Below are 41,392 nucleotides of genomic sequence, written 5' to 3' on the forward strand. Positions count from 1 at the left end.
GGGCGACGCTTATCTGAATTACTGCCACCCGCCCGACCGAGGACGGACACCCCCCACCCCGGCCCCGACCTCCCCCCCCCCCACCGAAGGCGCCACGCGAACCCCACCCAAGAGGCGGACGCGCCGCAGGCACAGGCCGGGCCCCCACCGTGTGGCGGACGACTCACCCCACCCGGCCCGCACCCCCCGGAACCGATCCCACCGACACTCGCGTCTTGGGGATCGTGCAGCGTCAAGGCTCCAGCGGCGACAACGCCGTGATCCGCGTCCGCGCGACAGGAGGCATCCTCCTGGTCGCCCACCTTGCGTTCGTCGCCTGGCTCACGCTGCGCCCCCTGGACGTCCCCTGGGTGATGCCCGCCAATCTCCAGCCGTTCGCCGGCCTCCGCGCCGACCTCGCCCTCGGCTGGCGCGAGGCCACCCGCTGCATCGTCGAGGGCCTCGCCCTGCTCGCCCCCCTCGGGGTCCTGCTGCCGATGGCCCACGGCAGGACGACGTCCTCCCCGCTCGGCTCCCTGGCCCGCACGACGACCGCGGTCGCCCTCATCTCCCTCGGCATCGAACTGCTCCAGACCGGCGTCCCCGGCCAGATCGTCGACGTCGACTCCCTCCTGCTCAACACGCTGGGCGCGGCCATCGCCCACACCGCCGTCGTCCCCGCGGCCCGGGCCCGCCTCCGCCGCGGCTCCCCCGAAGGCCGGCGCGCCCCGGTACCCCAGGAGGAGCCGTCTCAGGGTCGTACCCCGACGATCCCCAGGGTCGGGATGGCCCCGTAGCACGACGCTTCATCCCGTTTGTCCTCGTAGCGTTGGGATCAGTGGAAGAGACACCACTCGGAGGGCCCGACCAGGCGCCGCCGACCGACGCTCACGAAGGAGCCGCACCATGACCGCGCTCGCCCGCCCCACCCACGGCCGCATGATCGGCGGAGTGTGCGCCGCGCTGGCGCGCCGCTTCGGCACGTCCGCCACGACGATGCGCGTGATCTTCCTGGTCTCCTGTCTGCTGCCGGGCCCGCAGTTCCTGCTCTACATAGCGCTCTGGCTGCTGCTGCCGTCGGAGAAGACGGAGGCCACACGCACGGCGTGGTGACACGACGAACCCCCTGACCGACCACCGGTCAGGGGGTTCCCATGTGCACGGATCGGATCAAGCAGCCGCCACGACGTCCCCGCGCACCCGAGCCGCCCGCGACCCCACGACAGTGATCGCCACGACACCCAGCACCGCCACCAGCCCGACCCCGACGGTCCCGCCCCACCCCCCGGCATGGAAGGCGACGGCCCCGAAGGTGCTCCCCGCGCTGGAGCCGATGTAGTAGGCCGACTGATACAGCGCGGCCGCCTGCGCCCGCCCGTGCGAAGCCGTCTTGCTGACCGCCGACGACGCCACGGCGTGCCCCGCGAAGAACCCGGCGGTGATCAGCACGAGCCCCGGCAGCACCAGCGGCAGCGCCCCCGCCAGGGACAGCAGCAGCCCCGACGCCGTCGTGGCACCGGCCGCGTACAGGGCGCCCCGCCGCCCGAGCCGGTCCACCAGCCGCCCCGCCGTGGACGCGGACACCGTGCCGACGAGGTACACGAGGAAGATCGAGCCGACGACGCCCTGCGGCAACGAGAACGGCGCCTGAGTGAGCCGGTACCCGATCACGGTGTAGACACCGCCGAACACCGTCATGAACAGCGCGCCGATCGCGTACAGCCGCCGCAGCAGCGGATCGGACAGATGGTCCCGCACGGTCCGCGCCAGCACCCGCGGCCGCAGCGACCCGGGCGTGAAGTGCCGCGGCGCCGGCAGCAGCAGCCGGAAGGCGACCGCGCAGGCCACCGCGACCGCTCCGATGACGCCGACCGCCATCCGCCAGCCCCACTCCTGGGCCACCCAGCCGGTGATGACACGGCCGCTCATGCCGCCCACGCTGTTGCCGGCGACGAACAGCCCGATCGCCGTGACGAGCGCCCGGGGCCGCACCTCCTCGGCGAGGTACGCGGTCGCCGAGGCCGGCAGGCCCGCCAGCGCGGCGCCCTGGACCGCCCGCAGGACGACGAGCGAGGTCAGGTTCGGTGCGAACGGCACCGCGAGGCCGACGGTGACCGCGACGGCCAGGGAGGCCGTCATGACGGTACGGCGGCCGTACCGCTCGGAGAGGGCGCTCATAGGGAGCACGAACAGGGCCAGTCCGCCGGTCGCGGCCGCCACGGTCCAGCTGGCCGCGCTCGCGGGCACGCCGAACTCACCGGAGATCAGCGGCAGGAGGGCCTGCGTGGAGTAGAGGAGGGCGAAGGTCGCGACGCCCGCGAGGAAGAGAGCCAGGCTCATCCGGCGGTAGCCGGGCCCACCCGGGGCCATGCGGGAGTCGTCGACGGGGGCTGCGGGTGCGGCGGCCACGGAAGTGGACGCCCCGGTACTGGCGGGAGACATGCTTCGACGCTACGAACCCCGCCACTGATCCGTCCAATGCATGGATTCGCCATAATCGTTCCCATGGCGCATCAGTACAGTTCACGACGTCGGCTGTCACCGTCCAGTGACACAGAAGACATGGCCGACATGGCGCGGCTGCTCGCCCCCCGCCTCGCGTACTTCGCCGGTGTGGCCCGCACCGAGCACGTCACCCGGGCCGCGCACGAGATGGGCGTGCCGCAGTCCACGCTGTCGCGGGCCATGGTCCGCCTGGAGCAGGACCTGGGCGTGGATCTGTTCGCCCGCCACGGCCGTACGGTCTCGCTGACCCCCGCGGGCCGCACCTTTCTCGCCTCGGTCGAGCGCGCCCTCGCCGAGGTGGAGCGCGCCGCCGAGGAGGTCCGCGCCGACGCCGACCCGGCGAGCGGCAAGGTCGCCTTCGGCTTTCTGCACACCATGGGCGCGGAGACGGTGCCCGGCCTGCTGCAGGCGTTCCGTGCCGATCATCCCCGGGTCCGCTTCAGCCTGGTGCAGAACTACGGGGAGGCGATGCTGGAGGGCCTGCGGGCCGGTGAACTGGACCTGTGCCTGACCTCGCCGGTCCCGGACGCCCCGGACCTGGTGGCCCGCCGCCTGGACGAGCAGAAGCTGCGGCTGGTCGTCCCCGCGGAGCACCGTCTCGCCGCCCGCCGGCGCATCCGGCTGGCGGAGGCGGCGGAGGAGAACTTCGTGACGCTGGAGCCGGGCTACGGGCTGCGCCGGATCACCGACGACCTGTGCCGGGAGGCCGGGTTCCGGCCGCGGATCGCCTTCGAGGGCGAGGAGGCGGAGACCCTGCGGGGCCTGGTGGCGGCCGGTCTGGGCGTGGCGCTGCTGCCGCCGCCGGCCGTGCCCCGGCCGGGGGTGAGCGAGCTGACGGTGACGGCTCCCCGGGCTGCCCGGGAGATCGGCGTGGCCTGGCTGGCGGACCGCCCGGACACGCCTCCGGTGGCGGCGTTCAAGAAGTTCCTGCTGTCCCGCAGGGGGATGTTGCTGCCGTGAGGAATCGAAGCGGACCGGACACCACGCCTACCGCCGCAGCGACTTCCCGAACCCGGAGGCGAGCGGCATGCGCAGCCCGAGCGGCGGCGGTGCGGCGAACGCGTCGGCGACCGGCCGCGAGAACACCGTCCCGAACAGGGACCCCATGACGAAGTCCTGCGCGAGAGCCAGCACTTCGTCCCGGTGCTGGTGCAACCGGTGCCGGTCGGAGTGCACTTCGAACCGGCACACCTCCCGGTTCGCCTTCTTGGCCCGCGCCGCCAGCCGGAAGGACAGCTCGGGGTCGGTGCGCTCGTCGTTCGTGCCGTGCACGATCATCACGCGCCGCCCGGCGAGCTGCTTCACCGGTTCGGGCGAGTCCGCGGTGTCCTCCTCGGGCAGCCAAGGGGCGATGGCCAGCACGGAGTTGACGGCCTCGTGGCCGCCCGCGCGCAGCGCCGCCCGTCCGCCCATGTCGAGGCCGGCGAGGCACACGGGCACGTCGCCGTACAGCCGTACGGCCTCGTCGGCGGCCCACAGGGCGTCGCTCAGGAGGGCGGCCTCGTCGCCGTTCCAGCCGCGGTAGCGGTAGTGGACGACGTGGACGGCGAGCCCTTCCCCGCGCCCCGCCCGGTGGAGCCGTCGGCCGAGGGCGCGGATGAGCGACGTGGCCAGCAGCGGCGCGGGTCTGCGATATGAGGTGGCGTCACCTGGCGGGAGCAGCAGGACCACGCCGCTCACCGCCGTCGGCTCCGGCCCCATCGCCCTGCCCAGCCGGACCCTGCGCACCGGCGTCGCTTGCTGTGCCATGACAGAACAGTGGCAGAAGTGGGGGCGTCCGCGAGCCGTCCGTGCGGTCACCGTTACGTATCGACGGATGTGTAAAGCGGCGATCCGGACATCTGCGCGGGGACACGCTCTCTACGCGCGTAGGCGTTAGAGTGCGGAAATGACGAGCCAGACTGCCCCGAAGGCGCACACCCCGAGCTCGGACCAGATCCGCCGGGCCCCGAAGGTTCTGCTGCACGACCACCTCGACGGCGGGCTCCGCCCCGGCACGATCGTCGAGCTCGCCCGCGAGTCCGGCTACTCCGGGCTTCCCGAGACCGACCCCGGCAAGCTCGGCCTCTGGTTCCAGGAGGCCGCCGACTCCGGCTCGCTGGAACGCTATCTGGAGACGTTCTCCCACACCGTGGCGGTCATGCAGACCCGTGACGCCCTGGTGCGCGTCGCCCGCGAGTGCGCGGAGGACCTCGCGGAGGACGGGGTCGTCTACGCCGAGGTGCGCTACGCCCCGGAGCAGCACCTCGAGGGCGGGCTCACCCTGGAGGAGGTCGTCGAGGCCGTCAACGAGGGCTTCCGGGAGGGCGAGCGGATCGCCCGGGACAACGGCCACCGCATCCGGGTGGGCGCGCTGCTCACCGCGATGCGGCACGCGGCCCGCTCGCTGGAGATCGCCGAACTCGCCAACTCCTACCGCGACCTGGGCGTCGTCGGCTTCGACATCGCGGGCGCCGAGGCGGGCCACCCGCCGACCCGGCACCTCGACGCCTTCGAGTACCTGAAGCGCGAGAACAACCACTTCACGATCCACGCCGGTGAGGCGTTCGGGCTGCCGTCCATCTGGCAGGCCCTGCAGTGGTGCGGCGCCGACCGGCTCGGGCACGGGGTGCGCATCATCGACGACATCCGGGTGCGGGACGACGGCTCGGTGGAGCTCGGCCGGCTCGCGTCGTACGTGCGGGACAAGCGCATCCCGCTGGAGCTGTGCCCGAGCTCCAATCTGCAGACGGGGGCGGCCGACTCGTACGAGGCGCACCCCATCGGGCTGCTGCGCCGGCTGCACTTCCGCGCCACGGTGAACACGGACAACCGCCTGATGTCCCACACCAGCATGAGCCAGGAATTCGAGCATCTTGTCGAGGCGTTCGGTTACACGCTCGACGACATGCAGTGGTTCTCCGTCAATGCGATGAAATCATCGTTCATTCCTTTCGATGAACGGCTGGCCATGATCAATGACGTGATCAAGCCCGGATATGCCGAACTCAAGTCCGAGTGGCTTTTCCGACAGACGAGCTGTACCAGCGGTTCTCCTGGCGAGGAGGACTGACCGAGGGCCCTGCGGGCACAGAGACTCCGGATGCCGTTCACCATCCGTCCGCAATTCGATGTTTGCGGCCGGACGGCGGGGGTGTTTACGGTCGAAGAACCGCTCACATCCCCGTTCTCGAATTCCGAGGTTTTCCATGAAGCAGTCTGCCGCCAAGTCCCTCGGTGTCGCCGCGCTCGGTGCCGCCTTCGCCGCCACGGGCGCGGGTGCCGCGAACGCCGCGCCCGCCGTCCCCGACGTTGGCGCGGCGCTGGACACCGTGACCCGGACGCTCCCGGCCGAGAGCCTGACGCAGGCCGCCCCGAACGCCGCCGAGGGCCTGGCCGGCGGGCAGGAGGCGGTGGCCGCCGGGCTGGCCGCCGCGCAGCCGACCGCCGAGCGGACCCTCGCGGGCGCCCCGGCGCTGGCCGCCGCCCCGACGGGCGCCGCCTCCGGGCTGCTCGGCGGGCTGCCGGTGCAGAGCCTGCCGGCGCAGGGTCTCCCGACGCAGGGTCTGCCGGTGAACGGCGTCCCGCTGGGCTGAGCCCGGAGCACGGCCGCACACCATCGGGGCGCACTCGCGACATGAGGGTGCGCCCCGCTGCCGTGCCCCGTCCACCTGCGGGTTCTCCGACTCCGGGGGCCATTGTCAGTGGGCTGCGGTAGCTTCCGAAGTGGTGGGACGCGACGAGGCGTCCCGCGGGACGGCCACAGGGGTGGGTGGACGATGAGCGACGGTACGGCGACCACGACGACGGACCTCGACGTCAGGCTGGAGAAGCACCGCGTCGAGCTGACCGGGTACTGCTACCGCATGCTCGGTTCGTCCTTCGAGGCCGAGGACGCGGTGCAGGACACGATGGTGCGCGCCTGGCGCAGCTACGACAAGTTCGAGGGCCGCTCCAGCCTCCGCTCGTGGCTGTACCGCATCGCGACGAACGTCTGCCTGGACATGCTGACCGCGGGCAACAAGAGGGCCAGGCCGATGGACCTCACCGAGTCGACGCCGCTCGCGCAGGCGGCCCTCGCCCCGCGCCCGGACCACACCTGGCTGGAGCCGGTGCCGGACAGCCGCGTGCTGCCCACCACGGACGACCCGGCGGAGGCGGCCGTCGCCAAGGAGTCGGTGCGGCTCGCCTTCATGGCCGCGCTCCAGCAGCTGCCCCCGAAGCAGCGGGCGGTGCTGATCCTGCGCGAGGTGCTGGCGTGGAAGGCGAGCGAGGTCGCCGAGCTGCTCGGCACCTCGGTCGCGTCGGTCAACAGCGCGCTCCAGCGGGCCCGGGCCACCCTCGCCGAGCAGAAGCAGCCGGGCGCCGAAGCGGCGGTCGCCGATCCGCTGGACGAGGAGCAGCAGCGGCTCCTGGACCGCTATGTCGCCGCCTTCGAGGGGTACGACATGACGGCGCTGACCGCGCTGCTGCACGAGGACGCCATCATGACGATGCCGCCGTTCGACCTGTGGCTGACCGGCGCCGGGGACATCACCGGTTTCATGACGACGCTGGGCGCCCCGTGCGCGGGCTCCCGGCTGGTCCCCGTCCAGGTCAACGGGCTGCCGGGGTTCGCCCAGTACAAGCCGGACCCGGAGGCGGGCGGGTTCACGCCGTGGGCGGTCCAGGTCCTGGAGATCTCAGGGGGGCGGATCACCGGGTTCCACTGCTTCCTCGACACGAAGCGCTGGTTCCCGCTCTTCGGGCTGCCCCTCCACCTCGAAGCGGAGGCCGACGAGGTCCAGAAGGGCCTCTAGGGCGGGGTCCGGGTCGCGCAGCCGTATCCGGCCGCCGGTGCGCCGGGCGGTGAGCTGGAGCCGGGCCAGCAGATCGACGGTGCCCAGGCCGGGCGGGCCGAGCCCGCCGACGTCGCACACGACCACCCTCGACCGGCCGTCCTCCAGCCGCGCCCGGACGACCGCGCACAGCCCTGTCACCTCACCCCGGGTGACGGGGCCGGCCAGCACGAGTACCGCGGGTGTCATCGCGTCCACGACCGGTAGACCGGACCCGGCCCGCCAACTCATCGCGGGCGCGGGCCGGCGTGTGCGCCGACCGGGATCACATTGACCCGGCACCCTCCCGCACCGGAGGGTTGGGTGTATGCCCCAAGCACCGGCTCCTCCTCGAAGACCGCGCGTCCCGCTTTCCGCGAAGGGGGCTCCGTGCAGGGGGTGTTGACAGGGTTCGCGGTGATCGCGGTGGTCATCGCCGTCGGCTATGTGATCGGCCGGCGCGGATACCTCGGGGAGCACGGCCGGGAGGTGCTGACGAAGCTGGCCTTCCATGTGGCGTCACCGGCACTCCTCTTCACCACGCTCGCGGGGACCGACCTCTCGGTGATCTTCTCCAGCCGTCTCCTGGTCACCGCGCTGAGCACGGCCGCCGCGGCCGGGGTCTTCGTGGCAGTCGGCGCCGTACGCCGCTGGGGCGTGGGCCGCACCACGATCGGCGCCCTGTGCTCCAGCTACGTCAACTCGGGGAACCTGGGCATCCCGATCGCCGTGTACGTCCTCGGCGACGCGTCGCTGGTCGCCCCGGTGCTGCTGTTCCAGCTGGTCGGGGTCACGCCGGTCGCGCTGACGATCCTCGACCTGTCCGGCGGCGGCGCGAAGGGCAGCCCGCTGTGGCACCGTCTGCTGACGCCGCTGCGCAACCCGATCGCGCTCGGCTCCCTGGCGGGTGTGGCGGTGTCGGCGGCGGGGGTGCGGGTGCCGGCGCCGGTGCTGGACCCGCTGACCCTGATCGGCGGCATGTCGGTGCCCGCGGTCCTGCTGGCCTTCGGCATCTCCCTGTGCGGCAGCACGATGCCGGGCCGGGGCCCGGACCGGCTCCCCGTGTTCCTCTCGGTGGCGCTGAAGGCCCTCGGCCAGCCCGCCGCGGCCTGGGCGCTGGCGGCGGGCGTCTTCGGCCTGCGGGGCGCTCCCCTGCTCGACGTGGTGGTGACGTCGGCCCTGCCCGCCGCGCAGAACCTCTACACCTACGCGTCGACCTACGGCGTGGCCGAACGCCTGGCCCGCGACGCGATCCTGCTGTCGACGGTGCTCTCGGTGCCGGTGCTGGTGGCGGTGGCGGCGCTGCTGGGCTGATGGTCAGTCGACGGGGAACTCACCGGTGTCGATCGTCAGGCCGAACGGATCCGGCAGCTTGATGGGGTCACCGAACTTCACGGCGCTCAGAACCCGGTAGACATCGCCCTTGGGCTCGCCGAAGAGCGTGGCGGTGGGGCCGCCGGGGGCCCAGCGGTCGACCAGCAGGTACAGCGGGATCCCGGCGGTGGCGTAGGCGGCGGGCTTGCTGACGCGGTCGTGCTGGGCGTTGGACTTGGAGGTCACCTCGACGACGAGTTCGGCCAGGGCCGCCGGGATGTGGGACTCCGCCTCCGCGCACTCCTCCACGGGCGCCACGAGCAGGTCCGGGATGAGCATGCCCAGACGGGACGGTACGGCGATCGCCAGTGTCTGGAAGATCTCCCAGTCCTCGGGGATCGCGGAGTAGAGGCGGCGTTGAATACGGGCCGCGATCACGTTGTGGCGGGACGCGGGAGCAGGTGACACGGTGATGATCCCCTCGACGATCTCCACCTTGCTGCCCTCGGGCCATTCCATCTCCTCCCAGAACCGGACGAGGTCGTCCCAGTTCCGGTCGGGGTCCTGGCTCACGGTGAGTGCGCTCATGGCGGTCTCCTATCGGTGCGTCACCGATCCCAGCATGCCGAACGGGACCGGTGGGGGTCCACCGGTCCCGTTCACCCGTAGGGGGAAACCGCAGGTCAGGCGATACGTTCCCGCACCACCGGCGAGGCGGTGAAGGCCGTGCCCGCCGGCGCGACGTCGTAGGCGTCCGTCAGCGACTGGAGCGCGTACGCGAAGCGCTCCGGGGTGTCGGTGTGCAGGGTCAGCAGGGGATGCCCCGCGGTCACCGTGTCGCCCGGCTTGGCGTGCATCTCGACGCCGGCGCCCGCCTGCACCGGGTCCTCCTTGCGGGCGCGTCCGGCGCCCAGCCGCCAGGCGGCGACGCCGACGTCGTAGGCGTCGAGGCGGGTGAGGACGCCGGAGGACGGGGCCGTGACGACGTGCTGCTCGCGCGCGACGGGCAGCTCGGCGTCCGGGTCGCCGCCCTGCGCCGCGATCATGCGCCGCCAGACGTCCATCGCGGAGCCGTCGGCCAGGGCCTTCGCCGGGTCGGCGTCCTTGATTCCGGCCGCCTCCAGCATCTCGCGGGCCAGCGCGACGGTCAGCTCGACCACGTCGGCGGGGCCGCCACCGGCCAGGACCTCGACGGACTCGCGGACCTCCAGCGCGTTGCCGGCCGTGAGGCCGAGCGGGGTGGCCATGTCGGTGAGCAGCGCGACCGTCTTCACTCCGTGGTCGGTGCCGAGGCCGACCATCGTCGACGCCAGCTCGCGGGCGTCCTCGATGGTCTTCATGAAGGCGCCGGAGCCGACCTTCACGTCCAGGACGAGCGAGCCGGTGCCCTCGGCGATCTTCTTCGACATGATCGAGGAGGCGATCAGCGGGATGGCCTCGACGGTGCCGGTGACGTCCCGCAGGGCGTACAGCTTCTTGTCGGCGGGCGCCAGGCCGTCGCCCGCCGCGCAGATCACCGCGCCGGTGGTGTCGAGGACGTGCAGCATCTCCTCGTTCGACAGCAGCGCGCGCCAGCCGGGGATGGACTCCAGCTTGTCCAGGGTGCCGCCCGTGTGACCGAGGCCGCGGCCGGACAGCTGCGGGACGGCGGCGCCACAGGCGGCGACCAGGGGCGCGAGCGGCAGGGTGATCTTGTCGCCGACGCCGCCGGTGGAGTGCTTGTCCGCGGTCGGGCGGCTCAGCGACGAGAAGTCCATGCGCTCGCCGGAGGCGATCATCGCGGCGGTCCAGCGGGCGATCTCGCGGCGGTTCATGCCGTTGAGCAGGATCGCCATGGCGAGTGCGGACATCTGCTCGTCGGCGACCTCCCCGCGGGTGTACGCGTCGATGACCCAGTCGATCTGTTCGTCGCTGAGCTCGCCGCGGTCCCGCTTGGTGCGGATGACGGAGATGGCATCCGTCGACAAAACAGCCATGGCTTTCCTTCCGAAGGTTCCAGGAAGACACACGGCCCCTCTGAACGGTCGCGTGAGCGACGCAGAGGGGCCGCACGGGGGTTACTTGCTGAGGTGGTCCGGTCCGAACGCCTGGGGCAGCATCTCCGACAGCGGCAGGATGCCGGCCGGGGTGTCGAGCAGCAGGTCGGGGCCGCCGAACTCGTAGAGCAGCTGGCGGCAGCGGCCGCAGGGCACCAGGGTGCGGCCCTCGCCGTCGGAGCACGCGAAGTGCGTGAGCCGGCCGCCCCCGCTGTTCTGCAGCTGCGAGACGAGTCCGCACTCCGCGCACAGGCCGAGCCCGTACGAGGCGTTCTCGACGTTGCAGCCGGTGACCGTGCGGCCGTCGTCGACGAGCGCCGCGGCGCCGACCGGGTAGCCGGAGTAGGGGGCGTAGGCGCGGGACATGGCGTCCCGCGCGGCGGCCCGCAGCTTGTCCCAGTCGACGTCGGGGGCGGCGGCCGGGCTCACTTGCCCTGTCCCTTCCGGTACGGCAGGCCGTCCGCCTTCGGCATCCGCAGGCGCTGCGCGGACAGCGTGAGGACGACGAGGGTGACGACGTACGGCGTGGCGGAGACGACCTGGTTGGGCACCTCGTTGGTGGTGGCGTACCAGGCGAACACCAGCGCGCCGACCACGGCGGTGATCATCGACGGGGCGTACTTCTTGCGGACCACCAGGTAGACGGCGCCGATGATCAGCAGCAGGGCGCCGAGCAGCAGCAGCGCGTGGACGTTGGTGGAGCCGCCGCGCAGGTTGAGGCTGTCGGTGTAGCCGAACAGGCCGGCGCCGAGGGCGAGGCCGCCCGGCATCCAGTTGCCGAAGATCATGGCGGCGAGGCCGATGTAACCGCGGCCGCTGACCTGCCCCTCCAGGTAGAAGGGGTTGGCGACGATGGAGAGGAAGACGCCACCGAGGCCGGCCAGGCCACCGGAGATGATCACGGCGATGTACTTGTACTTGTAGACGTTGACGCCGAGGGATTCGGCGGCGACCGGGTTCTCACCGCAGGAGCGCAGCCGCAGACCGAAGGCGGTCCGCCACAGGATCCACCAGGTGCCGGGGACCAGCGCGACGGCGATCAGGGTCAGCCAGGAGACGTTGGTGACCAGGCCGCCGAGCAGGCCGGCGATGTCCGAGACGAAGAACCAGCCGTTGTCGTTCAGGTCCCGCAGGCCGTCGGACAGGCCGGGCACGGTGAAGTGGCCGAGGGTCTCGACCGCCGGGGACTGCTTGGCGGAGCCGCCCGCGTGGCCCTCGAAGGCGAGGGGCGCCAGGTAGCGGGTGATGCCGAGGGCGAGGATGTTGAGCGCCACACCGGAGACGATGTGGTTGACCCGGAAGGTGATGGTGGCGATGGCGTGCAGGATGCCGCCGATGCAGCCTCCGGCGATGCCGACGACGACACCCGTCCAGGGCCCCCACTGGAAGCCGGCCCAGGCGCCGAACCAGGTGCCGAGGATCATCATGCCCTCGAGACCGATGTTGACGACGCCGGCCCGCTCGGCCCACAGGCCGCCGAGACCGGCGAGGCCGATCGGCACGGCGAGCTGCAGGGCGGTGGACATCTGGCTGACGTTGGTGATGCCGTCGGCGCCGGTGATGATGCGGACGATCGAGGTCAGTGCCAGGGCTCCGGCGATGACCAGCAGCAGCACCTGCCAGGACATACGGCGGCCGGTCGGCGCCGCGGGCTGCAGCGAGGGCTGGTTGACATCGACCGCTGAGGTCGGGGCAGTCATCGGCCAGCCACCTCCTTCGTGGTGTTGTTGTCGGCGCCGAGGACACGGCCGGCTGCCAGTTCGGCACCGACCCGGCGCTGCTGGCGGCGCAGGCCCCACTCACGGACGGCCTCGTAGGAGACGACGACCGAGAGGACGATCAGGCCCTGCATGATGACCGCGATCTCCTTGTCGTAGCCGTGGAAGTCCAGCTCGGGGGACGCCTTGTCGAGCCAGGCCCACAGCAAGGCGGCGAACGCGATGCCGACGGGGCTGTTGCGGCCGAGCAGCGCGATGCCGATGCCGAGGAAGCCGATGCCGGTGGGGAAGTTCAGGCTGTACGTGTGGGTGTCGCCGAGCAGGATCGGCAGGCCGGCGAGGCCCGCGATGCCGCCGGAGAGCAGCATGGCGGTGAGCACCATGCGCTTGGGGTCGACGCCGCTGGCCGCGGCGGCGGTCTCCGAGGCGCCGGAGGCGCGCAGGTCGAAGCCGAAGCGGGTGCGGTTGAGGACGACCCAGTAGCCGATGCCGAGCAGCACGGCGAGGAAGACCAGACCGTAGATCTCGCCGGCGTCGCCGACGGGGATGCCGGAGACCCAGCCGGACTCGTGCATCTCGCCGGTGGTGTTGTTGTTGCCGACCTTGACGCCGAAGACGTCCGGCAGCCACAGGTAGGCGATCACGGAGGTCGCGATGGCGTTGAGCATGATCGTCGCGACGACCTCGCTGACGCCCCGCGTGACCTTCAGGACACCGGCGATACCGGACCAGAAGGCGCCGGTGAGGACGGCCGTGAGGAGGAGCAGCGGCACCTGGAGGCCGGCCGGCAGGCTGGCGTGGGCGCCGACGACGGCGGCCATCATGGCGGCGAGCTGGTACTGGCCGTCGACCCCGATGTTGAACAGGTTCATCCGGAAGCCGATGGCGACCGCCAGGGCCGCGATGTAGTACAGCGACGCCTGGTTGATGATCAGCACCTGGATGTCCGAGAAGCCCAGCTGCTCGAACATCAGGGCGTACGGCTCGACCGGGCTCTTGCCCGAGGCGATCAGGACGATCGCGCTGAGCACGAAGGCCACGGCGAGCGCGATGACCGGTCCGGCCACCGCGAGGAGCACGCGCTCCTTGTCGAACTTCTTCATCAGCGTGCCTCGTCTTCGCCGGACTCGGGAGACTTGCTCAGGTTCGGAGTCCCGGGGGTGGTGTCGTCGTCCTCGAGGTGCCCGGTGGCGGCACCCGTCATCGCCGAGCCCAGCTGCTCCGGGGTGATGGTGGCCGGGTCGGCGTCCGCGACCAGCTTGCCGTTGTAGATCACGCGGAGGGTGTCGGACAGGCCGATCAGCTCGTCCAGGTCGGCGGAGATCAGCAGCACGGCCAGGCCCTCGCGGCGGGCCTCGCGGATGTGGTCCCAGATCGCGGCCTGCGCGCCGACGTCGACACCGCGGGTGGGGTGCGCGGCGATCAGGAAGCGCGGCTTGTGGCTCATCTCGCGGCCGACGATCAGCTTCTGCTGGTTGCCGCCGGACAGCGAGGCGGCGGTGACGTCGATGCCGGGGGTGCGGACGTCGTACGCCTCGACGATGCGGCGCGTGTCCTGCTGGGCGGCCTTCGGGTGCAGCCAGACGCCCTTGGCGAGGGGCTCCTCGGTGACGTGGCCGAGGATGCGGTTCTCCCAGAGGGGGGCCTCCAGGAGCAGACCGTGGCGGTGCCGGTCCTCGGGGATGTAGCCGATGCCCTGCTCGCGGCGCTTGCGGGTGGCCCAGCCGGTGATCTCCTCGTCGGCGAGGGTGATCGTGCCGGAGTCGGCGTGCTTGAGGCCGATGAGGGCGTCGACCAGTTCGGTCTGGCCGTTGCCCTCGACGCCGGCGATGCCCAGGACCTCGCCCTCGTGGATGGTGAAGGAGATGTCGTCCAGGAGGGCCTTGCCGCCGGCCGCCTCCAGGCGGAGCTTGTCGACGGTGATGACCGGGCGGTCGGTGACCGTGGACTCGGCGGTCTCCGGGGTGGGCAGCTCGCTGCCGACCATCATCTCGGCGAGCTGCTTCGGCGTGGTCTCGGCGGGGACGGCCGTGCCGACGGTGGTGCCGCGGCGGATGACGGTGATCTCGTCGGCGACGGAGAGCACCTCGCCCAGCTTGTGGGAGATGAAGATGACCGACAGGCCCTCGGACTTCAGCTCGCGCAGGTTCTCGAAGAGGGCGTCGACCTCCTGCGGCACGAGGACCGCGGTCGGCTCGTCGAGGATCAGGGTGCGGGCGCCGCGGTAGAGGACCTTGAGGATCTCCACGCGCTGGCGGGCGGCGACGCCGAGCTCCTCGACGAGGCGGTCGGGCTCCACGCCGAGGCCGTAGCGCTCGGAGATCTCCTTGATCTTGCGGCGGGCCTTGGCGCCGATGCCGTACAGCTTCTCGCTGCCCAGCACCACGTTCTCGAGGACGGTGAGGTTGTCCGCGAGCATGAAGTGCTGGTGCACCATGCCGATGCCGCGCACGATGGCGTCGGCCGGGGACGAGAAGGCGACCTGCTCGCCGTCGATCGCGATGGTGCCCTCGTCCGGCTTCTGCATGCCGTAGAGGATCTTCATCAGGGTCGACTTGCCGGCGCCGTTCTCGCCGACGAGGGCGTGCACGGTGCCCTTGCGGACGGTGAGGTGGATGTCGTGGTTGGCCACGACGCCCGGGAAACGCTTGGTGATCCCGGCGAGCTCGACGGCGGTCACCTGACCGTTGACCGCCGCGCCGGCCGGAGGGCTGCTGGACGCTTTGATGGCGCACACTCCTGGGGACGGGGGTCGTCTACGCGCGTAGCGCCCCTATGGCCTGAAAAGGGGCCGGCGTACCGCGACAACGGGGTACGGGGAGCGAGCCTCCCCGTACCCCGTCGAGCGGACGAAACCCCTGGGGTTACCGCTGCTCAGGGTCTGACTTCACTCAGCTGGTCTTGACCTTGATCTCGCCGCTGACGATCTTCTCCTTGGCCGTCTTGAGGGCTTCCTGAAGCTCGGCGTCGTCCGCGAACTTCGGGTTGGAGTTCGACAGGCTCACCTCACCCGACTTCAGATCGCCTCGAACGATACCGGTCTCGGGCTTGCCGTCCTCGACCGACTTCGCCAGGTTGTACACCGCCTTGGCGACGTCCTTCATCGCCGAGGTCAGGATCGAGTCCTTGTACTTGGCGAGCGCTTCCTGGTTGTACTGGTCGGAGTCGACGCCGATGGCCCACACCTTGTTGGCGGCGGCGGCCTCGATGACACCCTGACCGGACAGACCGGCGGCGGCGTAGACGACGTCCGCCTTCTTCTCGATCTGGCCCTCGGCGGCCGACTTGCCCTTGTCGGGGCTGGAGAAGCCACCCTCCTCCGCGGTCTGCGTGAGGTACTGGGTGAGGACCTTCGCCTTGGGGTTGGTGTCCTTGACGCCCTGCTCGAAGCCGGCCTGGAACTTGTGGATCAGCGGGATGTCCACGCCACCCACGAAGCCGACCGTGTTCGTCTTGGTGGCCTTGGCGGCGGCGACACCGGCCAGGTACGACGCCTCCTCCTCGGAGAAGACGAGGTCGGCGACGTTCTTCGCCTCGACGGTGGAGTCGTCGACGATGCCGAAGGTGGTGTTCGGGAACTTCTCGGCGGCGCCCTTGACGGCGGCGGCGTAGGCGTAGCCGACACCGATCACCGGGTTGTAGCCCTGCTTGGCCAGCGACGCGAGGCGCTGCTCCTTGTCGGCGTCCGTCTCACCGTCGGTGGGCTCGAGGTCGGCGGTCTTGTAGCCGAACTCCTTCTCCGCCTGCTCCAGGCCCGCGAACGCGGCGTCGTTGAAGGACTGGTCGCCCTTGCCGCCGACGTCGTAGGCGATGGCGAGACCCTTGTCCCCGCCCTTCGAACCCTCCGAGGAGGCGTCGGTGGAGGTGCCGCCGCAGGCGGAGAGAGCGAGGGCCAGAGAGGCGGTCGCTGCGCCTGCGACCGTGATCCGGGAAATCCGGCGCATGTCGTGAGACTCCTGTCGTACTAGCGCCGGGGGGGTACAGCCGTGGGACAGCTTGCAGCAACGGCGCTGGCTTTCGCCGCAGAGTAACGCGCGTAGACCTGCCAGGAAACCCCTTCTGTCCACCTTGTTATAGGCCCGTGCCCAACCGCACGCGCGGGGCGGGCCCAGGGCTGTGCGCGGCGGCCGGAGAGTGGCCGTGGGTGACCGGCGCGTCACCCGGGGGCGGGTGCCGGGCCGGGAACGGCGAGCGGGCGGGCACCCGTCGGATGCCCGCCCGCCGAACCGTCGTACGACGCACGCCGTACGGCCGCCGCTACTCCGTCTTGACCTTGATGGAGCCGTCGATGATGCCTTCCTTGGCCTTGTCCACGGCCTCGGTCAGGCCGGGGATCTTCGCGAACTCCGGGTTGGAGTCGGAGAGGCCCACGCCGTCGACCTTGAGGTCGAAGGTCTGCGTGCCGGTCAGCGGCTTGCCGTCGTGGACGGACTTGGCCAGCGTGAACACGGCGCCGCCGACGTCCTTCAGGGCCGAGGTCAGGATCGAGTTCTTGTAGTTGGCGAGAGCCGCCTGCTTGTACTGGTCGGAGTCGACGCCGATCGCCCAGACCTTGGCCTTGGACGCGGCCTCGATCACGCCCTGGCCGGAGAGGCCGGCGGCGGCGTACTCGACGTCCGAGCCCTTCTCGATCTGGCCCTCGGCGGCGGCCTTGCCCTTGTCGGGGCTGGAGAAGCCACCCTCCTCGGCGGTCTGCGTCAGGTACTGCGACAGGACCTTGACCTTGGGGTTGGTGTCCTGGACGCCCTGCTTGTAACCGGCCTCGAACTTGTGGATCAGCGGGACGTCGACACCGCCGACGAAGCCGACCGTGTTCGTCTTGGTGGCCTTGGCCGCGGCGACGCCGGCCAGGTAGGAGGCCTCCTGCTCGGCGAAGACGAGGGAGGCGACGTTCTTGCCCTCGACCACGGAGTCGACGATGCCGAAGGTGGTCTTCGGGTACTTCTTGGCCACGGCCTCCATCGCGGGACCGTAGGCGAAGCCGACGCCGATCACCGGGTTGTAGCCCTGCTTGGCCAGCGACGACAGCCGCTGCTCCTTGTCGGCGTCCGTCTCGCCCTCGGTGGGCTCGATGTCGGCGGTCTTGTAACCGAACTCCTTCGCCGCCTTCTGCAGGCCGGCGTAGGCGGCGTCGTTGAAGGACTGGTCGCCCTTGCCGCCGATGTCGTAGGCGATGGCGAGACCCTTGGAGTCGCTGCTGCCGTCGCCGCCGCTCCCGCTGTCGCTGCTGGTGCCACCGCACGCCGTGGCAGCGAGCGCGATCGACGCGACCCCCACCGCGACACTGGTCAGTTTGGATGTCCGACGCATCGTGAAGTCCCCATTCTCCAAGCCCCGCAGTGGGTGCTGGGTTCGGCGCACATTAACGCGCGTAGACACTCCTGGGAACGGGGTTTCGCCGTGCCGTTATCCATTCGTGCCGATGGCCGGTTACGTCCTTGTGAACCACCGGATCGAAAGGCACACATGGGGCGACCGCACCCACGGTGCCTTCCGCGCGACAGCACTCCGGACCGCCCGCCATCGCCCAGACTCCCCCCGCCCTCGAGCGGTCGCAAGCGGAGTGGGCGAGACGGGTGGCGGGGTGTGCGGGGCCGGTCCGAGGGGCCCCGCGGTCAGCGGCCGGCGTCGAGCAGGGCCGCCGCCGTGAACAGCTCCACGCCGACCGCGATGGCCGACTCGTCCACGTCGAAGTCGCCCTGGTGCAGGTCACGCCCGATCCGGTCGCCCGGGTGGCGGACGCCGAGGCGGGCCATGGCGCCGGGGACGTGCTCCAGGTACCAGGAGAAGTCCTCGCCGCCGAGGCTCTGCTCGGTGGACTCGACGGAGTCGGCGCCGCGCCGGGCGGTCATCGCCTCCCGCAGCAGCTCGGTGGAGTCGGCGTCGTTGACGACGGGCGGGACGCCCCGCACGTAGTTGATCTCCGACTTGGCGCGGTGCAGGTTGGCGACCTCGTCGATCGCGGCGACGACCAGGTCGGGCGCCTGCCGCCAGGTGTCGAGGTCCAGGCAGCGCACGGTTCCGGCCACCTCGGCGTGCTGCGGGATGACGTTGGGCGCGTGACCGGACTCGACGCGGCCCCAGGTCACCGACAGTCCGCTGCGGGCGTCGGCGCGCCGGGCGACGATCGCGGGCACGTCCGTGACGACGCGGGCGACGGCGGTGACGAGGTCGGTCGTCAGATGCGGGCGGGCGGTGTGGCCGCCGGGCCCGTCCAGGGCGATCTCCAGGCGGTCGCAGGCGGAGGTGATGGCACCCTCGCGCAGTCCGATCCGGCCCGCGTCCACCTTGGGGTCGCAGTGCAGGGCCAGGAACCGGCCGACGCCTTCGAGCACCCCGTTCGCGATGGCCTCGACGGCGCCGCCGGGGAGGACCTCCTCGGCGGGCTGGAAGAGCAGGCGCACCGGCCGGGGCAGCTGTCCGCGCCGCTCCAGTTCGGCGAGGACGAGGCCGGCGCCCAGGACCACGGTGGTGTGCACGTCGTGACCGCAGGCGTGGGCGCGATCGGGCACGGTGGAGCGGTAGGAGCACTCACTCTTCGTGTCCGGGATGGGGAGCGCGTCGATGTCGCCGCGCAGCGCGAGCATGGGGCGTCCGCCGTCCCACTCGCCGATGTCGCAGACGAGGCCGGTGCCGCTCGCGAGGACGCGGGGCTTCAGGCCGGCCTTCTCCAGGCGGGCCTTGATCGCGGCGGTCGTGCGGAACTCTTGATTGCCGAGCTCAGGGTGCTTGTGGAGGTCGCGCCGGAACTCGATGAGCTCGGCGCGCAGCGCTTCCGGCACGGTGCCGGGCAGGGCTGATTCTCCGGTTTGGTCGGCCTCGGACTCTGCGGACATCTCTTGGTTCACCCTCTGAAGGGTAGGACGCCGAGACGGCCGACTGACCCTCGATCAACAAAAGTTCAACCCGTTCGGGGAAGAAAATCTGGCCGTCCGACGCGTAGGGAGTGATTCAGGTGGGTAAACTCACGCACTTCTCACCCAGCCGACCTGGGAAGTCGACGGAGCGTGACGGCGACGAGGATTTCCCCATACTCCACGGATACCACGCCGACGACAGAACCGTCGGCCGTGTTCACCTGTCGGACCGGGTGCCCGGGGCCAAGTCCCGGACCGCCGCAGGGCTCGGGGGGGCCCGGCCTGGCCGGCGGGGCTCCCCCGGAGTCGCCGGGTGCCGGCCGATCTCCCGAGGTCACGCGGACCTCGTACGACACCGTCGCAGCCGCCTCCACCTACCGCTTCCCGCGCCGGAGGGCCGACGGCCAGTGCTGAACCGGCTCACACCGGGCTGACCGCCGGGAGCCGGTGGACGTCGCGGGCGGTGCCCGTGACGTCCGACAGGAAGCCCTGGGCGCGCGGTGACGCGTGCGCCGTCAGCCACGCCGGGTCTATGTCGCACACGGCGACCCGGACGCCGGTGCCGGCCAGGGCGAGGGGCAGGGTGTGCACGACGGTCGACGGGAAGCTCAGGACCGTACGGCCGATGGGGCCGCGGCGGGCGATCAGCTCCAGGGGAAGGTCGGGCCGGACGACCTCCAGGCCCGTGCCGACCGCCAGCCGGTGCAGTTTCTCCGCGCTCTCGCGGCGGTGGGCGAAGTAACGCGTGGCGCCGTGCGCCGCGGCCAGGGCCCGGACGGCGTCCAGGTACCGGTCGCCGTCCACGACCCCGGTCTCGACCAGGGACGTGCCGACCAGGTCGGCGCCCTTGGTGAGGCGGGGCGGACCGAACCGGTCACGGGTCCAGGCGAAGGCGTTCGCCGTCACCGTCACCCCGGGCGGTGTCTCCTCCACCGGCATGGAGGAGAAGACCTCGACGGTCCGCCGGCGGCCCGGGGTCAGGCGCCTGCGGGCGGTCGCCGACACCGGTGCGAACAGCAGGTCGCGGGGGCCGGGGCGGCCGCCCTTGCGGTGCCAGCGCACGAGCCGTTCCCCGCGGGCGAGCTGCGCCACGAACTCCATGGTCGCGGTGCCGTCGTCCACGACGACGAGGTCCCCGGCACCGGTGATCGTCAGCAGGAGCTGCACATACCGGGAGAAGGGGTCGCCCAGGACGATCCGCTCGGCGCCGCGCAGCAGCGCCGCGAGGCCGCCGATGGTGCGGAAGGGGGCCGTGGCACCGCCGCGGGCCTCCTCCCAGCGGACCGTGTGCCCCTCCTCGCGGGCCAGCTCGGCCATCCGGCGGAGCTGGCCGCGCGTCATGGGGTCGGTCGGGGACAGCACGACGAGGGTGAGCCCCGCGCCGGGCGCGCGGGCATGGGCCCACTCCAGCACGTTGAGGAGCTGCACCGGGCTCTCGACGAACGCGAGCGTGGAGTGGCCGGCGTTCCCGGCGCGGCGGCTCATCGGCGTACGACCGTCCCCTGCCTCGTGGTGTCCGGGCTCAGACCGTGACCGGCTCGCCGGCCGCGGCGGCGATCTCCGCCTCGGCGACCACGCCGGAGACCCGGCGGAGCTTCTTCATCGGGCCGAGCTCGGAGTCGTAGACCTTCTTGACGCCGTCGCCGAGGGACGCCTCGATGGTGCGGATGTCCCGGACGAGGCGGGTCAGGCCCTGCGGCTCGACGGAGGCGGCCTGGTCGGAGCCCCACATCGCGCGGTCCAGGGTGATGTGGCGCTCGACGAAGGCGGCGCCGAGGGCGACGGCGGCCAGCGTGGTCTGCAGGCCCGTCTCGTGGCCGGAGTAGCCGATCGGGACGTTCGGGTACTCCTTCTCCAGCGTGTTGATCACGCGGAGGTTCAGCTCCTCGGCCTTGGCCGGGTAGGTCGAGGTGGCGTGGCACATCAGGATGTTGTCGGAGCCGAGGACCTCGACGGCGTGCCGGATCTGGCGCGGGGTGGACATGCCGGTGGAGAGGATGACCGTACGGCCCGTCGCGCGCAGCTCGCGCAGCAGCTCGTCGTCGGTCAGCGAGGCGGAGGCGACCTTGTGGGCGGGCAGGTCGAACTTCTCCAGGAAGGCGACGGCCTCGGTGTCCCACGGGGAGGCGAACCAGTCGATCCCCTTCTCCTTGCAGTACGCGTCGATCTGGCGGTACTCGTCCTCGCCGAACTCCACGCGGTGGCGGTAGTCGATGTAGGTCATCCGGCCCCAGGGGGTGTCGCGTTCGATGTCCCACTGGTCGCGCGGGGTGCAGATCTCGGGGGTGCGCTTCTGGAACTTCACGGCGTCGCAGCCGGCTTCGGCGGCCACGTCGATGAGCTTGAAGGCGTTGTCCAGCTCGCCGTTGTGGTTGATGCCGATCTCGCCGCAGATGTAGACGGGGCGGCCGGGGCCGACCTCGCGCGAACCGAACGTGCGCAGACGGGAGTGGGTGCTCATCAGGGGTTTCCTCACTTGGGCTTACTTGGGGAGGGAGTCGAGGGAGGGGCCGAGGAGCCAGCCGGCGATCTCCCGGATGGCGCCGTCGCCACCGGGGACGGTGGTGACCGCGCGTGCGGCGCCGCGGACGACGTCGTGGGCGCTCGCGACCGCCACGGGCCAGCCCACGAGGGCGAAGCACGGGAGGTCGTTGACGTCGTTTCCGACGTAGAGCACGCGCTCGGGCGCGATGCCCTGTTCCTCGCACCACTGCTTGAGTGCGAGGTCCTTGCGGTCGACGCCGTGCAGCACGGGGATCCGCAGCTTGCGGGCGCGGGCGGCGACGACCGGGTTCTGCTCCGTGGAGAGGATCAGCATCTTCAGGCCGCTCTTGCGCAGGGCGGCGATGCCGAGTCCGTCGCCGCGGTGGACGGAGACGAACTCCTTTCCGTCGGCGTCGATCAGCACCCGGTCGTCGGTCTGGGTGCCGTCGAAGTCCAGGACCACCGCGTCGATGTCGGCGGCGGCCGGCAGCTGACCGGGGAGGTCCGCGTCGAGGAGGGGGGCCAGCGCGCGGGCGCGGGCCAGGTCGTGCGGGTCGTCGATCTCCAGCACGCGGGCGGCGTCGGTGCGTACGAGGTCGGTGCGGCCGAAGAAGCGGTGCCGGTGGGTGCGGAAACCGGCCGCGTCCATGGCGTAGGCGGCGCCGGTCTCCAGGAAGTCCTGGGGGCGGTCCTGGCGGCGTGGACGCACGGCCTTGTCGTGGTTGACGCCGTGACCGGCCCCCGCGGGCGCACCGGGCTCGTCGGTCTCACGCCAGACGAAGCCGTGGAAGGGCGCCACGGTGACGGCGGTGTCGGCGCCGTTCTCGGCGACCGCGGCGACGACCTTCTCGATGTCGTCGCGGACGAGGAACGGGCTGGTGCACTGCACGAGCAGGACCACGTCGACGGGGGCTCCGTGCAGCGCCTCATGGGTGTCGAGGGCGTGCAGGACCGCCGCCTCGGAGGTGGCGGTGTCCCCGGCGATCGCGGCGGGCCGCAGCACGACCTCGGCGCCGGCCTCGCGGGCGGCGGCGGCGATGGCCCGGTCGTCGGTGGAGACGACGACGTCGGTCACCAGCCGGCTCGCCCGGCACGCGCGCACCGCGCGGGCGACCAGCGGGACTCCGCCCACCGGGGCGAGGTTCTTCGCGGGCACGCCCTTGGATCCGCCGCGTGCGGGGATCACCGCGAGCACCCGGCGGGTCGAAGCGCCGTGGCCCGCTGCGGGGTCGGACATGGGTTCTCCTTGTGGGTGGGGGCGTCGGCGGGAGGTCACAGCTCGCCCATCCGCCGGATCACCGGGGCGACGCGCTGGACGCCGTGCCGGTAGGCGCCGCGTGCGGCCCGGCGCACGACCTGCCGGACGGGGCCGGGCGCCTTGTCCGCGGCCGACGCTCCGGGCAACGGCACGCCGTCGGGGCCGAGGTGGTGGCGCGCGAGGACACCGGGCAGATAGCCGGGCGCGGTCCCGGGGGTGTACCAGGGCGTGAGCGGCGGCAGGCCGCCCGGCCGGTCCAGCAGGTGGGCGACGCGGTCGCGGGCGTGGTCGAACGCCGTGGCGTAGGTTCCGCCGGCGGCCACGCCCTGCCGGGCCACCCACTCCTCGTCCGGCTCCGGCCGGTGCCCGGCATCGAGCTGGTCCCAGGAGGCGAGGCAGCCGGAGCCGATGAAGTGGTGGTTGCCGAGGGCCTCGCGCACCCCGAGGTCGGTGAGGACGGCCGTCGGGACACGGCGGTGCAGGGCCTCCAGGGCGGCGGTGGAGCTGACCGTGACGAGCAGGTCGGTGCGGTCCAGCACCTCCCCCATGTGCCCGTACACCAGCCGGAGATTGGGCGGCAGGTCCCGGCCCCGGGCCAGTTTCTGGTACGGCAGTTCCTCGATGTGGGTGGTGTGTTCGCCGGGCCGGGAGCGCAGCTTGAGCAGCACCTCGCGCTCGGGGTGCTCGCGGGCGTGCCGGATGAGGCGGTCCAGCAGATAGGCGCGGTCCCGGCGGTTGTCCGGCACGGAGGGCTGGGCCGCGAACACCACGGTGTACGGCTCGCGTTCACCGGTGTGCGGCTCGCCGCCGAGGAAGGGCAGCGCCACCTCGGTCACCGCCGAGGCGTCGGCGCCGACTCCCTCGTACACCGCGCGGAAGCGTTCGGCGTCCTGCCGCGAGTTGGCGAGGACGAGGTCCGCGCCGTGCCGCAGCAACAGGCCGTCGGCGAGCTTCTCGTAGACGACGCCGACATAGCCGGTGACGACGACGGGGCGTCCGGGACGGTCCTTCCACACCGCGCGCAGGCCGTGCAGCATCGCCTGCACCCCGCCGCCCACCAGGGCGAGGACGACCACGTCGTACGGCTCCCGCGCCATGACGCGCAGGAACTCGGCCGCGGTCACCTCGCGCAGGGAGTCGGCGGGGGCGCCGGTCTCCTGGAGCTGACGGGCCGTGGGCGTGGCCCGGCCGCGCAGGAGGTAGCCGTCGAGGCGGAGGTCCGCGTCCTCGGGGGCGATGCGGTGCGCGGTGAGCGCTCCCCATTTCCACCGGGTGTCGGAATCCGCGAGCACGGCCGTTCGCCGGGTCTTCGTCGCACTTGCTGGCACGCCGAAGACGCTAGGAATGCATTCGAAGCTTCCGCCCAACCCGAACACAACAAACGGTTAACAGCACACCGACGAACGGCGAATCGGGTCGCGACAGGCTTGGAAAAAGGCCCGGTTCACGGCTTCGCCACACGTCGTTCACCTGAATTCAAGGAGAGTGTCAAGACGAATGCCGGGCCGCGCCCTACCGTCTTTTCCGTGGTCAAGCTCTCCGTCATCGTGCCGTTCTTCAATGTGCGGCAATACGCCCCCGACACCCTTCGGAGCCTTCGCGCGAACGCGCGCGACGACTTCGAGTTCATCCTCGTCGACGACTGCTCGCGCGACGGGACCCCGGAGATCCTCGCGCGGGCCGAGCGCGAGCTGCCGGGCGCCGTCCTCGTACGGCACGAGCGGAACGGAGGGCTGGCGACCGCGCGCAACACCGGGATCGACCGGGCGCGCGGCGAGTACCTCACGTTCCTGGACGGCGACGACTGGCTCGCGCCCGGCTACTACGACCGGCTCGTCGCCGCGATCGAGGAGCTGGGCTGCGACTTCGTGCGCACGGACCACGTCCAGTGCACCGCGCGGGCCCGTGCCGTGCACCGGGTGCCGCACGGCCGCCGCGGGGTCGTGATGCGCCCGCGGGACGCGATCCTGCCCGCCGACCGCTCCACGTCCGTCGACTACGCGTACGCCTGGGCGGGGATCTACCACCGCCGGCTGGTCGAGCGGGGGCTGCTGCACTTCACCGACGGGCTGCGCACCGCCGAGGACCGGCCGTGGATCTGGCGGCTGCACCGGGAGGCGGACTCCTTCGCGGCGGTCGGGCTGCTCGGTGTCTTCTACCGGCGCGGGGTCGCCTCTTCATTGACACAGATCGGGGACGTACGGCAATTGGATTTCATCCGCGCATTCGACCAGGTCGTCGCGGAAACCGCCGAGGACCCCGCGGCGGACGCCCTGCTGCCGAAAGCCGTGCGCACGTATTGCGCCATCATTTCCCATCACCTGGGTTCCATCGAGAGGTTCGAGCCGGCGGTGGCGAGAAAACTGAAAGCCATGAGTGCCGGGGCGCTGCGGCGGATGCCGCAGGACGTGCTGGAGGAGGCGCTGGACTCGATGGACGTGCAGCGGGCCACCCGGCTGCGGCGGCTGCGCCGCCGTCCCGCCGTCGCGGGGGCCGCCGCGTGACGACCCAGATCTTCCAGGCGTCCACGCTGTACGGCGCCGCCACCCTGGCCGCCGCCCTGGACGCGGGCTGCTTCGGCCCCGCGGACCGGCGGATCCTCCTGGTCTGCAACAACGCGGCGACCCCGGAGACCACGCCGGGCCTGGAGACCCTTCCGGGCTTCGGGCGGCTGCGCGACCGCTTCGACGACGTGCTCTCGTACAACGAGACGATCTTCCCGTTCCACCCCGGCGGCTGGGCGCCCCGGCCGGACGACCTGCCGCTGTGGGAGCGGTTCGTGCGGCACGAGTGGCGCCTGGGCGACGACGACGTGGCACTGGCGGTGGAGTCGATCCAGGTCAACCCGTCGCTGGCGCTCGCCCAGATCTTCACGGGCGCCCCGGTCACCGTGTACGCCGACGGCCTGATGAGCTACGGCCCGACCCGCAACAAGATCGACCCGCTGGTCGGCACCCGGGTGGACCGGGTGTTGCACGTCGACCTGGTGCCGGGCCTCTCCCCGCTGCTGCTCACCGAGTTCGGCGCCCCGGCGGAGATCGTGCCGACGCAGGCCCTCATGAAGGTGCTGGCCGACCTCGCGGACGGGGAGGACGGCATCCCCGACATCGAGGAGCCGGCGCTGCTGCTCGGCCAGTACCTGTCCGCGCTCGGCGTCCTCACCCCCGAGGAGGAGGACGCCCTGCACGTGCGGATGCTGCGGGGCGTGGTGGCGCTCGGGCACGAGCGGGTGGTGTTCAAGCCGCACCCCTCGGCGCCCGCGCGGTTCACCCGCAGTCTGGAGGAGGAGGCCGGGCGGCTCGGCGCCGAGCTCGTCGTCTGCGACACGCCGGTCCTCGCCGAGGTGCTGTTCCAGCGGACGCGCCCCGCGCTGGTGGCCGGCTGCTTCTCCACCGCGCTGCTCACGGCGTCCGCCCTGTACGGCCTGCCGGTCGCCCGGGCCGGCACGGAGCTGCTGCTGGAGCGGCTGACGCCGTACGAGAACAGCAACCGGGTGCCCGTCACGATCGTGGACGCGCTGCTCCCCGCGCTGGAGGACGGGGCGGCGGTCGCCGGGCGGCGCGCGGGCCGGGACGTGGAGGCGCTGTCCGCGCTGGTGCGCGCGGTCGGTTTCGCGATGCAGCCGAAGATCCTGCCGGGCCTGCGCGCGGAGGCCGAGCGGTATCTGGCGCTCCATCAGGACAGCGGCACCCTGCGTTACTTCAAGCGCCGGCGGCTGACCTCGCTGGGGCTGCCGGGCGGGCTGCCCGCGCAGCTGGCGTTCATCCCGCGCAACGCCACGGTCCGCCGCGTGGCCCGCCGGGCCCGGGACATACGCCGGTCGGCCCGCGGGGGCGCCTCGTGATCGACGCGCCCGCCCCCGCGGTCACCCCGGCCCGCCCCACCACCCCGGCTCCACCCCGTCCGACCCGGCTGCGCGCCCTGGACGGGCTGCGTCTGGTCGCCGCGCTGATGGTGGCCGCGTACCACTACGGCGGACGCGACGGCGAGGTCGCCGACGCCTGGGGCACCTCGCCGAGCCTGCAGTTCCCGACGCTGCACGGCTGGTTCGCGTACGGCTGCCTGGGCGTGCAGGTGTTCTTCGTGATCAGCGGGTTCGTGATCTGCATGAGCGGCTGGGGCCGCACCCTGACGTCGTTCTTCGCGTCCCGCGCGGCCCGCCTGCTGCCCGCGTACTGGGCCGCGGTCGTCCTGGTGACGGCCGTGTTCGCGCTGCCGGTCGTGGCGTACCGGGCGGTGTCGCCGTCCGACGCGCTGCTGAACCTGACGATGCTCCAGCAGCCGCTGGGCGCCGACCGGGTGCTGGGGGTGTGCTGGACGCTGTGGGCGGAGATCCGCTTCTACGCGCTGTTCGCGCTGTGCGTCGTGCTGCCCGGCGCGACCCGGCGTCGGATCATCCTGTTCTGCGCGGCCTGGACACTCGCGGCGGCCCTCGCGCAGGGCGCCCGGGAACCGCTCCTCGACCTCGTGCTGATGCCCGAGTACGCGCCCTTCTTCGTCGGCGGTGTCGGCCTGTACCTGGTGCACCGCGACCGCCGGGACGCCTACGCGTGGGGCATCGTGGGCGTCAGCTGGCTGATCGGCCAGCACTACGCGGTGGCCCGGCTGTGGCATGCGCCGGACGTCGACGCGTTCTCCTACCGCAGCTCCCTCGGCATCGTCCTGGTCGTCACCTGCGGTTTCCTGGCCGTCGCCGCGATCGCGCTGGGCTGGCTCGCCCGGGCCGACCGGCGCTGGCTGACCGTGGCCGGCGCGCTGACGTACCCGTTCTACCTCGTCCACGAGCACCTCGGCTGGGTCGTCATCGAGGCGCTGCACCAGGGGCTCGGTCTGCCCTCCTGGGCCACGGCCCTGCTCACGGTGGCCGCGATGCTGCTGCTGGCCCGGCTGCTCAACCGGTTCGTCGAGGAGTGGGCGACCCCGCTGCTGCGCCGCACCTTGTCCGTGCGGACCTCCCGCAGGCCATGAGCGGCGCTCAACCGATCCCGTAGCGGGCCTCGATGCCCGCGATCACCAGTTCCAGCCCCTCCTCGAAGTGCTGGTCGTAGTCGGCGAAGATCTCGGCGCCCGCCCTCGCCGACAGCGGGTAGTCGGCCATCATCCGGGCGCGTTCCTCGATGTCGTAGCCCTCGCGCCGCTCGCCGGGCAGCGGTTCGACGCCCTGTTCCTCGGTGACGAAGCCGAGCGTGTAGGCGTACGTCGTCGAGGTCGCGCGGACCGCCTGGGCGAGGGTGAAGCCGGCGGCCGTGAACAGCCGCAGACCGTCCTCCATCTGCTCGGCGTGCACCATGCCGGTGAACCGTGAGCCGCTGAACACCTTCGCGCCGTCGCGGTAGCCGCGCAGTGCCGCGCGCAGCCCGCGGTTCGTCCTCAGCAGCCGTTCGCGCCAGGTGTCGCCGGGGTCCAGCGGGGTCCCGGCGACCATCCGCCGGTACATCTCGGTCGCCATCTCGTCCAGCAGCGCCTGCTTGTCCTTGAAGTGCCAGTACAGGGCGGGCGCCTTCACATCGAGCTCGCGGGCGATGGCGCGCAGGGTCAGCCCGTCCAGGCCGACCTCGTTCAGCAGTTTCAGGGCGGTGTCGGCGACCCGGGTGCGGTCGAGGGGCGCGCGGCGTTCGGTGCTCACGCTTGACAGTTTAACGCCGTTAAGGGCACGCTCGGCGGCAGACGGCACTTAACAGCGTTAAGGAGTGACGCGATGACCGAGCATGCCCGTACGACGGACGTCCTGATCGTGGGCGCGGGGCCGACCGGCCTCACCCTCGGGATCGACCTGGCCCGGCGCGGCGTGGACGCGCTCGTGCTGGAGCGCGCCGGGGAGCTCTTCCCCGGCTCGCGCGGCAAGGGCCTGCAGCCCCGCACCCTCGAGGTCTTCGACGACCTCGGCGTGCTCCCCGCGATCCGCGCGGCGGGCGGCACCTACCCGGTCGGCATGATCTGGCAGGACGGCAAACGGGCCGGCGAGCACCACATGTCCGAGCCCGCCGTGCCGACCGAGGCCTCCCCCTACGAGGAGCCGTGGATGGTGGCGCAGTGGCGCACCCAGCGGATCCTGCACGAGAGGCTGACCGAGCTGGGCGGCGACGTCGCCTTCGGCAGCGAACTGACCGGGCTCACCCAGGACGAGGACGGCGTCACCGCCCGGCTCGCGGACGGCCGCACGCTGCGCGCCCGCTACGCCGTGGCCGCCGACGGCGGCCGCTCGGTGATCCGGCGGTCCCTGGGCATCGGCATGACCGGCGAGGACGTCGACCCCCAGCCGTGCCTGGTGGCGGACGCCCGGATCACCGGCCTGGACCGCGACAACTGGCACATCTTCCCGCCCCGGGGAGACGACGCCTTCCTGGCGATCTGCCCGCTCGCCGGCACGGACGAGTTCCAGGTCGTCGCCCGGTTCCCCGAGGACGCCACCGTGGACACCTCCCCGGAGGGTGTGCGCAAGGTCGTCGCCGCGCGCTCGCACCTGCTGCCCGAGAACGTCACCGAGGTGCTCTGGGCCTCCGACTTCCGGCCGCGCATGGCGCTCGCCGACCGGTTCCGGGACGGCCGGGTGTTCCTCGCCGGGGACGCGGCGCACGTCCACTCGCCGGCCGGCGGCCAGGGACTCAACACGAGCGTGCAGGACGCCTACAACCTGGGCTGGAAGCTCGGCGCGGTGCTGCGCGACGGCGCCGACGAGGCCCTGCTCGCCACCTACGAGGAGGAGCGGCGGCCCGTCGCCGCGCACATGCTGGGCGTCTCCACCGGCGTGCACCGCGGCGAGATCCGGCGCGGGCAGGCGACACGTCAGCTCGGCCTCGGCTACCGGGAGTCGTCCCTCACCCGCGAGACCCGCCCCGAGCCCGGCCCGGTCCGCGCGGGCGACCGCGCCCCGGACGCGCGGGCCGGCGGCGTCCGGCTCTTCGACGCGTTCCGGGGGCCGCACTGGACCCTGCTGACCGTCGGCACGGACACCGCGCTGCCCCCGCTCCCCCTGCCCACGGTCCGCATCGGCGCGCACGCGACGTACGGCACGGGCGTCTTCCTGGTCCGCCCCGACGGCTACGTCGGCTGGGCCGGGACCACCGCCGAGGGGCTGGGGGAGTACGCGAAGGAACTCCGGCTCGTCTGATTCCTATGCGCTGGCCAGCGACAGCTTCACGGCGAAGCCCAGGAACAGCGCGCCCGCCGCCGAGGTCGCCCCGGCCGACAGGCGCCGGCGGCGGCGGAAGGCGGCGGCCAGCCGGGTGCCGCTGAAGATCAGGGCGCTGAGGTAGAGGACGCTGGCCAGCTGCGCGAGGGTGCCGAGCACCACGAAGGACACGGCCGGGTGGGCATAGGCCGGGTCGACGAACTGAACGAAGAAGGCCACGAAGAACAGGATCGCCTTCGGGTTGACCAGGCTGACGACCAGGGCGCGGCGGAAGGGCCGCTCCTCGGCGGCCGGCGCCTCGCCCGTGGCCGCGGCGACCGTCTCCCGCCGGGTCCGCCACATCGCCCAGGCGGCCCGCAGCATGCCGATGGCCAGCCAGGTCAGATAGCCGGCGCCGGCGTACTTCACGATCCCGAACAGCACGTCGTTCGCCTGGAGCAGCGAGGCGACCCCGGCGGCCGACAGGGTCATCAGCACGGCGTCCCCGCACCAGACGCCGGCCGCGGCCGTGTACCCGGCGCGGACGCCGCGCCGGGCGGCCACCGACAGGACGTAGAGCGAGTTGGGGCCGGGCAGCAGGATGATGAGGACCAGACCTGCCAGATAGGTGGGGAGATCGATGACGCCGAACATGGACAGGAGTGTCACACGCGTCCGGGCGCCCGCACCCGGTGTTTCGCAGGGTGGGACGGCGCCGTCCGCCGGCCGCGCTCAGAAGGTGTCGGACGGCTCGTACCGGCCCCACACCTCGCGCAGGGTGCCGCAGACCTCGCCGACCGTGGCGCGGGCCCGCAGCGCCTCCTTCATCGGGTACAGCACGTTGTCGTCGCCGGCCGCCGCCTTCCGCAGCGCGGCCAGCGCCGACTCCACCGCCCGCCCGTCCCGTTCGGCGCGCAGCAGGGCGAGCCGTTCCACCTGACGCGCCTCGATGGCGGGATCGACCCGCAGCGGCTCGTACGGCTCCTCCTCGTCGAGCCGGAAGCGGTTCACGCCGACCACGACCCGCTCGCCGGAGTCGGTCTCCTGGGCGATCCGGTAGGCGTTCCGCTCGATCTCGCCCTTCTGGAAGCCCTGCTCGATGGCCGCGACGGCACCGCCGAGGTCCTCGACGCGGCGCATCAGGTCCCGCGCCGCCTCCTCCACGTCGTCCGTCATCCGCTCCACGGCGTAGGACCCGGCGAACGGGTCGACGGTCGCGGTCACGTCCGTCTCGTACGCGAGCACCTGCTGGGTGCGCAGGGCCAGCCGGGCCGACCGGTCCGTCGGCAGGGCGATCGCCTCGTCGTAGGAGTTGGTGTGCAGCGACTGGGTGCCGCCGAGCACCGCCGCGAGGCCCTGCACGGCCACCCGGACCAGGTTCACCTCCGGCTGCTGGGCCGTCAGCTGCACGCCGGCCGTCTGCGTGTGGAACCGCAGCATCTGGGACTTCGGGTTCCGCGCGCCGAACTCGTCCCGCATGACCCGGGCCCAGATCCGGCGGGCGGCGCGGAACTTGGCGACCTCCTCCAGGAGGGTCGTCCGGGCCACGAAGAAGAACGACAGCCGGGGCGCGAAGTCGTCCACGTCCATGCCCGCGGCGACCGCCGTACGGACGTACTCGATGCCGTCGGCGAGGGTGAAGGCGATCTCCTGCACGGGGCTCGCCCCCGCCTCGGCCATGTGGTACCCGGAGATGGAGATCGTGTTCCAGCGCGGGATCTCGGCCCGGCAGTACCGGAAGATGTCCGCGGTCAGCCGCAGCGAGGGCTTCGGCGGGAAGATGTACGTGCCGCGTGCGATGTACTCCTTCAGCACGTCGTTCTGGACGGTGCCGGTGAGCCGGTCCGCGCCGACGCCCTGCTCCTCGGCGACGAGCTGGTACAGGAGCAGCAGGAGGGCCGCCGGCGCGTTGATGGTCATGGACGTCGACACCTGGTCCAGCGGGATGCCGTCGAACAGCACCCGCATGTCGTCGATCGAGTCGACGGCCACGCCGACCTTGCCGACCTCGCCGTGCGCGAGGGGCGCGTCGGAGTCGTGGCCCATCTGGGTGGGCAGGTCGAAGGCGACCGACAGACCGGTGGTGCCGTGCGCGATGAGCTGCCGGTAGCGGGCGTTGGACTCCGCGGCCGTGCCGAAGCCGGCGTACTGGCGCATCGTCCAGGGCCGGCCGGTGTACATCGTGGGGTAGACGCCGCGGGTGAAGGGGTGGGCGCCCGGTTCGCCCAGGCGTTCGGCCGGGTCCCAGCCGCGCAGCGCGTCCGGCCCGTAGACGGGTTCGACGGGCAGTCCTGACTCCGACTCACGCGCCATGGTGGGTGCCTCTCGCGTCGCTGGGGGTGTCGGGCGCCGGTCCGGTCGCCGTGACTCCTGTGTTCCACCATGCCGTCTGGTTCGCCACCGGTCACGCGCGGGGAACATGTCGAGTGACATCCGGACGGCCGGGGGTGGCCGCGATGAGACGACAGGGGCCTGGATGCGTACCAGGGGCATGGGGCGGACACCGCGGAGGGCACGGGGCGGGCGTGGCGCGCGAGCCGGTCTGCGCGCGCCGACGGCCGTGCTGGCGTGCGGCGCGGCGCTCGCGGTGCTCGCCGGCTGCACGGTCGAGGGACCGGACGGGGAACGGCACTCGCCGGTGCGCATCGAGCTCCCGAGCGGCACGCCGTCGCCGAGGTCCGCGCCGCCCGACGACGGCAGGCCGAGCGCCCCGGCGGCGCCCGCCGTCCTGTGGGGGCCCGGCGACGAGGGCCGCGACGTACGGGAGCTCCAGGCGCGGCTGCGTCAGGTCGCCTGGCTGTTCGACGGGCCGACCGGCGTCTACGACGACCTCACCGAGCGGGCCGTCCGGGGCTTCCAGGGCAAGCGGGGACTGCCGAGGACGGGCCGGACGGACCGGGTCACCTGGGAGCGGCTGCTGAGGATGACGCGGGAACCCGGCACCTGGGACCTGTATCTGATGGGCGGGCAGCCGGCCGATCCGCCGGATCCGCGCTGCCTGACCGGGCGGGTGCTGTGCGTCAGCAAGAAGAGCCGGACGCTGCGCTGGATGGTGGACGGCCGTACGGAGCTGACGGTGCCGGTGCGGTTCGGCTCGGAGTACACCCCGACCCGGGAGGGCGTGTTCAGCGTCTACTGGAAGTCACGGCACCATGTGTCGACGCTCTACGACTCCCCCATGCCGTACGCGATGTTCTTCAGCGGCGGGCAGGCGGTGCACTATTCGGCGGACTTCGCGGCCCGGGGGTACGCGGGCGCCTCGCACGGCTGTGTGAACGTGGCGGACGAGCCGGCGATCCGGGAGATGTTCGCGCGGGTGCGGACGGGCGACAAGGTCGTCGTCCACCGGTGAGGCGCGCGATCCGGGGCGAGGAGTGTGGGGCGCGGGCGGGACCGGGGGAACGTGTCCCGCCCGCGCCGATGCACGAGCCGTAGGTACGGGGGGAACCCCGGCTCTGTGCGAGGGCCGATGACCAGTCGGCTCACTCTGATCAGCGCCGGGACGCCCGAAAACGTCACTCCGGGTGCGAAGATTTTTCCGCTGGACGGGAAAAGCGCAGGTCAGCGGCTTGCGGCAGAGGCGGACGCGGTGGGGCTCGCAGTGGTGGCGGAACGCGGCGCCCCACGTCCGGCGGGCCCGTCGCCCTCGGGGTGCGGGCCGTCGCCGGAGCCGTCGTCGCCGCGGGTCAGGCCGTTGGGGGCGTCGTCCTCGTCGTCGTGTCGCGTGTCGCCCCGGTCGCCCCAGTCGCCGTCGTCGTGCCGGCCGTCGTCCCCGCCGTGGCCCCGGCCCTTGTCCCGGTCGCGGTCGTCCCCGGCGTCGTCGCCGATCCTGGCGCCCACGGCCCGGAGGACCTTCTCGCAGTAGGTCCGCACCCGGTCCCGGCCGCCCGCCGCGCCGGTCAGGGCGCGTCTGCGCTCACCGGACAGCGCCTTGCCGTCCCGGATGTCACGGCAGGAGGAGACGACTGCGCGCCACCAGCCGCCGGAGCCGTGCCGGCCGTCACCGCCGGCCTTGTCGTCCTCGGGGCCGCTGTGCTTCGGGTCCTCGGTCGCGCCGGGGTCCGCGGACGCCACGGACCCGCCGGGTCCGGTGCCCTCCGGCGTGTCCTGTCCCGGGGAGGGCGAGACGAGCGGCTGTTCCGTCGCGGGCGGCGCGGGGACCGTGGCGGCGGGGCGGGCGGGCTCGTCGTCGAACGGCGTCGGCAGGACTCCGGTTCCGGCCGCGACGGCGACACCGCCGACCATGCCGACGGCCAGCGCGGCGGCGAGGGCGAGCCGGACGGGCCGTCCCCAGCGGGGGCGGCGGTGCCGGTCGCCGGGGCCGCCGAGACACACCAGGCCGACGTCGCCGGCGGCTTGGCCACCAAAGATGCCGGGGGTCGCGGCCGTCGTGTCCCGGCCCGCGCGGGCCGCCCGGAACGCCGCCAACGCGGCGGCCTCTCCGGGGAGTTCCTCGCAGGTCGGGGCCGGTTCGGCGGTCAGTGCCTCAAGGGTCTTGGCGAGCCGTTCGGCCTGATCGCGGTCGGCCGGGTCGACAGCTTCGAGTGGCTCTCCCCGCAGCAAGCGTTCCGCCGTTTCGCGGTCCAGCCACCTGTTCAGCTCGTCGGCCATCACACATCCTTCTGCGTCCGCGTACGCAGATGCGTCACACTCGCGGACGTCACCGCGCGGCGGCGCGGTTCTCGCTGCGGCGGCAGGGCGTCGAGCACCCCGGCCGATTCCGGATCGTCGCCGAGCAGTTCGGCGAGGCGCTTCAGCCCCCGGTGCGCCGCGGTCCGTACGGCACCCGGGCGCTTGCCCAGCGTCTGCGCGGCCGTCTTGGCGTCGAGCCCGACGACCACGCGCAGCACGACGGCCTCGGCCTGGTCCTGGGGCAGCCGGGCGATGAGGGAGAGGGTGCCGTCGGTGGCCAGGGCCTCGATGGCCTCGCCGGCCGTGTCGGACTGGGCGGCCTTCCCGGTCAGCTCCGTCTCGTCGCCGCCGATCGCGGGGCGGCGCCCGCGCATCCTGATGTGGTCCAGCGCCCGGTTGCGCGCTATCCGCGCGGCCCAGCCGCGGAACCGGTCGGCGTCACCGCTGAACCGGTCCAGGTCGCGCGCTATCTGGAGCCACGCCTCGGAGGCGACGTCCTCGGCGTCCGGGTCGCCCACCAGCGTCCGCACGTATCCGAGCAGCCGCGGGTGCACGGAGCGGTACACAGTACGGAACGCGGTCTCGTCCCCGTCCTGTGCCGCAAGCACCGCGGTGGTCAGCTCCGCGTCGTCCCCCAGCACTGGATACCTCAATTGATGGTTGCGGCAACAGGACCGCAGGTCGTTGCGGTGGTCTCACACCCTCCGCGTCCGGCGCGAAAGGCACGTTACGGCCTGAAACCGCTGCTCGTCCATGTCTGTACAACATGCAACCACCCCGTGATTCGGCTGTCCCGCCGTCCGGGTGTGACAGAAAACGCACTCATGGCGCTGTAGAGAGTACGGGCCGCCGCGCGGCCCGTGCCGCGCGACGGCCGGGGCCTCTCCTGTGGGGGGTGGCGGCCCCGGCCGTTGCCTTGGCCGGCGGCGCGCCTTCGGAGCGAGGGTCAGTCCTTGTTCTTGCCGGAGTCACCGGGGTTCCCGGAGTTCCCGCTCCCGTCGTTGCCGGCACCCCGCCCCGGCGTGCCCCGTCCGGACCCCGTGCCGCCCTGGCCCGTGCCGTCCTGCCCCTTGCCGGTGACCGGTGTCCCGGGCGTGCCGTTCCCGGCCGTACCGTTCCCGGAATCGCTGCCGGGCCGGGCCGGTGCCGTCGCGAGCCGGCCGGCGCAGTAGGCGGCGACCTCGTCCTCGCCGCCCGCCGCCGCGACGAGCCGCTGCCACGCCGTCGACTCCAGCGCCTTGCCCCGGCCCTCGACCTTGGCGTAAGCACGGCACTTGGCCTCGAGGTCCCGGGCGGTGCCCGGGTGGCCGGGGCGGGTGGTCCGGGGTGCGGCGGACGGCCGCGCGGAGGACGCGGCCGGCGGGCGGGAAGCGCTTTCGGACGGGGACGTCCGGCGTTCCTCGGGGGCCTCCGCGGGACCAGCCGAATTGATCGCGGCGACCGCGACCCCGCCCAGCGTGAGACTGGCGAGCAGCAGCGACAAGGTGGCGCGTGCCGACATCGCCAGGCGGCGTCGCTCCCGGGGCCGCCAGTCGTCCCGGCGCCGGGTGCGCGCCCGATGGGCGCCCTCGGCCCGCGCGGCCCGGAACGCGGCGACGGCCCGCTGCTCCCCCACGGCGTCCGGGCGGTGCCCGCGCAGCACGGCGGCGGACAGGAGCGCCTCCAGCGCCGCGTCGTCGAGCACGGCCTGGGGGGCGGACGGGTGACGGGCCGTCATCCGGTCGGGGTGCGCGTGCCGACGGCCGGGCGTCGCACCGCCGCTCTGCCGTTCACCCATGTCCGTTTCCGTTCCCGTCCTCTTCGCTTCGCCGACTCCCGGCCCGCCGGGCAGGTACGCCCCGCGTGGGACAGCCATGTCCCCGGGAGCCGTAGCGCCTCTACGTCTCCCCTGTCCGTACGTCCCGTCCGTCCGTACGACTCACCCGTGCCCACCGCCCGCGACGCACGTCACGCCGGGCGTCCGCCCGCACAGGTCATGTCGATTCCCCCAGCGTCCCGGGGCCGTCATCCGTCACACCGGCCGCGCCGAGCTGGCCGGCCAGCCGCTTCAGCCCCCGGTACGCGGCCGTGCGCACCGCGCCCGGCCGCTTGCCGAGCACGCGGGCCGCCGTGGGGCCGTCGAGTCCGACGACCACGCGCAGGAGCACCGCCTCGGCCTGGTCCCTCGGCAGTCCGCGGATCAGGCGCAGGGCGTGTTCCGTGGAGATCGACTCCAGCGCCCGCTCGTGCGTGCCGGACGGGTCGGGCAGGTCCAGCACGTCCTGCTCCAGCACGGACGACCGGGGCCGTACGCGCTGCCGGCGCAGATGGTCCAGTGCCCGGTGCCGGGCGATCGTCGCGGTCCAGCCCCGGAAGCCGGCGCCGTCGCCGGTGAACCGGCCGAGGTCCCGGGCGATCTCCAGCCAGGCGTCGGACGCCACGTCCTCGGCGTCGCCGCCGACCAGACCGCGCAGATACCCCAGCAACCCGGGCTGCACCAGCCGGTACGCGACGGCGAACGCGGCCTCGTCGCCCTCCTGGGCCCGCGCGACGGCCGCGCCCAGTTCCCCGTCGTGCGCGAGCGCGCGGCGGGGTTCCCCTCCTCGAGCCAAGAACTGTCCTCGTCCGTACCGGTTCGTGGCGAATCCGCACCTCGCGGTACGGCCACCCTTGCGCACGCCCCTTCACGGTCAACAGCGCCCGGAACCACGGAAGTGTCACTGGTGACGGCCGTGTCGGTCCTGTCCGCGGCCCGGTACAACCCTCTTGGCGCCTCGTGAGTCAGATGCCGCGAGTGAGGGCCGATGCCCCCTCGACCCCGTCGCCCGGGGCGAGGTGTGCCCGCCCTATAAAGATCAAGTAAGAGGATGAACACGTCATGGCTACCCATGCCCCCTCCCGCTCCCTTCGCGGCGTCTCCGCCGTTGTCGCTCTGATCGCCGCCGGCGCGGTGGGGTGTTCGGGCGTCTCCGACGCCGTGGACAGCGCCAAGGACGGCGCGAAGAAGGTCGCCCGCCAGCGCTCGGTGTTCTCCCTGGACATCGGTGACTGCTACAACCCGAACGGCAAGGCCGAGGGGACCGCCTTCACCGTGGAGATCGTGCCGTGCGACGAGGCCCATGTCGGCCAGGTCGTGGGCGAGTTCTCGATCGACAAGGGCAAGGAGTACCCGGGCGACGACGGCGTCTCCTCGGTCGCGGACAACCAGTGCCCGGTCGAGGCGCAGAAGTACTCCCCGGACACCTGGGCGCTCCCCAAGGGCGTGTCGCTCTTCTACTACACGCCGACCAAGGAGAGCTGGGCGACCGGCGACCGCGCGGTCAGCTGCACCTACACCAAGGAGAACGGCAAGTTCAGCGGCACGCTGGACACCGCCAAGTCCCTCAAGCCCGAGCAGGCCACGTTCCTGAAGGGTTCGAACGCGGTCTACGAGGCGCTGTGGGCGAACCAGTCCGAGAAGGACGCCGTCGAGGACGACCTGGCGGGTTACAAGAAGCAGGCCAAGGCCGTCGCGGCCGCCCTCGCCGCGCACGTCGACGGGCTGAAGGACGTCAAGGGCGCCGAAGTCGCCAAGCTGCGCGCGACGCTGACGAAGGCGGCCGCCGACTGGAAGAAGGCGGCGAACGCCGCCGACGCCGACGCGTTCTACGTCGCCTACGACCCGGCGTTCGACGGCATCGACCCCAACGCGTCGGTCCCGGCCCGCAAGGAGCTGGGCCTGGCCACCACCGTCCCGGCCGACGAGGCCGAGGTCTGGGCGGGCTGACCCCGCCTCCGCCGACGGGGCCGTGTCCAGGACGGACCGGCCCCGTCGCCGTGTTCCTCCCGTGCGGCGCCGGGTGACGGTTTCGGCTGTGGCTGCGCTGTGTGTAAACGCCACCTGTGTGACAGGTGTGGCATCCGTGACTGCTCATAGGGGTGGGACAGTTGAGTCCTCGTAAGACTCATGCGTACAGGCCGCTCAGTCTGAAGAGACGTGCGTGGCTGACCGTGGGGGCCGTGGTCGTGAGCGCCGCCGGCGTGGTGACCTACGCCATGGCCGATCCGTCGACGAAGGCCGACGACGCGCGCGAGAGCCGCAAGCCCGCGATCCACACGCTCAAGCTCAAGGATCGCGGCGCGGGGCGCAAGGGCCTGGAGAGGCGGAGCACCGAACGCTTCAGCGCGGTCGTGCTGACCTGGAACGACCCGGAGGCACAGGCCAAGGGCACCCCCGAGGTGCGCACCCGCGACCTGGACACCGGGAAGTGGTCGGCGTGGCGGCGGATCACGCTGGAGCCGAGCCAGGCGGACGGCGCGGAGGGCGAGCGGGCCGCGCTGCGCGGCGGTACGGAGTCGGTGTGGACCGGTGACTCCGACGGCATCGAGCTGAGGGTCGTGAACGCGGACGGCACCGAGGCGAAGGGCCAGCCGTCCGGCATGGACGTCAAGCTGCTCGACCCGGGTACGGACCCGGAGGGCGCGCCCCGTCCGGCCGCGTTCTCCGCCGAGGAGACCACGGCCCCGGCGACGGACACCCCGACGGACACTCCGACGGACCCCGCGACCACCGCCGACCCCACCGGGACACCGGCCACCACCGACCCGGCCACCACAAAGGCCCCGGCCCCGACGGACACGCCGACGGACACCGGCACCCCCACCGCGTCCCCGTCCCCGACGCCGACCGCCCCGGCGCCCCGGCCCTCCACGGTCGTGAAGCCGCCGATCATCACGCAGGCCGAGTGGGGCGCGTCCACGGACTACGACGGCACGCCGACGTACGCCGAGACGATCAAGGCCGCCGTGATCCACCACACCGGCGTCGACACCGACAACACGGTGTCCTGCGCCGACTCCCGGGCCCGGATGCGGACCATCCAGCAGTCCCACTTCAGCCAGGGCTACTTCGACATCGGCTACAACTTCGTCGTCGACCGCTGCGGCCAGATCTTCGAGGGCCGCAGCGGCGGCATGGACCTGCCGGTCATCGGGGCGCACGACGCCGGGTTCAACACCGACACGGTCGGCATCTCGTACATCGGCAACTTCGAGAGCGCCGCGCCGAGCCGGGCCGGCCTGGACGCCATCGCCCGGGTCGTCGCCTGGAAGTTCGGGATGTACGGCATCGACCCGACCGGCAAGGTCGGGCTGACGTCCGGCGTGCCGCAGGGCTTCAGCGGCAACAAGATCCCGCAGGGCACCACCGTCACCCTGCCGCGGGTGCTCGGGCACCGGGACACCAACGCCACGGCCTGCCCGGGCGCGAACCTGTACCCGAAGCTGTCCCGGATCGCCCAGCTCGCCGCGACCCCGGGCATCTCGCACGCCCTGCCCACCTCGGACACCGACCGTGACGGACTCGCGGACCTGGCCGCGGGCACGCCCCGCGCGCTGAGCGGCGGCGGCACCGTCACCGTCGTCCCGGGCGGCACCGCCGGTCCCGTCCCGACGGCGAAGAGGACGATCAGCCAGAGCAGCACCGGTGTGCCCGGTTCCCACGAGTCCGGCGACGCGTTCGGCACCGCCACCGCGTGGGGCGACGTCAACGGCGACGGCTACGCCGACCTCGCGATCGGCGTGCCCGGCGAGGACGACACCAGCGGCCACGCGGACCGCGGAGCGGTCACCGTGCTGTACGGCCCGGGTCTGAACTCCGGCTTCTCGTACACGACCTCCGGCTCGATCACGGCCACCGGCGCCAGGCTCGGCTCGACGGTCGCGGTGGGCGACTTCAACGGGGACGGCACGGCGGACGTGTTCGCGGCCGGCACCGGCAAGGGCGGCAACTGGAACGCCCGGCTCACCGGCGGGAAGACCAGCACCGGCACGCTGACCTCGGCCACCGGGGCGATCGCGTACCTGGACGCCGCCACGGGCGACTTCAACCGGGACGGCTACGCGGACGTGGCCCTCAACTACCGTGACGCCGGCGGCATCGGCCGTGTGGTCCGCTTCGCCGGTTCGGCGACGGGCCTGACCAAGGTGGGCGTCCTCTCCGTCAAGGGCGGGCGCGCGGTCGCGGCCGGTGACGTGGACGGCAACGGGTACGACGACATCGTCATCGGCCAGCCGTACGTCGCCGAGTCGGGTGCCGCCACGGGCGGCCAGGTGACCATGCTGTTCGGCACCTCGGCCGGGTTCACCACCACCGGTATGAGGGTGATCCACCAGAACACGGCGTCCGTCCCCGGCTCCAACGAGGCCGGTGACGCCTTCGGCGGCTCGGTGTCGGTCGCCGACCAGAACGCCGACGGGTACGCGGACGCCCTGGTCGGTCTGCCCGGCGAGGACATCAGCCGTGACGGCAACCGGTCCAACGCCGGTATGTCGGTGCTCCTCAAGGGCACCGCGTCCGGCCTGACCGGCGCCGGCTCGGTGGCGTTCTCCCAGGACACGTCCGGGGTGCCGGGCGTCTCGGAGTCCGGTGACACGGCCGGCTCGTCCGTGTCGCTCGCCGACCTGACCGGGTACGGACGGGCCGACCTGGTCATGGGCGTCGAGGGCGAGGACGCCGGCAACGGCATCCTCATGTACGTCCCGAGCGGCAGCACGGGCCCCGGCTTCGGCAGGACCGTCATCCTCAGCAGGACTCCGCTGGGCACGCCGTCCGGCGCCCACCTGGGGCAGACGCTCACGCCGTGACCCACGGCCGCGGGGGGCCCGGCCCATCGGGCGCCCCCCCCCCCCCGGGCAGCGGCGGGGGCCCCCCCGCGCGGCCCCGCACAGCAGGCCCCGCGACCC

At 72.5% G+C, this 41,392-nt stretch carries 37 protein-coding genes; 14 read left to right on the forward strand and 23 right to left on the reverse strand.

Annotation, left to right across the window (positions count from 1 at the left end; all coding sequences use genetic code 11):
• Window positions 1-224: 224 nt before the first annotated feature.
• Together ACFV46_RS02315 and ACFV46_RS02320 are read left to right on the forward strand one after the other, a co-directional pair.
• The gene (locus ACFV46_RS02315; protein WP_385496970.1) at window positions 225-776 is read left to right on the forward strand and encodes a VanZ family protein; all 552 of its coding nucleotides are present in this window, start codon (window positions 225-227) and stop codon (window positions 774-776) included.
• A 109-nt stretch (window positions 777-885) separates the two neighbouring features.
• Entirely contained in the window at window positions 886-1,092 is a 207-nt protein-coding gene (locus tag ACFV46_RS02320) for a PspC domain-containing protein (RefSeq protein WP_361926610.1), read from the forward strand.
• A 57-nt stretch (window positions 1,093-1,149) separates the two neighbouring features.
• Here the strand turns inward: ACFV46_RS02320 and ACFV46_RS02325 are convergent, their stop codons facing one another.
• Entirely contained in the window at window positions 1,150-2,421 is a 1,272-nt protein-coding gene (locus tag ACFV46_RS02325; RefSeq protein ID WP_385496764.1) for an MFS transporter, read from the reverse strand.
• Window positions 2,422-2,484: 63 nt separating this feature from the next.
• Between ACFV46_RS02325 and ACFV46_RS02330 the strand changes: the two genes are divergently transcribed.
• Window positions 2,485-3,444 (forward strand): LysR family transcriptional regulator, encoded by a 960-nt coding sequence (locus ACFV46_RS02330; RefSeq protein ID WP_385496766.1) that lies wholly within the window; start codon window positions 2,485-2,487, stop codon window positions 3,442-3,444.
• A 27-nt stretch (window positions 3,445-3,471) separates the two neighbouring features.
• Here the strand turns inward: ACFV46_RS02330 and ACFV46_RS02335 are convergent, their stop codons facing one another.
• The gene (locus ACFV46_RS02335; RefSeq protein WP_385496767.1) at window positions 3,472-4,233 is read right to left on the reverse strand and encodes an alpha/beta hydrolase; all 762 of its coding nucleotides are present in this window, start codon (window positions 4,231-4,233) and stop codon (window positions 3,472-3,474) included.
• A gap of 139 nt (window positions 4,234-4,372) precedes the next feature.
• Between ACFV46_RS02335 and ACFV46_RS02340 the strand changes: the two genes are divergently transcribed.
• The 3 genes from ACFV46_RS02340 to ACFV46_RS02350 all read left to right on the forward strand — a co-directional run bounded on the left by ACFV46_RS02340 (window position 4,373) and on the right by ACFV46_RS02350 (window position 7,262).
• Window positions 4,373-5,536 carry an adenosine deaminase gene (locus ACFV46_RS02340; RefSeq protein ID WP_385496768.1) on the forward strand — a complete coding sequence of 388 codons (1,164 nt, stop codon included), beginning with the start codon at window positions 4,373-4,375 and terminating at the stop codon, window positions 5,534-5,536.
• A 136-nt stretch (window positions 5,537-5,672) separates the two neighbouring features.
• Complete coding sequence (locus ACFV46_RS02345; RefSeq protein WP_385496769.1) at window positions 5,673-6,059, forward strand: ATP-binding protein; 387 nt, start codon at window positions 5,673-5,675, stop codon at window positions 6,057-6,059.
• Between the two features lie 183 nt (window positions 6,060-6,242).
• A complete protein-coding gene (locus tag ACFV46_RS02350) occupies window positions 6,243-7,262 on the forward strand; it encodes a sigma-70 family RNA polymerase sigma factor (RefSeq protein WP_361926626.1) in 1,020 nt (339 codons plus the stop codon).
• Here ACFV46_RS02350 and ACFV46_RS02355 read toward each other — a convergent pair.
• Complete coding sequence (locus ACFV46_RS02355) at window positions 7,146-7,532, reverse strand: STAS domain-containing protein (protein WP_385496770.1); 387 nt, start codon at window positions 7,530-7,532, stop codon at window positions 7,146-7,148. The genes ACFV46_RS02350 and ACFV46_RS02355 overlap by 117 nt on opposite strands.
• 138 nt (window positions 7,533-7,670) lie before the next feature.
• On the opposite strand from ACFV46_RS02355, the gene ACFV46_RS02360 reads away from it, so the two are divergent.
• Complete coding sequence (locus ACFV46_RS02360; protein ID WP_361926630.1) at window positions 7,671-8,594, forward strand: AEC family transporter; 924 nt, start codon at window positions 7,671-7,673, stop codon at window positions 8,592-8,594.
• Between the two features lie 3 nt (window positions 8,595-8,597).
• Here ACFV46_RS02360 and ACFV46_RS02365 read toward each other — a convergent pair whose 3' ends face one another.
• The 13 genes from ACFV46_RS02365 to ACFV46_RS02425 form a co-directional block, all read right to left on the reverse strand.
• The gene (locus ACFV46_RS02365) at window positions 8,598-9,182 is read right to left on the reverse strand and encodes a Uma2 family endonuclease (RefSeq protein WP_361926632.1); all 585 of its coding nucleotides are present in this window, start codon (window positions 9,180-9,182) and stop codon (window positions 8,598-8,600) included.
• A 95-nt stretch (window positions 9,183-9,277) separates the two neighbouring features.
• Window positions 9,278-10,570, reverse strand: coding sequence for a thymidine phosphorylase (locus tag ACFV46_RS02370; RefSeq protein WP_385496771.1), 1,293 nt, complete (start codon window positions 10,568-10,570; stop codon window positions 9,278-9,280).
• Between the two features lie 81 nt (window positions 10,571-10,651).
• A complete protein-coding gene (locus ACFV46_RS02375; RefSeq protein WP_151785550.1) occupies window positions 10,652-11,059 on the reverse strand; it encodes a cytidine deaminase in 408 nt (135 codons plus the stop codon).
• Window positions 11,056-12,330: an ABC transporter permease gene (locus tag ACFV46_RS02380; RefSeq protein ID WP_361926636.1), complete on the reverse strand. Its 1,275-nt coding sequence runs from the start codon at window positions 12,328-12,330 to the stop codon at window positions 11,056-11,058. Before ACFV46_RS02380 ends, ACFV46_RS02375 begins: the two co-directional genes overlap by 4 nt.
• Window positions 12,327-13,451 carry an ABC transporter permease gene (locus ACFV46_RS02385; protein WP_361926639.1) on the reverse strand — a complete coding sequence of 375 codons (1,125 nt, stop codon included), beginning with the start codon at window positions 13,449-13,451 and terminating at the stop codon, window positions 12,327-12,329. The genes ACFV46_RS02380 and ACFV46_RS02385 overlap by 4 nt, the downstream gene beginning before the upstream one ends.
• Window positions 13,451-15,028: an ABC transporter ATP-binding protein gene (locus ACFV46_RS02390; RefSeq protein WP_361926642.1), complete on the reverse strand. Its 1,578-nt coding sequence runs from the start codon at window positions 15,026-15,028 to the stop codon at window positions 13,451-13,453. The genes ACFV46_RS02385 and ACFV46_RS02390 overlap by 1 nt, the downstream gene beginning before the upstream one ends.
• 211 nt (window positions 15,029-15,239) lie before the next feature.
• Window positions 15,240-16,292 carry a BMP family protein gene (locus ACFV46_RS02395; RefSeq protein ID WP_385496772.1) on the reverse strand — a complete coding sequence of 351 codons (1,053 nt, stop codon included), beginning with the start codon at window positions 16,290-16,292 and terminating at the stop codon, window positions 15,240-15,242.
• Between the two features lie 313 nt (window positions 16,293-16,605).
• Window positions 16,606-17,658, reverse strand: a complete 1,053-nt coding sequence (locus ACFV46_RS02400) for a BMP family ABC transporter substrate-binding protein (RefSeq protein ID WP_361926648.1) — start codon at window positions 17,656-17,658, stop codon at window positions 16,606-16,608.
• 305 nt (window positions 17,659-17,963) lie between these two features.
• Window positions 17,964-19,184, reverse strand: a complete 1,221-nt coding sequence (locus ACFV46_RS02405) for a M20 family metallopeptidase (RefSeq protein WP_361926650.1) — start codon at window positions 19,182-19,184, stop codon at window positions 17,964-17,966.
• A gap of 441 nt (window positions 19,185-19,625) precedes the next feature.
• Window positions 19,626-20,690 carry a hypothetical protein gene (locus ACFV46_RS02410; RefSeq protein WP_361926653.1) on the reverse strand — a complete coding sequence of 355 codons (1,065 nt, stop codon included), beginning with the start codon at window positions 20,688-20,690 and terminating at the stop codon, window positions 19,626-19,628.
• Between the two features lie 37 nt (window positions 20,691-20,727).
• The gene (locus tag ACFV46_RS02415; protein ID WP_361926656.1) at window positions 20,728-21,666 is read right to left on the reverse strand and encodes an N-acetylneuraminate synthase family protein; all 939 of its coding nucleotides are present in this window, start codon (window positions 21,664-21,666) and stop codon (window positions 20,728-20,730) included.
• A 21-nt stretch (window positions 21,667-21,687) separates the two neighbouring features.
• Complete coding sequence (locus tag ACFV46_RS02420) at window positions 21,688-22,926, reverse strand: cytidylyltransferase domain-containing protein (RefSeq protein ID WP_385496774.1); 1,239 nt, start codon at window positions 22,924-22,926, stop codon at window positions 21,688-21,690.
• Window positions 22,927-22,961: 35 nt separating this feature from the next.
• On the reverse strand, window positions 22,962-24,275 hold the full coding sequence (locus ACFV46_RS02425; RefSeq protein ID WP_385496775.1) for a DUF6716 putative glycosyltransferase: 1,314 nt from the start codon (window positions 24,273-24,275) through the stop codon (window positions 22,962-22,964).
• Between the two features lie 198 nt (window positions 24,276-24,473).
• Between ACFV46_RS02425 and ACFV46_RS02430 the strand changes: the two genes are divergently transcribed.
• From ACFV46_RS02430 to ACFV46_RS02440, 3 genes are read left to right on the forward strand one after another with little or no spacing between them, the layout of a single operon-like run.
• Complete coding sequence (locus tag ACFV46_RS02430; RefSeq protein WP_376729887.1) at window positions 24,474-25,451, forward strand: glycosyltransferase family 2 protein; 978 nt, start codon at window positions 24,474-24,476, stop codon at window positions 25,449-25,451.
• A complete protein-coding gene (locus ACFV46_RS02435; protein ID WP_385496776.1) occupies window positions 25,448-26,791 on the forward strand; it encodes a polysialyltransferase family glycosyltransferase in 1,344 nt (447 codons plus the stop codon). The genes ACFV46_RS02430 and ACFV46_RS02435 overlap by 4 nt, the downstream gene beginning before the upstream one ends.
• On the forward strand, window positions 26,788-27,915 hold the full coding sequence (locus tag ACFV46_RS02440) for an acyltransferase family protein (RefSeq protein WP_385496777.1): 1,128 nt from the start codon (window positions 26,788-26,790) through the stop codon (window positions 27,913-27,915). Before ACFV46_RS02435 ends, ACFV46_RS02440 begins: the two co-directional genes overlap by 4 nt.
• Before the next feature lie 7 nt (window positions 27,916-27,922).
• On the opposite strand, the gene ACFV46_RS02445 is transcribed toward ACFV46_RS02440, so the two are convergent.
• Window positions 27,923-28,573: a TetR/AcrR family transcriptional regulator gene (locus ACFV46_RS02445; protein ID WP_361926672.1), complete on the reverse strand. Its 651-nt coding sequence runs from the start codon at window positions 28,571-28,573 to the stop codon at window positions 27,923-27,925.
• A gap of 72 nt (window positions 28,574-28,645) precedes the next feature.
• On the opposite strand from ACFV46_RS02445, the gene ACFV46_RS02450 reads away from it, so the two are divergent.
• Window positions 28,646-30,058, forward strand: a complete 1,413-nt coding sequence (locus ACFV46_RS02450; protein ID WP_361926675.1) for an FAD-dependent oxidoreductase — start codon at window positions 28,646-28,648, stop codon at window positions 30,056-30,058.
• A gap of 3 nt (window positions 30,059-30,061) precedes the next feature.
• Here the strand turns inward: ACFV46_RS02450 and leuE are convergent, their stop codons facing one another.
• Window positions 30,062-30,712: a leucine efflux protein LeuE gene (leuE, locus tag ACFV46_RS02455; RefSeq protein ID WP_361926678.1), complete on the reverse strand. Its 651-nt coding sequence runs from the start codon at window positions 30,710-30,712 to the stop codon at window positions 30,062-30,064.
• 78 nt (window positions 30,713-30,790) lie between these two features.
• Complete coding sequence (locus tag ACFV46_RS02460) at window positions 30,791-32,371, reverse strand: methylmalonyl-CoA mutase (protein ID WP_385496779.1); 1,581 nt, start codon at window positions 32,369-32,371, stop codon at window positions 30,791-30,793.
• Between the two features lie 163 nt (window positions 32,372-32,534).
• Between ACFV46_RS02460 and ACFV46_RS02465 the strand changes: the two genes are divergently transcribed.
• Window positions 32,535-33,410, forward strand: a complete 876-nt coding sequence (locus tag ACFV46_RS02465) for a L,D-transpeptidase family protein (RefSeq protein WP_361926681.1) — start codon at window positions 32,535-32,537, stop codon at window positions 33,408-33,410.
• Window positions 33,411-33,619: 209 nt separating this feature from the next.
• Here the strand turns inward: ACFV46_RS02465 and ACFV46_RS02470 are convergent, their stop codons facing one another.
• From ACFV46_RS02470 to ACFV46_RS02485, 4 genes are all read right to left on the reverse strand, one after another.
• A complete protein-coding gene (locus ACFV46_RS02470; RefSeq protein ID WP_385496780.1) occupies window positions 33,620-34,669 on the reverse strand; it encodes a hypothetical protein in 1,050 nt (349 codons plus the stop codon).
• A complete protein-coding gene (locus ACFV46_RS02475) occupies window positions 34,669-35,331 on the reverse strand; it encodes an RNA polymerase sigma factor (RefSeq protein ID WP_361926687.1) in 663 nt (220 codons plus the stop codon). The genes ACFV46_RS02470 and ACFV46_RS02475 overlap by 1 nt, the downstream gene beginning before the upstream one ends.
• Before the next feature lie 305 nt (window positions 35,332-35,636).
• Window positions 35,637-36,467, reverse strand: a complete 831-nt coding sequence (locus ACFV46_RS02480) for a hypothetical protein (RefSeq protein ID WP_385496782.1) — start codon at window positions 36,465-36,467, stop codon at window positions 35,637-35,639.
• Window positions 36,468-36,663: 196 nt separating this feature from the next.
• Window positions 36,664-37,281: an RNA polymerase sigma factor gene (locus ACFV46_RS02485; RefSeq protein ID WP_361926693.1), complete on the reverse strand. Its 618-nt coding sequence runs from the start codon at window positions 37,279-37,281 to the stop codon at window positions 36,664-36,666.
• 266 nt (window positions 37,282-37,547) lie between these two features.
• Between ACFV46_RS02485 and ACFV46_RS02490 the strand changes: the two genes are divergently transcribed.
• Together ACFV46_RS02490 and ACFV46_RS02495 are read left to right on the forward strand one after the other, a co-directional pair.
• The gene (locus ACFV46_RS02490; protein WP_376729894.1) at window positions 37,548-38,435 is read left to right on the forward strand and encodes a septum formation family protein; all 888 of its coding nucleotides are present in this window, start codon (window positions 37,548-37,550) and stop codon (window positions 38,433-38,435) included.
• Between the two features lie 269 nt (window positions 38,436-38,704).
• A complete protein-coding gene (locus ACFV46_RS02495; protein ID WP_385496971.1) occupies window positions 38,705-41,293 on the forward strand; it encodes an N-acetylmuramoyl-L-alanine amidase in 2,589 nt (862 codons plus the stop codon).
• The last annotated feature ends 99 nt before the right edge of the window (window positions 41,294-41,392 follow it).

It is taken from the genome of Streptomyces sp. NPDC059852, from assembly GCF_042731455.1.
In the GTDB taxonomy this organism is placed as follows: Bacteria; Actinomycetota; Actinomycetes; order Streptomycetales; family Streptomycetaceae; genus Streptomyces.

Coding starts and splice junctions, on each gene's coding strand:
- ACFV46_RS02320 (WP_361926610.1), top strand. CDS start 886: ATGACCGCGCTCGCCCGCCCCACCCACGGCCGCATGATCGGCGGAGTG.
- ACFV46_RS02325 (WP_385496764.1), bottom strand. CDS start 2,421: ATGTCTCCCGCCAGTACCGGGGCGTCCACTTCCGTGGCCGCCGCACCC.
- ACFV46_RS02330 (WP_385496766.1), top strand. CDS start 2,485: ATGGCGCATCAGTACAGTTCACGACGTCGGCTGTCACCGTCCAGTGAC.
- ACFV46_RS02335 (WP_385496767.1), bottom strand. CDS start 4,233: ATGGCACAGCAAGCGACGCCGGTGCGCAGGGTCCGGCTGGGCAGGGCG.
- ACFV46_RS02340 (WP_385496768.1), top strand. CDS start 4,373: ATGACGAGCCAGACTGCCCCGAAGGCGCACACCCCGAGCTCGGACCAG.
- ACFV46_RS02345 (WP_385496769.1), top strand. CDS start 5,673: ATGAAGCAGTCTGCCGCCAAGTCCCTCGGTGTCGCCGCGCTCGGTGCC.
- ACFV46_RS02350 (WP_361926626.1), top strand. CDS start 6,243: ATGAGCGACGGTACGGCGACCACGACGACGGACCTCGACGTCAGGCTG.
- ACFV46_RS02355 (WP_385496770.1), bottom strand. CDS start 7,532: ATGAGTTGGCGGGCCGGGTCCGGTCTACCGGTCGTGGACGCGATGACA.
- ACFV46_RS02365 (WP_361926632.1), bottom strand. CDS start 9,182: ATGAGCGCACTCACCGTGAGCCAGGACCCCGACCGGAACTGGGACGAC.
- ACFV46_RS02370 (WP_385496771.1), bottom strand. CDS start 10,570: ATGGCTGTTTTGTCGACGGATGCCATCTCCGTCATCCGCACCAAGCGG.
- ACFV46_RS02380 (WP_361926636.1), bottom strand. CDS start 12,330: ATGACTGCCCCGACCTCAGCGGTCGATGTCAACCAGCCCTCGCTGCAG.
- ACFV46_RS02385 (WP_361926639.1), bottom strand. CDS start 13,451: ATGAAGAAGTTCGACAAGGAGCGCGTGCTCCTCGCGGTGGCCGGACCG.
- ACFV46_RS02395 (WP_385496772.1), bottom strand. CDS start 16,292: ATGCGCCGGATTTCCCGGATCACGGTCGCAGGCGCAGCGACCGCCTCT.
- ACFV46_RS02400 (WP_361926648.1), bottom strand. CDS start 17,658: ATGCGTCGGACATCCAAACTGACCAGTGTCGCGGTGGGGGTCGCGTCG.
- ACFV46_RS02405 (WP_361926650.1), bottom strand. CDS start 19,184: ATGTCCGCAGAGTCCGAGGCCGACCAAACCGGAGAATCAGCCCTGCCC.
- ACFV46_RS02410 (WP_361926653.1), bottom strand. CDS start 20,690: ATGAGCCGCCGCGCCGGGAACGCCGGCCACTCCACGCTCGCGTTCGTC.
- ACFV46_RS02415 (WP_361926656.1), bottom strand. CDS start 21,666: ATGAGCACCCACTCCCGTCTGCGCACGTTCGGTTCGCGCGAGGTCGGC.
- ACFV46_RS02420 (WP_385496774.1), bottom strand. CDS start 22,926: ATGTCCGACCCCGCAGCGGGCCACGGCGCTTCGACCCGCCGGGTGCTC.
- ACFV46_RS02450 (WP_361926675.1), top strand. CDS start 28,646: ATGACCGAGCATGCCCGTACGACGGACGTCCTGATCGTGGGCGCGGGG.
- leuE (WP_361926678.1), bottom strand. CDS start 30,712: ATGTTCGGCGTCATCGATCTCCCCACCTATCTGGCAGGTCTGGTCCTC.
- ACFV46_RS02460 (WP_385496779.1), bottom strand. CDS start 32,371: ATGGCGCGTGAGTCGGAGTCAGGACTGCCCGTCGAACCCGTCTACGGG.
- ACFV46_RS02465 (WP_361926681.1), top strand. CDS start 32,535: ATGCGTACCAGGGGCATGGGGCGGACACCGCGGAGGGCACGGGGCGGG.
- ACFV46_RS02470 (WP_385496780.1), bottom strand. CDS start 34,669: ATGGCCGACGAGCTGAACAGGTGGCTGGACCGCGAAACGGCGGAACGC.
- ACFV46_RS02480 (WP_385496782.1), bottom strand. CDS start 36,467: ATGGGTGAACGGCAGAGCGGCGGTGCGACGCCCGGCCGTCGGCACGCG.
- ACFV46_RS02490 (WP_376729894.1), top strand. CDS start 37,548: ATGGCTACCCATGCCCCCTCCCGCTCCCTTCGCGGCGTCTCCGCCGTT.
- ACFV46_RS02495 (WP_385496971.1), top strand. CDS start 38,705: ATGGCCGATCCGTCGACGAAGGCCGACGACGCGCGCGAGAGCCGCAAG.